This is a genomic window from Enterobacter sp. 198, assembly GCF_009025585.1.
Taxonomy (GTDB): domain Bacteria; phylum Pseudomonadota; class Gammaproteobacteria; order Enterobacterales; family Enterobacteriaceae; genus Enterobacter; species Enterobacter ludwigii.
On sequence record NZ_WCIM01000022.1, the window covers coordinates 57672 to 114118 of the forward strand.

General features: G+C 55.6%; 57 protein-coding genes (1 of these 57 only partly in view). 29 read left to right on the forward strand and 28 right to left on the reverse strand.

All coding sequences use genetic code 11. From position 1 onward, the window contains the following. Positions 1-98: 98 nt before the first annotated feature. Both F8561_RS13095 and F8561_RS13100 read right to left on the reverse strand, forming a co-directional pair. Positions 99-929: an N-acetylmuramoyl-L-alanine amidase gene (locus F8561_RS13095; protein WP_014169326.1), complete on the reverse strand. Its 831-nt coding sequence runs from the start codon at positions 927-929 to the stop codon at positions 99-101. Then, positions 926-1249, reverse strand: coding sequence for a heavy metal-binding domain-containing protein (locus tag F8561_RS13100; RefSeq protein ID WP_006174327.1), 324 nt, complete (start codon positions 1247-1249; stop codon positions 926-928). The genes F8561_RS13095 and F8561_RS13100 overlap by 4 nt, the downstream gene beginning before the upstream one ends. Positions 1250-1346: 97 nt before the next feature. Here F8561_RS13100 and F8561_RS13105 point away from each other — a divergent pair, with 97 nt between their 5' ends. The 6 genes from F8561_RS13105 to artJ all read left to right on the forward strand — a co-directional run bounded on the left by F8561_RS13105 (position 1347) and on the right by artJ (position 5872). After that, a complete protein-coding gene (locus F8561_RS13105) occupies positions 1347-1865 on the forward strand; it encodes a lipoprotein (RefSeq protein WP_014169325.1) in 519 nt (172 codons plus the stop codon). A gap of 226 nt (positions 1866-2091) precedes the next feature. Further along, positions 2092-2820, forward strand: coding sequence for an arginine ABC transporter ATP-binding protein ArtP (artP, locus tag F8561_RS13110; RefSeq protein WP_014169324.1), 729 nt, complete (start codon positions 2092-2094; stop codon positions 2818-2820). A 20-nt stretch (positions 2821-2840) separates the two neighbouring features. Continuing rightward, entirely contained in the window at positions 2841-3572 is a 732-nt protein-coding gene (artI, locus tag F8561_RS13115) for an arginine ABC transporter substrate-binding protein ArtI (RefSeq protein WP_020884864.1), read from the forward strand. A 6-nt stretch (positions 3573-3578) separates the two neighbouring features. Beyond that, positions 3579-4295 (forward strand): arginine ABC transporter permease ArtQ, encoded by a 717-nt coding sequence (gene artQ, locus F8561_RS13120; protein WP_014169322.1) that lies wholly within the window; start codon positions 3579-3581, stop codon positions 4293-4295. Continuing rightward, positions 4295-4963, forward strand: coding sequence for an arginine ABC transporter permease ArtM (artM, locus tag F8561_RS13125; RefSeq protein WP_025204592.1), 669 nt, complete (start codon positions 4295-4297; stop codon positions 4961-4963). The genes artQ and artM overlap by 1 nt, the downstream gene beginning before the upstream one ends. 177 nt (positions 4964-5140) lie before the next feature. Next, positions 5141-5872: an arginine ABC transporter substrate-binding protein ArtJ gene (gene artJ / locus F8561_RS13130; RefSeq protein ID WP_040017023.1), complete on the forward strand. Its 732-nt coding sequence runs from the start codon at positions 5141-5143 to the stop codon at positions 5870-5872. 62 nt (positions 5873-5934) lie between these two features. Here the strand turns inward: artJ and F8561_RS13135 are convergent, their stop codons facing one another. The 11 genes from F8561_RS13135 to nfsA all read right to left on the reverse strand — a co-directional run bounded on the left by F8561_RS13135 (position 5935) and on the right by nfsA (position 16652). Further along, positions 5935-7401, reverse strand: a complete 1467-nt coding sequence (locus F8561_RS13135) for an ATP-binding protein (protein ID WP_151887564.1) — start codon at positions 7399-7401, stop codon at positions 5935-5937. Further along, positions 7388-8092 carry a response regulator transcription factor gene (locus tag F8561_RS13140; RefSeq protein ID WP_014169317.1) on the reverse strand — a complete coding sequence of 235 codons (705 nt, stop codon included), beginning with the start codon at positions 8090-8092 and terminating at the stop codon, positions 7388-7390. Before F8561_RS13140 ends, F8561_RS13135 begins: the two co-directional genes overlap by 14 nt. A gap of 71 nt (positions 8093-8163) precedes the next feature. Beyond that, positions 8164-9291 (reverse strand): 23S rRNA (uracil(747)-C(5))-methyltransferase RlmC, encoded by a 1128-nt coding sequence (gene rlmC / locus F8561_RS13145; protein WP_032677762.1) that lies wholly within the window; start codon positions 9289-9291, stop codon positions 8164-8166. A gap of 40 nt (positions 9292-9331) precedes the next feature. Beyond that, the gene (locus tag F8561_RS13150) at positions 9332-9805 is read right to left on the reverse strand and encodes a YbjO family protein (protein WP_014169315.1); all 474 of its coding nucleotides are present in this window, start codon (positions 9803-9805) and stop codon (positions 9332-9334) included. Positions 9806-9870: 65 nt separating this feature from the next. Further along, the gene (gene potI, locus F8561_RS13155) at positions 9871-10716 is read right to left on the reverse strand and encodes a putrescine ABC transporter permease PotI (protein ID WP_020884869.1); all 846 of its coding nucleotides are present in this window, start codon (positions 10714-10716) and stop codon (positions 9871-9873) included. After that, on the reverse strand, positions 10713-11666 hold the full coding sequence (gene potH / locus F8561_RS13160) for a putrescine ABC transporter permease PotH (protein ID WP_025204595.1): 954 nt from the start codon (positions 11664-11666) through the stop codon (positions 10713-10715). The genes potI and potH overlap by 4 nt, the downstream gene beginning before the upstream one ends. A 10-nt stretch (positions 11667-11676) precedes the next feature. After that, positions 11677-12810: a putrescine ABC transporter ATP-binding subunit PotG gene (potG, locus tag F8561_RS13165; protein ID WP_020884870.1), complete on the reverse strand. Its 1134-nt coding sequence runs from the start codon at positions 12808-12810 to the stop codon at positions 11677-11679. Positions 12811-12953: 143 nt separating this feature from the next. Next, a complete protein-coding gene (gene potF, locus F8561_RS13170; RefSeq protein ID WP_014169310.1) occupies positions 12954-14066 on the reverse strand; it encodes a spermidine/putrescine ABC transporter substrate-binding protein PotF in 1113 nt (370 codons plus the stop codon). Between the two features lie 351 nt (positions 14067-14417). Continuing rightward, entirely contained in the window at positions 14418-14894 is a 477-nt protein-coding gene (locus tag F8561_RS13180) for a YbjN domain-containing protein (RefSeq protein WP_014169308.1), read from the reverse strand. Positions 14895-14957: 63 nt separating this feature from the next. Next, on the reverse strand, positions 14958-15860 hold the full coding sequence (gene rimK / locus F8561_RS13185) for a 30S ribosomal protein S6--L-glutamate ligase (protein ID WP_020884872.1): 903 nt from the start codon (positions 15858-15860) through the stop codon (positions 14958-14960). Positions 15861-15929: 69 nt separating this feature from the next. Further along, the gene (gene nfsA, locus F8561_RS13190) at positions 15930-16652 is read right to left on the reverse strand and encodes a nitroreductase NfsA (protein WP_151887565.1); all 723 of its coding nucleotides are present in this window, start codon (positions 16650-16652) and stop codon (positions 15930-15932) included. A gap of 182 nt (positions 16653-16834) precedes the next feature. Between nfsA and F8561_RS13195 the strand changes: the two genes are divergently transcribed. Next, positions 16835-17104, forward strand: coding sequence for a GrxA family glutaredoxin (locus tag F8561_RS13195; protein WP_014169305.1), 270 nt, complete (start codon positions 16835-16837; stop codon positions 17102-17104). Positions 17105-17134: 30 nt separating this feature from the next. On the opposite strand, the gene F8561_RS13200 is transcribed toward F8561_RS13195, so the two are convergent. After that, entirely contained in the window at positions 17135-17509 is a 375-nt protein-coding gene (locus F8561_RS13200) for an inner membrane protein YbjM (protein WP_020884874.1), read from the reverse strand. 273 nt (positions 17510-17782) lie between these two features. Here F8561_RS13200 and F8561_RS13205 point away from each other — a divergent pair, with 273 nt between their 5' ends. The 3 genes from F8561_RS13205 (at position 17783) to F8561_RS13215 (ending at position 21619) form a co-directional block, all read left to right on the forward strand. Further along, positions 17783-19468: an aspartate:alanine antiporter gene (locus F8561_RS13205; protein WP_014169303.1), complete on the forward strand. Its 1686-nt coding sequence runs from the start codon at positions 17783-17785 to the stop codon at positions 19466-19468. Positions 19469-19727: 259 nt separating this feature from the next. After that, positions 19728-20546, forward strand: a complete 819-nt coding sequence (locus F8561_RS13210; RefSeq protein WP_151887566.1) for an abortive infection family protein — start codon at positions 19728-19730, stop codon at positions 20544-20546. A gap of 170 nt (positions 20547-20716) precedes the next feature. Then, positions 20717-21619 carry a hypothetical protein gene (locus F8561_RS13215; protein WP_151887567.1) on the forward strand — a complete coding sequence of 301 codons (903 nt, stop codon included), beginning with the start codon at positions 20717-20719 and terminating at the stop codon, positions 21617-21619. A gap of 194 nt (positions 21620-21813) precedes the next feature. Here F8561_RS13215 and F8561_RS24210 read toward each other — a convergent pair whose 3' ends face one another. Beyond that, positions 21814-22179 (reverse strand): hypothetical protein, encoded by a 366-nt coding sequence (locus tag F8561_RS24210; RefSeq protein WP_192938264.1) that lies wholly within the window; start codon positions 22177-22179, stop codon positions 21814-21816. Positions 22180-22249: 70 nt separating this feature from the next. Then, on the reverse strand, positions 22250-22450 hold the full coding sequence (locus tag F8561_RS24410) for a hypothetical protein (RefSeq protein WP_226778056.1): 201 nt from the start codon (positions 22448-22450) through the stop codon (positions 22250-22252). A 360-nt stretch (positions 22451-22810) separates the two neighbouring features. Between F8561_RS24410 and F8561_RS13230 the strand changes: the two genes are divergently transcribed. From F8561_RS13230 to F8561_RS13245, 4 genes are all read left to right on the forward strand, one after another. Further along, entirely contained in the window at positions 22811-23131 is a 321-nt protein-coding gene (locus F8561_RS13230) for a metalloregulator ArsR/SmtB family transcription factor (protein ID WP_151887568.1), read from the forward strand. 36 nt (positions 23132-23167) lie between these two features. Continuing rightward, positions 23168-24457, forward strand: coding sequence for an arsenic transporter (locus F8561_RS13235; RefSeq protein WP_044858923.1), 1290 nt, complete (start codon positions 23168-23170; stop codon positions 24455-24457). Between the two features lie 12 nt (positions 24458-24469). Continuing rightward, a complete protein-coding gene (arsC, locus tag F8561_RS13240; RefSeq protein ID WP_025204600.1) occupies positions 24470-24901 on the forward strand; it encodes a glutaredoxin-dependent arsenate reductase in 432 nt (143 codons plus the stop codon). Between the two features lie 117 nt (positions 24902-25018). Beyond that, entirely contained in the window at positions 25019-25795 is a 777-nt protein-coding gene (locus F8561_RS13245) for an SDR family NAD(P)-dependent oxidoreductase (RefSeq protein ID WP_151887569.1), read from the forward strand. Here F8561_RS13245 and F8561_RS13250 read toward each other — a convergent pair. Then, positions 25792-26343, reverse strand: coding sequence for a TetR/AcrR family transcriptional regulator (locus F8561_RS13250; protein ID WP_020884879.1), 552 nt, complete (start codon positions 26341-26343; stop codon positions 25792-25794). The genes F8561_RS13245 and F8561_RS13250 overlap by 4 nt on opposite strands. An 82-nt stretch (positions 26344-26425) precedes the next feature. Between F8561_RS13250 and F8561_RS13255 the strand changes: the two genes are divergently transcribed. Continuing rightward, positions 26426-27640, forward strand: coding sequence for an MFS transporter (locus tag F8561_RS13255; RefSeq protein WP_121340061.1), 1215 nt, complete (start codon positions 26426-26428; stop codon positions 27638-27640). Continuing rightward, on the forward strand, positions 27630-28442 hold the full coding sequence (locus F8561_RS13260) for a Cof-type HAD-IIB family hydrolase (RefSeq protein ID WP_151887570.1): 813 nt from the start codon (positions 27630-27632) through the stop codon (positions 28440-28442). Before F8561_RS13255 ends, F8561_RS13260 begins: the two co-directional genes overlap by 11 nt. 40 nt (positions 28443-28482) lie before the next feature. On the opposite strand, the gene F8561_RS13265 is transcribed toward F8561_RS13260, so the two are convergent. Beyond that, entirely contained in the window at positions 28483-29715 is a 1233-nt protein-coding gene (locus F8561_RS13265) for an MFS transporter (RefSeq protein ID WP_151887571.1), read from the reverse strand. Between the two features lie 168 nt (positions 29716-29883). Between F8561_RS13265 and F8561_RS13270 the strand changes: the two genes are divergently transcribed. The 3 genes from F8561_RS13270 (at position 29884) to deoR (ending at position 32054) form a co-directional block, all read left to right on the forward strand. Further along, complete coding sequence (locus F8561_RS13270; RefSeq protein WP_068794438.1) at positions 29884-30612, forward strand: phosphatase PAP2 family protein; 729 nt, start codon at positions 29884-29886, stop codon at positions 30610-30612. Between the two features lie 7 nt (positions 30613-30619). Next, positions 30620-31228: an undecaprenyl-diphosphate phosphatase gene (gene ybjG / locus F8561_RS13275; RefSeq protein ID WP_032681367.1), complete on the forward strand. Its 609-nt coding sequence runs from the start codon at positions 30620-30622 to the stop codon at positions 31226-31228. Positions 31229-31295: 67 nt separating this feature from the next. After that, on the forward strand, positions 31296-32054 hold the full coding sequence (gene deoR / locus F8561_RS13280; RefSeq protein WP_014169292.1) for a DNA-binding transcriptional repressor DeoR: 759 nt from the start codon (positions 31296-31298) through the stop codon (positions 32052-32054). Positions 32055-32106: 52 nt separating this feature from the next. Here deoR and dacC read toward each other — a convergent pair whose 3' ends face one another. Then, positions 32107-33312, reverse strand: a complete 1206-nt coding sequence (dacC, locus tag F8561_RS13285) for a serine-type D-Ala-D-Ala carboxypeptidase (RefSeq protein ID WP_020884884.1) — start codon at positions 33310-33312, stop codon at positions 32107-32109. Between the two features lie 256 nt (positions 33313-33568). On the opposite strand from dacC, the gene F8561_RS13290 reads away from it, so the two are divergent. Further along, a complete protein-coding gene (locus F8561_RS13290; RefSeq protein WP_151887572.1) occupies positions 33569-34195 on the forward strand; it encodes a glutathione S-transferase family protein in 627 nt (208 codons plus the stop codon). Here F8561_RS13290 and F8561_RS13295 read toward each other — a convergent pair whose 3' ends face one another. Continuing rightward, entirely contained in the window at positions 34196-35314 is a 1119-nt protein-coding gene (locus F8561_RS13295) for a PQQ-dependent sugar dehydrogenase (protein ID WP_151887573.1), read from the reverse strand. 106 nt (positions 35315-35420) lie between these two features. Further along, complete coding sequence (gene bssR, locus F8561_RS13300) at positions 35421-35804, reverse strand: biofilm formation regulator BssR (RefSeq protein ID WP_020884887.1); 384 nt, start codon at positions 35802-35804, stop codon at positions 35421-35423. Positions 35805-36020: 216 nt separating this feature from the next. On the opposite strand from bssR, the gene rimO reads away from it, so the two are divergent. Further along, on the forward strand, positions 36021-37346 hold the full coding sequence (rimO, locus tag F8561_RS13305) for a 30S ribosomal protein S12 methylthiotransferase RimO (protein ID WP_014169287.1): 1326 nt from the start codon (positions 36021-36023) through the stop codon (positions 37344-37346). 51 nt (positions 37347-37397) lie between these two features. On the opposite strand, the gene gsiD is transcribed toward rimO, so the two are convergent. Genes gsiD through iaaA form a run of 5 tightly spaced genes read right to left on the reverse strand, consistent with a single transcriptional unit; the run spans position 37398 to position 43660 of the window. Further along, positions 37398-38309: a glutathione ABC transporter permease GsiD gene (gene gsiD, locus F8561_RS13310; RefSeq protein WP_020884888.1), complete on the reverse strand. Its 912-nt coding sequence runs from the start codon at positions 38307-38309 to the stop codon at positions 37398-37400. Between the two features lies 1 nt (position 38310). Beyond that, positions 38311-39231 (reverse strand): glutathione ABC transporter permease GsiC, encoded by a 921-nt coding sequence (gene gsiC, locus F8561_RS13315; protein ID WP_020884889.1) that lies wholly within the window; start codon positions 39229-39231, stop codon positions 38311-38313. Between the two features lie 45 nt (positions 39232-39276). Next, positions 39277-40815 carry a glutathione ABC transporter substrate-binding protein GsiB gene (gene gsiB / locus F8561_RS13320; protein WP_014169284.1) on the reverse strand — a complete coding sequence of 513 codons (1539 nt, stop codon included), beginning with the start codon at positions 40813-40815 and terminating at the stop codon, positions 39277-39279. A 23-nt stretch (positions 40816-40838) separates the two neighbouring features. After that, positions 40839-42710, reverse strand: a complete 1872-nt coding sequence (gene gsiA / locus F8561_RS13325) for a glutathione ABC transporter ATP-binding protein GsiA (protein WP_014169283.1) — start codon at positions 42708-42710, stop codon at positions 40839-40841. A gap of 11 nt (positions 42711-42721) precedes the next feature. Next, the gene (iaaA, locus tag F8561_RS13330; protein ID WP_151887574.1) at positions 42722-43660 is read right to left on the reverse strand and encodes a beta-aspartyl-peptidase; all 939 of its coding nucleotides are present in this window, start codon (positions 43658-43660) and stop codon (positions 42722-42724) included. A gap of 188 nt (positions 43661-43848) precedes the next feature. On the opposite strand from iaaA, the gene moeA reads away from it, so the two are divergent. After that, a complete protein-coding gene (gene moeA, locus F8561_RS13335; protein ID WP_151887575.1) occupies positions 43849-45081 on the forward strand; it encodes a molybdopterin molybdotransferase MoeA in 1233 nt (410 codons plus the stop codon). A gap of 1 nt (position 45082) precedes the next feature. Next, entirely contained in the window at positions 45083-45835 is a 753-nt protein-coding gene (gene moeB, locus F8561_RS13340; RefSeq protein ID WP_040017000.1) for a molybdopterin-synthase adenylyltransferase MoeB, read from the forward strand. Between the two features lie 40 nt (positions 45836-45875). On the opposite strand, the gene fsa is transcribed toward moeB, so the two are convergent. Continuing rightward, complete coding sequence (fsa, locus tag F8561_RS13345; protein WP_151887576.1) at positions 45876-46538, reverse strand: fructose-6-phosphate aldolase; 663 nt, start codon at positions 46536-46538, stop codon at positions 45876-45878. 128 nt (positions 46539-46666) lie between these two features. Here fsa and F8561_RS13350 point away from each other — a divergent pair, with 128 nt between their 5' ends. From F8561_RS13350 to F8561_RS13365, 4 genes are all read left to right on the forward strand, one after another. Further along, positions 46667-47566, forward strand: a complete 900-nt coding sequence (locus F8561_RS13350; RefSeq protein ID WP_047357151.1) for a glycyl-radical enzyme activating protein — start codon at positions 46667-46669, stop codon at positions 47564-47566. Between the two features lie 4 nt (positions 47567-47570). Beyond that, positions 47571-50003, forward strand: coding sequence for a formate C-acetyltransferase/glycerol dehydratase family glycyl radical enzyme (locus F8561_RS13355; RefSeq protein WP_025204613.1), 2433 nt, complete (start codon positions 47571-47573; stop codon positions 50001-50003). Between the two features lie 161 nt (positions 50004-50164). Then, entirely contained in the window at positions 50165-50980 is an 816-nt protein-coding gene (locus F8561_RS13360) for a Cof-type HAD-IIB family hydrolase (RefSeq protein WP_025204614.1), read from the forward strand. 149 nt (positions 50981-51129) lie between these two features. Beyond that, complete coding sequence (locus F8561_RS13365; protein WP_014169275.1) at positions 51130-52386, forward strand: DUF1479 domain-containing protein; 1257 nt, start codon at positions 51130-51132, stop codon at positions 52384-52386. On the opposite strand, the gene F8561_RS13370 is transcribed toward F8561_RS13365, so the two are convergent. Next, positions 52383-53456, reverse strand: a complete 1074-nt coding sequence (locus F8561_RS13370; RefSeq protein ID WP_025204616.1) for a LacI family DNA-binding transcriptional regulator — start codon at positions 53454-53456, stop codon at positions 52383-52385. The two genes, F8561_RS13365 and F8561_RS13370, sit on opposite strands and share 4 nt — an antisense overlap. 287 nt (positions 53457-53743) lie before the next feature. Here F8561_RS13370 and F8561_RS13375 point away from each other — a divergent pair, with 287 nt between their 5' ends. Continuing rightward, positions 53744-55045: an MFS transporter gene (locus F8561_RS13375; RefSeq protein WP_020884899.1), complete on the forward strand. Its 1302-nt coding sequence runs from the start codon at positions 53744-53746 to the stop codon at positions 55043-55045. Positions 55046-55062: 17 nt separating this feature from the next. Then, positions 55063-56447: the 5' portion of a TIM-barrel domain-containing protein gene (locus tag F8561_RS13380; protein ID WP_151887577.1), read on the forward strand. The gene runs 979 nt beyond the window's last position; only the first 1385 of its 2364 coding nucleotides appear in the window; its start codon is at positions 55063-55065; its stop codon lies beyond the right edge, outside the window.

Here is a 56447-nt window from a genome sequence, read left to right on the forward strand (position 1 = left end):
ATTTTAAGTCAATTAACTAAAAATGAATTGAGTTTGTACTTAAGATTAATCTTACTTAAATTACGCGAAAAATACTCACGAGGGGGTATCCCGCAGGATCACCCCTGTCCGTACTTTTCCAGAAGCGCTTCAGCGATGGCCAGCGTTTCACGGTCAGCCACACCATTCCACAGCTGTGGACGGAAGTGCATTTGAAACGCGGTAATCACTCTTTTCTGCTGCTGGGCTGTGGCAGCCTCCGGCACTTCATAGCCATACCGCGCTAACAGATCGAGCAGCAGTGCGCTGTCCACTTCCTGATAGCGTGGCTGCCCATTGAGATAAAAGTTGACGCGGTCCGGATCGGGCCAGGCACCAATTCCCTGCTGCGCCAGTTCGCGCCAGGGGAACAGCGGGCCGGGATCGTCTTTACGCTGGGGGGCAATATCAGAGTGCGCGACGACGTTCTGCGGCTTAATGTCGTAGCGGGCGATAATGTCTTTGGCGAGCGGGATCAGAGCCGCAATTTGCGCCGGCTCGAACGGGGTGAAATGTTTTACTCCCGCCGTTTTTAGCCAGCCCCGGTTTTCCAGCTCAATCCCCACGGAGGTGTCATTAATACGGTTAGTGCCGCGCCAGAAGCTGATGCCGGCATGCCATGCCAGTTCGCTCTCCGGTACCAGCTGCCAGATACGCGGTTTGCCCTCAGGGGCAGGCGGTTTGGCGGGGATCAGGTAGTGAGAGCTGACATTCTTGTCGGTTAACGTCGCCAGCGAGCTGTCAAAGTCATCAGCGGTGTAGTGGATCACCAGCACCTTTATACGTGGGTAAGCCGCCTGGGCCTGATGGCGGGTATCCAGCTCATAGGCACCTTTATCAATAATGCCTTTTTCCGTGGCGCACCCTGCCAGCAACAGCGCCAGCAGGAGTGTGGCAAGCGAGCGCTTCATCGACGGGTTTTCACCGCCGTACCGCTTACGCTCACCATCAGCATGCTGGCATCTTTACCGACCGTTTCGTAGTCAATATCGATGCCTACCACGGCATCTGCACCCAGCGCCTTGGCCTGCTCGCCAAGCTCTTTAAACGCAATTTCGCGGGCTTTGCGCAGCTCTTTCTCATACGCGCCAGAACGTCCCCCCACGATATCGCGAATGCCGGCAAAGAAGTCCCGGAAAATGTTCGCGCCCAGTATGGCTTCGCCGGTGACCACGCCGCAATACTCGGTAATAGGTTGCCCTTCCAGGGTAGGCGTTGTTGAAAACTGCATACTTTCTCTCCTTCTTTAGCGTTCAATGCCTTAGGTACAGCATTATCGGTTCGTTACGCTATGATTGAAAGGATAGTTAATAAATAAGGAAATCAACATGCGCTATTCAGCTTTAACACTTTTCGTGCCCTGCGCGCTGGTGCTCAGCGCCTGCACCACCACGGTCACGCCAGCCTTTAAGGATATTGGTACCCGCAGCGGCCCATGCATTGAGGGCGGCCCGGATACCGTGGCGCAACAGTTCTATGATTACCGCATACAGCACCGTAGCAATGATATTACCGCCCTGCGACCGTATCTGAGTGACGGCCTGGCGAAACTGCTGAGCGACGCCACCCGCGATCCGCAGCATAACGCGCTGCTTAAATCCGATCCGTTCTCCAGCCGCGCCACGCTGCCTGACAGCGCCGAGGTCACCAGTGCTTCAACGATCCCAAACACCGATGCGCGAAACATTCCCCTGCGCGTCAAACTGACCCAGGGAACCCAGACCTGGCAGGATGAAGTGCTGATGATCCGTGAAGGTCAGTGCTGGGCGGTGGACGACGTAAGGTACGTCGGTGGCAGCGTTCACGCCCCGGCAGGCACGCTCCGCCAGTCGATTGAAAACCGCTAAGCCTCCCGTTTAAAAAGCGTTAACCCCGTAAAATGTGCGGCATTTCATGCGGAATGCCGACATTTATACTCGCCGACATTGCCGTTCGCTATTTTGTGCTATGTTTAGAGGGTATTGCGGGTTATATTTAACTTTTAACGCAGAAATATTGCATAACTATTCTGTCAACGGTACTATCTGCGGCCTCAATTGCTATAGATTGCCTGGATGAGTAAAGACTGCCCCGATGAGTATTAAACTAAACGGCATTAACTGCTTCTACGGCGCACACCAGGCGCTGTTTGACATCACGCTGGACTGCCCGGAAGGCGAAACGCTGGTTTTGCTTGGCCCAAGCGGTGCAGGTAAAAGCTCCCTTCTGCGTGTCCTTAATCTGCTTGAAATGCCCCGTTCGGGTACGCTGGCTATCGCCGGTAACCATTTTGATTTCGCGAAAACACCGTCTGATAAAGCGATTCGTGAACTGCGTCAAAACGTTGGCATGGTCTTCCAGCAATACAATCTCTGGCCGCATCTGACCGTACTGCAAAACCTGATCGAAGCCCCGTGCCGCGTGCTGGGCTTAAGCAAAGATCAGGCGATCGCGCGTGCGGATAAGCTGCTGGAGCGTCTGCGCCTTAAGCCTTACAGCGACCGCTATCCGCTGCACCTGTCCGGTGGTCAGCAGCAACGTGTGGCGATTGCCCGTGCGCTGATGATGGAGCCTGCGGTACTGCTGTTTGATGAACCGACCGCGGCGCTGGATCCCGAAATTACCGCCCAGATCGTGAGCATCATTCGCGAGCTGGCGGAAACCCATATTACTCAGGTCATCGTAACCCATGAAGTGGAAGTGGCGCGCAAAACGGCCAGCCGCGTGGTCTACATGGAAAACGGGTATATCGTTGAGCAAGGTGATGCGAGCTGCTTCTCAAACCCGCAAACCGATGCGTTCAAAAACTATTTATCTCATTGATTGTGTCAGGGGAAATGATAATGAAAAAAGTATTACTTGCCGCGCTGCTCGCCAGCGTCACCCTTTCCGCTACCGCAGCCCAGACGATTCGTTTCGCGACTGAAGCGTCTTATCCTCCGTTTGAATCCATTGATGCGAACAATAAAATTGTCGGCTTTGACGTGGATCTGGCAAACGCCCTGTGTAAAGAGATCGACGCAACCTGTACCTTCAGCAACCAGGCGTTCGACAGCCTGATCCCAAGCCTGAAGTTCCGCCGTATCGACGCCGTTATGGCCGGAATGGATATCACCCCTGAGCGCGAAAAACAGGTTCTGTTCACCACCCCTTACTACGACAACTCTGCCCTGTTTATTGGTCAGAAAGGCAAATTCACGTCGGTTGATCAGCTGAAAGGCAAGAAAGTGGGCGTGCAGAACGGCACCACGCACCAGAAATTCATCATGGATAAACACCCGGAAATCACCACCGTTCCGTATGACAGCTACCAGAATGCGAAGCTGGATCTGCAGAATGGCCGTATTGATGGCGTGTTCGGCGACACCGCCGTGGTGACCGAGTGGCTGAAAGCCAACGATAAACTGGCGCCAGTGGGCGATAAAGTGACCGACAAGGATTACTTCGGCACGGGTCTGGGTATTGCCGTTCGTCAGGGCAACACTGAGCTGCAGCAGAAATTCAACGCTGCGCTGGAAAAAGTGAAGAAAGACGGCACCTACGAAACCATCTACAAAAAATGGTTCCAGAAGTAATTCCTGATGAATGAAATTTTTCCTTTAGCAAGCGCCGCCGGGATGACCGTCGGCCTTGCCGTTTGCGCACTGATTATCGGCCTTGTGCTGGCGATGATCTTTGCGGTATGGGAATCAGCAAAATGGTTCCCTGTCGCATGGGCCGGCTCAGCGCTGGTCACCGTGCTGCGCGGGCTGCCTGAAATTCTGGTGGTCCTGTTTATCTATTTTGGCTCCTCGCAGCTGCTGTTAACGCTGTCGGACGGCTTCACCCTCAATCTGGGTGTGGTGCAGATCCCGGTGCAGATGCAGATTGAGAACTTTGACGTCAGCCCGTTCCTGTGCGGCGTGATTGCCCTCTCTCTGCTTTATTCCGCGTATGCCTCGCAAACCCTGCGCGGTGCGCTGAAAGCGGTTCCGCAGGGACAGTGGGAGTCTGGCCAGGCGTTAGGCTTGTCGAAATCGGCGATCTTCTTCCGTCTGGTGATGCCGCAGATGTGGCGTCATGCGCTGCCCGGGCTGGGTAACCAGTGGCTGGTGCTGCTGAAAGATACCGCGCTGGTAAGCCTGATCAGCGTGAACGATTTAATGCTGCAAACCAAAAGTATTGCGACCCGTACCCAGGAGCCGTTTACCTGGTACATCGTGGCGGCGGCTATCTACCTGGTGATCACGCTGGTGAGTCAGTACATCCTCAAGCGCATTGATCTGCGTGCGACGCGCTTTGAACGGAGACCAGGCTGATGCTTGACTATTTTCCGGAGCTGATGAAAGGGCTGCACACCAGCCTGACGCTGACCGTCGCATCGATCATCGTGGCGCTGATCCTGGCGTTGATCTTTACCATCGTCCTGACGCTAAAAACGCCGGTGCTGGTATGGATTGTGCGAGCCTACATTACCTTGTTCACCGGTACACCGCTGCTGGTGCAGATCTTCCTGATTTACTACGGCCCGGGCCAGTTCCCGTCGCTGCAGGAGTATCCGGTTATCTGGCACCTGCTTTCTGAGCCATGGCTGTGCGCCCTGATTGCCCTTTCGCTGAACAGTGCGGCCTATACCACGCAGCTGTTCTACGGGGCTATTCGTGCCATCCCGGAAGGGCAATGGCAGTCCTGTGGTGCGCTGGGCATGAGCAAGAAAGACACGCTGGCTATTTTGCTGCCGTACGCGTTTAAACGTGCGCTCTCCTCCTATTCCAACGAAGTGGTGCTGGTTTTCAAGAGTACGTCTCTGGCCTACACCATCACGCTGATGGAAGTCATGGGCCACGGGCAGCTGCTCTACGGACGCACCTATGACGTCATGGTGTTTGGTGCCGCGGGCGTGGTCTATCTGGTGGTGAACGGTTTGCTGACGCTGATGATGCGCCTTATCGAACGTAAAGCGCTGGCGTTTGAGCGCCGTAATTAATCACAGATTTGCATAAATTTTATTGACGAAGACGGGCAAGTCTAACGACTGCCCGTCTTTTTTTATGGGTTAAATAATATTTAATCATTTTTATTGAATATAAATTCATTAAATGGCATTGTATTTCCATGCCGCAGACACGGCGCATAAGACAGACTGACAGACGGGAGCATTACAATGAAAAAGTTAGTTCTGGCCGCTTTACTGGCCACTTTCGCCGCTGGCGCATCAGCTGCAGATAAAATCAACTTCGGCGTTTCGGCCACCTATCCGCCGTTTGAGTCGCTGGATGCCAGCAACCAGATTGTCGGTTTTGATATCGACCTCGCCAAAGCCCTGTGCAAACAGATGCAGGCCGACTGCACGTTCACTAACCATGCGTTTGACAGCCTGATCCCGTCGCTGAAATTCAAAAAATACGACGCGGTGATCTCCGGGATGGACATCACCCCAGAGCGTAGCAAGCAGGTTACCTTCACCGACCCGTACTACGCCAACTCGGCGGTGGTCATTGCGAAGAAAGGGGCTTACACATCCTTTGACCAGCTAAAAGGCAAACGCATTGGGATGGAAAACGGCACCACGCACCAGAAATACCTGCAGGACAAACATCCTGAAGTGAAAACCGTGGCCTATGACAGCTACCAGAATGCCATTATCGACCTGAAAAATGGCCGTATTGATGGGGTCTTCGGTGACACTGCGGTGGTGAACGAGTGGCTGAAAACCAACCCACAGCTCGGCACCGCGACCGAAAAAGTGACCGATCCACAGTACTTCGGTACGGGCCTGGGCATTGCGGTGCGTCCGGATAACAAAGCCCTGCTGGAAAAACTGAATGGCGCGCTGAAAGCAATTAAAGCTGACGGCACGTACAAGAAAATCAGCGATCGGTGGTTCCCGCAATAACAGCTTTTGTCGGGTAGCCTGGCCTACGGGGGTGGTCTGTAGGCCGGGCAAACCCGGCAATTTCACAGTGGAACAAAGAAGCGAAAACGAGCCCCGTTCGTGGACTCCATCAGCCTGATCCCCCCGCCGTGCAGTTCCAGCATGCGTTTCACAATCAACAGTCCCAACCCGCCACGGTTTTCCCGTGATGCCTGCTGATTTAACGCCGAAGGACGCTCAAACAGATCGTTGCGAAGAGAAGCATCAACGCCGGTTCCATTATCAGCCACCTCAACCTGTAGCTGCGCGTTCTCCTGCCAGACCGCCAGACGAACCTCTCCACCGGTCGGCGTATGCCGCATCGCGTTATCCAGCAGGTTAGTCACCACCCGCTCAATCATCGAGACATCGGCATTCACCAGCGGCAATGGGCCCGGTACATCAATGCGCAGGTTCACCTCCCGCGTGCGGGCCGTAAGTTCAAATTTCTGCGCCACGTCTGAAATCAGCTCCCCCATGGCAAAACGCTCGCGCTGCGGTTTGATGCCGCCGTGCTCAAGGCGCGCCAGTTCAAACAGCTGCTGCGAAAGATGACGCACTTTCTGACCCTGGCGCAGCGCCGTGGCGAGATACTGCTGGTGCTCCTGCGGCGTCAGCGTCGCGGATTTCAGCGACAGCGTTTCGAGATAGCCCAGCAAGGAGGTGAGCGGCGTGCGTAAATCGTGCGAGATATTGGCGATAAACTCCCGGCGCTGGCGATCGCTGTCGGCCAGCTGATCCCACTGCAGGGTGATTTTACGGGCCAGCTCGATAAACGTATTGCGCAGCGTGGCCACTTCATCCTTTACCGTGGTTTCAGTAGGCTGCGCCGCCAGCTGCTTAATGGCGCTAATGCTGTCCTGCTCCAGCCCGGCCACTTCCTGCGTAAGACGTTTGACCGGACGCGTTACCCAGTACCAGACCAGTAACCCCGCCAGCACACCAAACAGCGCGACCCACATCAATGACCACAGGACGGTGCTCCAGAGCGCCTGATGCCAGGCCATCTCCGCCAGCGCGTTTGACTCTTCGCCCTGCAGAATAATGTACAGATAGCCTTTCAGTTCTCCGTCCTGACGCAACGGCGTTGCGCTGAAAACCTTTTTGTTCTGGCTTCGCGGGTCATCGCCCAGTACCGGCCGTGCGGCATCACTGAGGAAAGTCTGCACCGGCCCGAGGTCGATTTTTTGCCGCTGGATATGCCCCGGCGGCGCGGCGTCAGCCAGCAGTTCGCCATCAGGCGAGACAACGTACAGTTCGACGCTTGGATTGAAGGTCATCAGCCGGTCAAAGAGCGGTTTCAGCGCGTGGCGATCAACCCTGCCCTGCGCATCCAGAATCGGTTCCCGCTGGACAATCTGCTGCGCCAGGCCACCGGACAGCCGCTGCACCATTGCATTACCGTACTGCGTGGTGCTGTAAAGTTGCACCGCGCAGGCGATGGTCGCACAGAGCGTCAGCAGCAGAATAAACAGCAGCGTCAGGCGCTGGCTCAGGCTAAAGCGGCGCATCGTTTGGCTCCGCAAATTTGTAGCCTTTGCCCCAGACGGTGCGAATGATCTCCGGCTCGGCGGCGTCCTTCTCAATCTTGATGCGCAGGCGGTTAATGTGGGTGTTGACGGTGTGTTCGTAACCTTCGTGCTGATAGCCCCAGACCTGTTCCAGCAGCGCCAGACGCGAGAAAACTTCACCGGGATGACGGGCAAAGAAGTACAGCAGTTCAAACTCGCGCGGGGTGAGATCCACCACCTGGCCGTGCAAAAGCACGCTGCGCGCCAGCGGGTCGAGCGTCAGGCCGTGAGCCTGAATATTCCCGGCACTTTGCGCCTGCCCCATCGCCTGCTGGCGTCGGAACAGCGCCTTGATACGCGCGATCAGCTCCTGTACCGAAAACGGCTTGGCCAGATAATCGTCCGCCCCGGTTTCCAGCCCGGTAATACGGTCGGTTTCACTGCTGCGGGCGCTGATGATGATCACCGGCAGGTAGCGGGTCATCTGGCGGATGCGACGGCAAATCTCCAGACCGTCGACATTGGGGAGCATTAAATCAAGGATCACCGCGTCCCACGGCTGCTTCTCGAGGCGCTGTAAGGCATTGCCCCCGTCGGGCTCGTGGGTGATGGCGTAGCCTTCATCTTCTAAGTTGAGGCGCAGAAGCGCCGCGATATCGTGGTCATCTTCCACCAGCAGGATCTGCTTCATGGGTAAGCCTTCTTCAATTCTGATGAGATAAGCTTACCTGATTTCGCAGGCGGACAGAGTTCACATTTTGTTTAAGATTTAACGAGTAGCGTCAGGACTTCATAATGCGCGGTATGCGGGAACATATCGAACAGCTGGACGCGTTCAATGCGGTAGCCCGGCAGCGTCGCGATATCTTTTGCCATCGTCTGCGCGTTGCAGCTGGAGTAGACGATATAGTCCGGTGCCATCTGGCTCAGATAGTCGCACAGCGCTTTCCCGATGCCCCGGCGCGGCGGGTTCACCAGCACCAGTTCAGGCACATTGTCCTGCCCCGTCGCGAACTGCGTGGAGTCCAGCGCCTGGAAGTGCAGCCGGGTCAACCCAAGCTCTGCGGCAGACTGTCTGGCACAGGCAATCGCTTCGGCGGAGATCTCAATCCCGGTAAGCTGCATGTCTGGCGTGGCGCAGTGCAGACCGAAGCCACCCACCCCGCAGAACAGATCCCACATATGATGGATATTTAACGCCCGCACCCAGTCACGGGCGGTGGCATAAAGCGCACTCGCGACGGTCGGGTTGGTCTGGAAGAAGCTTTGCGGACGGATCCACAGCGGTACATCGTTGAACGTTTCTGCCAGCGCATGCTGTTCGGTGAAGAAGATCTCCCGCTCCCCTTCCATGATAGCCATATGCACCGGCTGAATATTCGCAGTGATAACGGTTAACTGCGGAAGCTGTTGCTGAAGCCATGGCAACGCCGCGCGAAGCTGCTCCACCTTGGCTTCTGAGCGCAGAACAAAGCGCAGCATCATGCTGCCGTCTACCTGGCTTTCGGTAAGAAGAAGGTATTTGAGCTCGCCGCGCTTGCGGGCAACGTTATAGGGCGTTAACCCGGCACGGGCAATAAACGGTTTGAGCGCAGCAAAGACCGGCGCAAACGAGGCAGGATAAAGCGGACAGTCGGTTAAATCTTCAGGCGTACCATCGCGATGCAACATGCCCAGCAGCGGTTTTTCAACGCTGCCGCTCACCACCATTTTGGCTTTATTACGAAAGCCCTGCTCCGGCCCGCTGACGGGTGCGCACCATTCGCCCACGGCATGGTCTGCCAGCAGGTGTTGCAGGTCGGCCATTTTGGCGGTGAGTTGCTGAGAAACCGGCTGTTCTATCCACTGACAGGAGCGGCAGCGACCGGCGTCATAGAGTGCGCACTGCATATCAAAACCTTAAGAATCACGAGGGCTGCGATTATACACATTATTGCAGCTGGAAGAACCGCCGACTGGAAGCAGGCACGAACAGGAAAAACAGCACCAGCATATCCGGGAGTTTTTGCAAAAACAGCGCGTGCAAAATCTCGCGTTTTGATCCACCCGCAATGCTGAACAGTTCCGGATAGCCATACCCCAGCGAGGCGGCCCACAGATAGCTCGCCGCCGTAATTTGCGTCAGCAAATAGACCCAGCGCGCCCAGTTGCGTCCTCTGACCAGCGAAAATGCGCAGTAAATCTCGATAAACACCAGTACCAGGCTGCTCAAAAAGACCAGCGTCAGGTTCCACGTCTGTACGCTGCGGTGAATGAATTCAGCCATACCGCGCACACCCAGGGTGTTAAGGATCATCAGCACATCAAGACAGCGGATCATAATAATAGCGAGCGCCGCCACCTGCACCAGTGCAGGAACGTTTGGACGAGCGTGCGTAAGACGTGATTTTTTTAATAATCCCAATGTTTTACTTCCCTGAAAAACAGTGCCGCGTCATGCGCGGCACATCACTGGAAATTTTAAATCCTTCAGCCGCGTCTTGCACGCTGGATATCACGCACACGTTGTTTTTCCGCGCGCGCCATCAAATACCAGGCGATAAATCCGACAATTCCGACCACCCCGAGGATGATCGAGGCCAGGGCGTTAATCTCCGGATTGACCCCCATGCGTACGCTGGAGAAGACCAGCATAGGCAGCGTCGTCGCGCCCGGTCCTGAGACAAAGCTGGCGATAACCAGATCGTCGAGCGACAGCGTAAACGCCAGCAGCCAGCCGGAGATCACCGCCGGCATAATCATCGGCAACGTGATGATGAAGAAGACCTTCAGCGGCGTCGCACCGAGATCCATCGCCGCCTCTTCAATGGAGCGGTCCAGCTCGCGCAAACGCGAAGAGATAACCACCGCCACGTACGCGGTACAGAAGGTGACGTGCGCCAGCCAGATGGTGAGCATGCCGCGATCTGCCGGCCAGCCAATGGCATGCGCCAGGGCGACGAACAGCAGCAACAGCGCCAGACCGGTGATAACGTCTGGCATAACCAGCGGCGCGGTGATCATAAAGGCAAAACCGTTCGACCCCCGAAAACGCCCGAAGCGCACCATGACCAGCGCGGCAATGGTCCCCAGCACGGAGGCCATCGTGGCTGCCAGCGCGGCGATGGTCAGGCTCAGCCCCACCGCGCTCATCATCGCGTCATCATGGAACAATTCGCCGTACCAGCGCGTCGACCAGCCGGCCCATACCGTTACCAGTTTGGAGCTGTTGAACGAGTAGATCACCAGCATCAACATGGGTGCATACAGGAAAGTAAAGCCAATCACCAGGATGGCAATTCGCCATGGGGAGCGCACTACCGGTAAGTTGTTCATCCGTGGTCTCCCATCTGTTTCTGCTGATGTTTGTGGAACCACATGATCGGTACGATCAGCAGGAGCAACATCACGATCGCCACCGCAGACGCCACAGGCCAGTCGCGGTTATTAAAGAATTCCTGCCACAGCACACGCCCAATCATGATGCTGTCCGGGCCACCGAGCAGTTCCGGGATCACAAACTCCCCTACCGCCGGGATAAAGACCAGCATCGACCCGGCAATAATGCCGCCCCGGGTCAACGGAACGATAACGCTGAAGAAGGTTTTAAGCGGGCGGGCACCAAGGTCAAGCGATGCTTCCACCAGCGAATAATCGATACGCGTCAGCGCCGTATAAATTGGCAGCACCATAAACGGCAGATAGGCGTAAACAATCCCGATATAGACCGCGAGATTGGTATGCAGGATCGTCAGGGGCTGATCGATAACCCCAAGCCACATCAGGACGTTATTCAGCACGCCGTTGTTTTTCAGGATCCCCATCCACGCGTAGACGCGGATCAGGAACGAGGTCCATGACGGCAGGATCACCAGCAACAGCAGAATGTTGCGCGTCGAGGATTTACTGTGCGCCACGGCCCATGCCAGCGGATAACCCAGAAGCAGACAGCAGATCGTCGAGATCGCCGCCACCTGTAACGACTGCAGATAAGCTTCGAAATAGAGCGGATCTTCCGTCAACTGCAGGAAATTGCCGAGGTTAAGGGTCAGCGTCAGCTGTCCGTCAGCCCAGTCCAGCAGGTTGGTATAGGGCGGGATCGCCCGCGCCATTTCCGCCAGGCTTATCTTAAAAACAATCAGGAACGGCAGCAGGAACAGCAGGATCAGCCACACGTAAGGCATGGCAATCACCAGCTTGCGTCCGTGATTCATCTGCATGCGCGCCAGCCAGTGCGCGAAGCCACCCGGTTTCTCAACGCGGGCTGGAGGTTCTAAGGTACTCATTGTCCGCTCCTTATACCGTCAGCACTACACAACTGTCCGCATCCCAGCACAGGCGCACTTCATCGCCCCAGGTCGGCTGTCCCTTGCGATAACGATGTTCGTTCTGCAACTGGGCGCTGAGCATCTGCCCGCTTTTCAGACGCACATGGTAGATGGAGAGGTCGCCCAGGTAAGCAATGTGCACCACTTCCCCGACGGCGAAGTTAAAGCCATCGGCAGGCGGATCTTCGCACAGCATGATCTTCTCCGGGCGGAGCGCGACATACACCGGCACGTTATCCACCACCGAGCTATCCGGATCGACCTTAAGCGGATGCTGCAGCCCCGGCGACTCGATCACCAGACCGTCATCCTCGCGCGATTTTAGCAGCCCTTCGAAGACGTTGACCGACCCGATGAACTCCGCGCTGTAGCGGGTGGTCGGATGCTCATAAATCTCTTCCGGCTCGCCAATCTGTACGAACTTACCGCGGTTCATGATCGCAATACGCCCGGCCATGGTCATCGCCTCTTCCTGGTCATGGGTAACCATCACGCAGGTCACCCCCACACGCTCAAGGATATCCACCACTTCCAGCTGCATACGGTCACGCAGTTTTTTATCCAGGGCGCCCATCGGCTCATCGAGGAGCAGCAGCTTTGGCCGTTTCGCCAGGCTTCTGGCCAGCGCCACGCGCTGACGCTGGCCACCAGAGAGCTGATGCGGTTTACGCTTCGCGAACTCCTGCATGTGCACCAGGCTGAGCATCTCTGCCACGCGGGCGGTGATTTCGGCTTTCGGCAGTTTGTCCTGCTTAAGACCAAAGGCGATATTCTGCTCCACCGTCATATGCGGGAAGAGCGCGTAAGACTGGAACATCATGTTTATCGGGCGCTGATACGGCGGCACGCGGGAAAGATCGACACCATCCAGCATGATTTGCCCGGCGGTAGGCTGTTCAAAACCGGCCAGCATACGCAGCAGGGTCGATTTACCGCAGCCAGATGCGCCCAGAAGGGCAAAAATTTCACCTTTGTAGATAGTCAGGCTGACGTCGTCCACGGCATGCTGACCATCGAAAGATTTGGTGAGGTTACGAATTTCAAGAAGCGGGGTCAGCGCTTTACGGACTTTCGCCTGCGGGCGGGGGATCGCGTCATTCACGGGGTGCTCTCCGGCAGAAATCAAAACTGGTGCAAACGCACCATCAGGGTGCGCATCGTCGGGCGGCGCTCACGCCAGCCCGACCGACGGGTTTAGCAGGCCCGGTGAGCGTTTTCGCCACCGGGCAACCGTACCGGACGCCGTTATTTACCGCTTTTCACTTTGGTCCACGCACGGGTACGCACGCGGTCAATTTTTGGATCCTGAACTTTCAGGGTGAACAGCTTGGCAAACACATCCGCCGGCGGATAGATAGCCGGGTTATTGCGGATCTCTTCGCTGACCAGCGGCACAGAGGCCTTATTGCCGTTAGCGTAATAGACGTGATCGCTGATATGCGCGATGACTTCCGGACGCATCAGGTAGTTAAGGAACTGGTAAGCTTCGTCTTTGTTTTTCGCGTCAGCCGGCATGGCGAAGACGTCGAAGAACGCCAGCGCGCCCTCTTTTGGAATGAAGTAGGAAACATTCACGCCGTTTTTGGCTTCTTTGGCGCGGTTAGCCGCCTGCCATACGTCCCCTGCCCAGCCAATCGCCACGCAGATGTCGCCGTTTGCCAGGTCGTTGATGTACTGCGAGGAGTGGAAGTAACGAATGTTCGGACGCAGCTTCAGCAGCAGATCGGTTGCCGGGCCGGTGTAATCATCGGCCTTGCTGCTGTTAGGATCTTTGCCCAGGTAGTTCAGCACGGTGGCGAAAATCTCTTCTGGCGCATCCAGGAAAGAGACGCCGCAGCTTTTCAGCTTCTCAAGGTTTTCCGGCTTCAGCACCACGTCCCAGCTGTCGAGTTTGACATCTTTACCCAGCACCGCTTTGACTTTATCGACGTTATAGCCAATACCGGTGGTCGCCCACAGATACGGCATCGCGTATTTGTTGTCCGGGTCATGCTTGGCGACCAGCTTAAGCACTTCCGGATCGAGGTTTTTCCAGTTCGGTAATTTGCTCTTATCGAGCGGCTGGAAAACACCTGCCGTCAGCTGACGCTCAAGGAAGCTTGCGGAAGGTACCACCAGGTCAAAACCGGTACTGCCCGCCATCAGTTTCCCTTCCAGCACTTCGTTGGAATCGAAAACGTCATAGACCACTTTAATGCCGGTCTCTTTTTCGAAATTAGCGACGGTATCCGGCGCGATATAGTCAGACCAGTTATAAACGTGCAGCGTTTTTTGTTCCGCAGCGAGCGTGCCGGCAGAGACGGCCATCAGAGCACCCGCAACCAGACCCGATAACCATTTTTTATTCAAGGCGATCATATCGTTATTCCTTCTGAAAGCTCGTTAACAAACGAACTAAAACTGTGCAATCTGAAGATATGCAATAATCATGCATAGTTTGTCGCTCTGCGCGAAATAAAAAGAAACCTCTTTACCCGGCAGGATCCGCTCGCTTTTTTAAGCATCGCAAGAATAACTGTAGCCCGTGTCTCCGGCTATAGCCCAGACGAAAAAACGCCTTTTATCAATTTTTTATGCAGGTTATGTCTACGTGATAAGCCGAAATGGCGTTTGGGGAGGTGAAAAATTCTTTAAAGAAAGGTTAAAAGCAGCAGAAAAAATGGCGTTATGCAGCCGCTATGGCAGCGACTGCGCAAAAGTCAGACAGGCTTAGTGAAGAAAATTGGGAGATGCATCATTATTCTCTGCATCATCTTCCGCGCTATACAGCAAATGGTGCGCATTGGCTTCCATCATTACCATCGAAATTTGCTCTTCACTCAAGCGCATAAACCAGGAGAACTGCTTGAAAGAGAGGCCGGCACCGGAGAATAAAGACTGGCAAACGACCAGTTTTGGCAGATTATCATCCTGTATATCGAGAAATGCTTTCACCGTCAAAGAACTGGCGTTGATGGCCGACAGGTCAGAGGCCAGGGCCAGCAGCGCAGACGGTTTCACTTCGGCCAGCGCAGAGAAGAGGATTACGTCGTTAATGAGATCGATTTTGGCATCGAAAATACCATCGAAATTTTGCATATGAGGCAAATGCAGCGCCTGGCAGGAATCACATTCAAAGAAAGTGATACCGGCATCATCGAGCCATTGACGTAACGTATCCAGTGTTGGAACGACCTGTAAATCCATCGCTGTGCAGCCTCTTTAATAAAAACTTCGCATAGAGTACGCAAAAAGTGCGCTGTAATCCATTTAACCGCCCGTTTTCAGACAGTAGCCCGGCGTTGCGTGGCGCTCAACCCATGAGATCATTTTACCCGCAATATCGACCCCGGTGGTTTTTTCCACCCCTTCCAGTCCCGGTGAGGCATTCACCTCCATCACCAGCGGCCCGCGCGTCGCCCGCAGTAAATCAACACCCGCCACATCCAGCCCCAGCGTTTGCGCCGCTTTCACGGCAATCTCACGCTCGCGATCGCTGATATCCGCGACTCTCGCCACGCCGCCACGGTGCAGATTAGAGCGGAAGTCGCCCTCTTTTGCCTGACGTTCAATGGCCGCAACCACCTCGTTACCGACAACAAAACAGCGAATGTCGCGCCCTTTGGCTTCTTCAATGTACTCCTGCACCAGAATATGGGCATTCAGCCCACGAAAGGCGTCAATCACGCTTTCCGCCGCCTGCCGCGTTTCGGCCAGCACCACACCAATGCCCTGAGTGCCTTCCACCAGCTTGATCACTAACGGCGCGCCACCCACCATATCGATTAAATCGCTGGTGTCGTCCGGTGAATGTGCAATGCCGGTAACCGGAAGATCGATTCCCTGCCGGGCAAGCAGTTGCAGCGAACGGAGCTTATCGCGGGCGCGAGATATCGCAACGGATTCATTGAGCGGATAACTGCCCAGCATCTCAAACTGGCGCAACGCGGCCGTGCCGTAATAGGTTATCTGGGAGCCGATGCGGGGGATAACCGCATCAAAATGCGGGAGCTTGCGGCCTTTGTAATGAATCGATGAGGCAGCAGGATCAATGTTCATATAGCAGGACATCGGATCGAGGATCTCAACCTGATGCCCCCGTTTTGCCGCCGCTTCTCGCAGGCGTTTACATGAATAGAGCGTTCCATCCCGGGACAAAATGGCAATTTTCACCCTGCACCTCTCTAAAGACATGGAAAAAGCCTGCGTATCATACACGCAGGCAGGCGCAGGATGAATGGGCTATCGTGTCGCCCAGCCCTGTTTGTGCAGATAGTCGAGAATAAACGGGCGATTCTCTTTAATGATGGTGCGACGAATGTGGTCACTCCAGGTATCGCGACGGTTATTGCTGTCGCGCGTCATGTAGTAGTGCGCCAGCTCTTCATCGTATTGCGCCAGCACATCCTGATCGACAGGCTGGTAGTGGTTTTCATGCACCAGCATCGCCGCAGGCAGGCGCGGCTTAAGGTCCGGGTTATCCGCAGGCCAGCCAAGGCACAGACCAAACAGGGGCAGAACATGTTTTGGCAGCTTCAGCAGTTCGGTAACGCTTTCGATATTGTTACGCAGCCCGCCGATGTACACGCCGCCCAGCCCCAGCGATTCCGCCGCCGTGAAGGCGTTTTGCGCCATCAGCGCGGTGTCCACGACGCCCAGCAGCAGCTGTTCGGCAAGGCCAAGCTCGGCTTGCGGGCAGATCTGCAGGTGGCGGTTAAAATCGGCGCAGAACACCCAGAACTCGGGTGCCTGTGCCACATGCTTTTGTCCACCGGTGAGGGTCACCAGTTGTTCACGCATTGCCGGGTCGGTAATGCGAATAATGGAGCTGCACTGCAGGAAGCTGGAGCTGGATGTCGCCCTTGCACTGTCAATAATGGCTTCACGCTGCGCCGGCGTTATCGGCTCGTCGGTGAAGTGGCGAATTGAACGATGGGAACGTAGCAGGTCTATGGTTGGCGTCATCTTGTCTCTCTTTGTCTTGCGTGAATCATATCGCAGCCAGTATAGGCAATGATGCGCGCGATGTAATTGGCGAAACATAGCTGAGAGGTATTATAACGACAGGCGAAACCTTCTTTAATGACGGCAGGTTATCGGGCACTATAGACCCATTCGCCGTCAGGCTTGTTTTCGAGGAGAGAGAAATGTTTGCAGTAATTTTTGGTCGTCCAGGGTGCCCTTACTGTGTGCGCGCGAAAGAGCTGGCTGAGAAACTGACCGAAGAGCGTGATGATTTTAACTTCCGTTATGTTGATATCCACGCGGAAGGGATCAGCAAAGCCGATCTGGAAAAAACCGTGGGTAAACCGGTTGAAACCGTACCGCAGATTTTCCTCGATCAGAAACACATCGGCGGTTGCACAGACTTTGAAGCATACGCTAAAGAACATCTGGGCCTGTTTGCCGCTCAGTAATGCTAAGACGCCCTCACCCTGAGGGCGTCTTTATTTGTGCTGTCTGCGCCGGGCCAACATGCTGTGAACAAACAAAAAGCATAGCGCTCCCAGTGCGCACCAGAAGACGCCACTCAGCAACCACGCCAGCTCCTGCCAGAAACTTCGCGTTGAAATATACAGTGACCGCATCAGCAGCAGACACAGCGGCGCTGCAAGTATTGCGCCCAGTAACGGTTTCACCACTTCCCCCCGGCGGGAGAGAAAACTGGCAGCAGCCCCTGGCAGTGTGAAAAAGAGCAGCCCCAGCTCCGGATGACCCGACGCCCTGAACGCCCCCTTCACATTAAAAGCGAGGGACATGCAAACGACAATGAACAGCAAAAAGCAGCTGATCACCCCCGCCCAGTTTCGTTTAATGTTCAAACTATCCTCCTGACTTATCTCTATCAAATACACTTTCGTCGGGTAGACGCCCAGTCAGATAAAGCAATGCGGCAATCCTTGCCAAAGTACACACAGGGTGAAGCGATAATAGGTGGCTGTCAGTAGCTAATACGATTAAACTAACCGCCAGCTAATGTTTTAGGGAATAAAGCTGGAAACAGGGAGCGTTAAAGCCTTTCCCTGACCCAGAAAACAGTAGCCCAAAAAGTCCTTTCATTCAACAACTTACTGGTAAACAAGAAGTTAGCCTCCGTGAATATAAACGTCGCAGACTTGTTAAATGGGAATTACATCCTGTTATTATTTGTGGTACTGGCGCTGGGCCTTTGCCTGGGTAAATTGCGCCTTGGTTCGGTTCAACTTGGTAATTCCATTGGCGTTTTAGTCGTCTCACTATTATTAGGCCAGCAGCATTTCAGCATTAACACGGACGCGCTCAACTTAGGCTTTATGCTGTTTATTTTTTGTGTTGGTGTGGAAGCCGGGCCCAACTTTTTTTCAATTTTCTTCCGCGACGGCAAAAATTATCTGATGCTGGCGCTGGTCATGGTCGGCAGCGCGCTGCTGATCGCCTTAGGGCTGGGTAAACTGTTTGGCTGGGATATCGGGCTAACGGCCGGTATGCTCGCCGGCTCGATGACCTCCACGCCGGTGCTGGTGGGTGCAGGCGATACCCTGCGCCACTCCGGCATGGCCGGTGCGCAACTCTCTACCGCGCTCGACCACCTGAGCCTGGGCTATGCCCTGACCTATCTGATTGGTCTGGTGAGCCTGATTGTGGGCGCCCGCTACCTGCCAAAACTGCAGCACCAGGATTTGCAGACCAGCGCTCAGCAAATTGCCCGCGAACGCGGTCTGGACACCGACAGCAAGCGTAAAGTCTATCTGCCCGTGATTCGCGCCTACCGCGTTGGGCCCGAGCTGGTTGCATGGGCGGACGGGAAAAACCTCCGCGAGCTGGGGATTTACCGCCAGACAGGCTGCTATATCGAACGTATTCGCCGTAACGGCATTCTGGCAAACCCGGACGGCGACGCCGTGCTGCAGATGGGCGATGACATTGCCCTGGTCGGTTACCCGGATGCCCACGCCCGCCTCGACCCGAGCTTCCGCAACGGTAAAGAGGTGTTTGACCGCGATCTGCTCGACATGCGTATCGTCACCGAAGAGATTGTGGTGAAAAACCATAACGCCGTCGGCCGTCGTCTGGCGCAGCTGAAGCTGACCGATCATGGTTGCTTCCTCAACCGCGTGATCCGCAGCCAGATTGAGATGCCAATTGACGACAACGTCGTGCTGAACAAAGGCGACGTTCTGCAGGTCAGCGGCGATGCGCGACGCGTGAAAACCGTTGCGGACCGCATCGGCTTTATCTCTATTCACAGCCAGGTCACCGACCTGCTGGCCTTCTGCGCCTTCTTTATCGTCGGCCTGATGATCGGGATGATCACCTTCCAGTTCAGCAACTTTAGCTTTGGCATCGGTAACGCTGCCGGGCTGCTGTTCGCCGGCATCATGCTGGGCTTCCTGCGAGCGAACCACCCGACCTTCGGCTACATTCCGCAGGGGGCGCTCAATATGGTGAAAGAGTTTGGTCTGATGGTCTTTATGGCGGGTGTCGGCTTAAGCGCCGGTAGCGGCATAGGCCACAGCCTGGGTGCTGTTGGCTGGCAGATGTTGGTTTCCGGACTTATCGTCAGCCTGGTACCGGTAGTGATTTGCTTCCTGTTCGGTGCTTATGTGCTTCGCATGAACCGCGCCCTGCTCTTCGGGGCAATGATGGGGGCCCGTACCTGCGCCCCGGCAATGGAAATTATCAGTGATACCGCACGCAGCAATATTCCTGCGCTGGGCTATGCGGGCACCTACGCTATCGCTAACGTACTGCTTACGTTGGCGGGTACGCTGATCATCATCATCTGGCCTGGACTCGGATAACTCTTAAGTTCTGCGCACGACGAAAAAATTTTCGTTACGCGCAGAACTTTTTTATCAGGGGGCAGTCATAACTATTGCCACTGCTTTTCTTTGATGTCCCCAATTTGTGGAGCCCATCAACCCCGCCGTTTTGGTTCAAGGTTGATGGGTTTTTTGTTGCCTGCTATATTATCCCCTGAAAACCAACAACTTATAACCTTTCACTAAAGCCATTGGCGACAAAATGGCGGCAGCGCGTAATCACGTTGATGGAGTCTATATGGGACGACAAATTCCACAGCCAGTTATTTCGGTTTTATCTGACCATATGGGCTCAGTCGAAACTCACGCAACTATGAACAGTTTGTTCATGTACGCTGATGCACCTGGCGATGCTCCTGATTTAGCGAAAGCGGCGAAAGCACAGGAATGGCTGAGAAGAATCAACAAAGAATGTGACGACCCATTAGCAATCCTTGGCAGATTGATAGAAGGCTACATGGAAGCTGATCAGCCTAAAGGCAGCATATTCGGTTGGGAGCAATCTAAGGTTGATTTTGCCGAAAAAATGACTGATTTGCTTGGTCGATATGGATTGCGATATCTGACTGGCGGACATATTTCTGATGGAGCATCGATAACCTCTGTCACCCTAAAAGAGGCAATTGGAAAACGCAACATTCCCGCTGTAGAGATGGAGTTTTCTAGGGCACTTGAGAATATCCACACAGATCCGAGAGAAGCAGTATCCGCAGCCTGTAACATTATGGAATCTACCTTCAAAGTATTTATTGCCGATGAAAAACTTCAGGTTCCAGCTAAGCAAGATCTACAGGGACTATGGAAAGTTGTTCGCGAGTCTTTAGGGCTTGATACTAAAGCAGTTGAAGATGAAGACCTCAAACGCATTCTTAGTGGACTCTATTCGTTGACTGATGGGATTGGTGCCCTACGCACTCACGCAAGTTCAGCTCACGGAGCCGGAAGAAAAATCTATAACTTAAAGCCTCGCCACGCTAGATTAGCTATAAATGCTGCACATACCTTGACTATGTTCATTCTCGAAACTTGGGATGAACAGAAACAAAAAAAACCGTGATACTTTGAATAAACCTAAGCATTCAAGTAAGTTTTTGTTGGCCATGAAATGAGGGGCACAAAAGTGTCGCACACGATTTATCTGTTTGTGGTGTATGACACTTTATGCGCCATAGTCCTGATGCTTAATAATTCTTATATGATAACTTGTTACAAGCTGAGGAGGACTCAATGGCCGACCCTTTAGCAACGGTTCTTACGCACTTAACAAACCTTGTTTCATTTAGATCGTCACTTAGGCTGCTGATAATCGCTGGTTCGATTATTTGCTGCTGGGTTTTTATTGCACCAATGCTGACCCCATTTAAGCTACCCAGTGAATTATCATTAGGATTAATTACAATAATTGGTTTTTCAATTGGTGCTTTGACATCTTCCATTCTTTTCAACTCAGTAGACTTCATTTACAGTTTCACCAAAAACAGAATACAACTCAGAAAGAATAAATTAGACCTTCAAAAACAAGCAGCAGAAAAAGAGATAAGCGATCGCAAGAAAATAGACTTATTTAAAAGTAGCTTCAATGACTATTCATTTCAAGCCAAAAATATAATGTTAAAGCTCAATAAAAGTGATTGCACAATTGCTCTGGAATCATATAGTGATGCTGAGCACAATAAGGCATTCATGGGACTTCTTGAAAGCAACATTATATTGCCACTACACCGACTAGATAAAAAAACCACTTTCTGCACTATTAACCCGTTATATAAAAAAGTAATCAACCAATTATTTGAATTCAAACATCGAAAAGAAGTCGATGACTTATTTGATTTCAACCCTGATGGACTTAAAATGTTAATGAAGAATTTTCAAGATCGCATCTTTGATGAAGAGCATATATTCAACATTCCTTTTGTTAGTTATCAAAATAGGTACAACTATCAACCTGTTATTAAAAATGAAATATACGAAGTAGGTGAATTCATTGAAAACTGCAATATACAGTTTTATATCGACGAGCATCATTACCCCTACGTTCATGAGAAATTTGGCGCAGAGATTAGAACTTACATACTCGGTAATTTTAATGAAGAGAGAGCTTTGAAACGACTTGGCCAGTTACATTCCTAACGTGCCTCCATAAAATCATGTGTATCCTGAGACTGATAATCTTTTCAGTTTTTTATAGGTTCTTGCCTAATGAAAAACCCGCGCCAGTTCTCACCCTGCGGGTTTCCCCTGAGCTTCTCACCTCGTAAAATTTGATCTTCTTTTTCCACATAAAATATAAAATGTCATTTATTTTGCGATGGTTACATATTTCCTTAGATCCTCCACAGATCCACAAAAGTGAAAAACACTGAAATTCTTTTCAATCTTTTCAATTCTGCGTTTCTGTTCAGCCGCCAGCACTGGCGCGTTCTGGCAGTCTGGTTTGAAGAAAAATAAAACTGAAAAATTTTTATGATCCAAAAACCGCAGGCGGGTGCGGTGTAGTGCGATTTTGGTCTGCGAAAGAATTTTTTGGCCGTGCGGTGACGCGCCAGCGCCCCGCTGTGCGCGCGATCTGTTTTAAGGGTGGCTCTGAGTGTCTGGAAAGGCTTAACGCGCCAGAGCGCCGCTGGCAGCGCGTAGCGATAGCCGCTTGTGAGGTAAGAAAAGAGATAGCCCCGCCAGGGGATGAAGGGCATAAAAAAACCCGCTTTCGCGGGTTATGTTCAGGACTGGTTTACTTGCCAATCACCGGGTAGTATTTGCCGTTCAGCGTGCCGCTTTCGTTCCAGTGTTCCGAATGGATCCCGCGTTGGTCGGTGCGCCCGTATTGCTGTGCGTGTGGCTTGCCGTTTGCTCTGCCAGCTCTTTTACCACGTCGAGTGTGTCGAGCATCAGCTGTGCCACGTTGATAGTGCCAGAGCCAATCCACACCACCGGGGCAATAATCTGCTGTTGGACGGACGCCACGCTTTTGCGTATCTGGCCAATCTTTTCAATCAGGTCTTTACTCGTTGTGACTGTCTGGCTCCCGGCTATGTCCGTTTCATCATCGCCGCCGATACTCGCACGCGGTTATTTACTGTCTGGCTGTAGACCCTCGTGCATACCTGCTGGATGCTCCGGCCAGCAATGTGGATGTGCCCAGTATGGTAATTTTATTCCTGGACTTAACAGTCGTTTCGCGGCTGACCAGCTCCCGCTGCTCCTTATCGGACTTAACCATCCGCACCAGAAAGGCTTCACTATTCCCCTCTTCAACATTCCGCCTTCCCTCTTTCCACCCAAACATATATGCTTAACCATATATAACCAACCGCAGGAAAGCCGATGCTACATCCGGTCCAACTTTTCAAAGCCCTCTCCGACGAGACCCGCCTGTCCATCGTCATGCTTCTGCGCGAAGCCGGGGAACTGTGCGTCTGCGATCTCTGTTCCGCCACGGCTGAATCACAGCCCAAGGTATCGCGCCATATGGCACTGCTGCGTGAATCCGGGCTGGTGAGCGATCGCCGGGAGGGGAAATGGGTTTATTACCGTTTGTCCCCCACTATGCCGGCATGGGCTGCCACCGTGATTGAGAACAGCTGGAACTGCTTGCGGGAAGATACCCGCGCAAAGCTGAAAAACCGCCTTCCGGGCGCGTGTTAAAACACATTCATAAAAACAGATATAACGGAGTTCACGATGTTTCTGGCTGGGGCAATTTTTCTGTTTACGCTGGTGCTGGTCATCTGGCAGCCCAGAGGGTTAAGTATCGGCTGGAGCGCCACGATAGGTGCTGTACTGGCGCTGGCCAGCGGCGTGATCCACATTAACGATATTCCGGTGGTGTGGAATATTGTCTGGAACGCGACGGCCACGTTTATCGCCGTCATCATCATCAGCCTGCTGCTTGATGAGTCCGGATTTTTCGAGTGGGCGGCGCTGCACGTGGCCCGCTGGGGTAATGGCAAGGGCCGGTTGCTGTTTACGTATATCGTTCTGCTGGGTGCGGCCGTTGCGGCGCTTTTTGCCAACGACGGCGCGGCGCTTATCCTCACGCCCATCGTTATCGCCATGCTGCTCGCCCTCGGGTTCAGCAAGCAGGCCACGCTGGCGTTTGTCATGGCGGCTGGATTTATCGCCGACACTGCCAGCCTGCCGCTGATCGTTTCGAACCTGGTGAATATCGTATCGGCAGACTTCTTCTCGCTGGGGTTCAGCGAATACGCCTCGGTGATGATCCCCGTGGATCTCGCCGCGATTGCGGCCACGCTGGTGATGCTGCACCTGTTCTTTCGAAAGGACATTCCACCGACATACGACCTGTCAAAACTCCGCGAGCCTTCCCGCGCGATTAACGATCTTCCAACCTTCAGAACGGGCTGGGTTGTTCTGTTACTGCTCCTTGTCGGGTTCTTTGTACTTGAACCGCTCGGCATTCCGGTCAGTGCTATCGCGACAGCAGGCGCGTTGATTTTATTTGCCGTTGCAAAGCGCGGGCATGCCATTAATACGGGAAAAGTGCTTCGTGGCGCGCCGTGGCAGATCGTTATCTTCTCGCTGGGGATGTACCTGGTGGTGTATGGCCTGCGCAATGCCGGGCTGACGGAGTATCTGTCAGGGGTACTCAATCTCCTCGCCGGACATGGCCTGTGGGCCACCACGCTCGGTACCGGGTTCATCACGGCGTTCCTGTCATCCATAATGAACAATATGCCGACCGTCCTGATTGGGGCACTGTCTGTCGATGGCAGCACGGCATCGGGTGTGATTAAAGACGCGATGATTTATGCCAACGTGATTGGCTGCGACCTGGGTCCGAAGATCACGCCTATCGGCAGCCTGGCCACCCTGCTCTGGCTCCATGTCCTGGCGCAGAAAAACATGACGATCACCTGGGGCTATTATTTCCGGACAGGCATCATCATGACGTTGCCGGTTCTGTTTGTGACGCTCGCCGCGCTGGCGTTACGTCTCTCCTTCACACTGTAATGAGTAACGGATATGAGCCATATCACCATTTACCACAATCCAGCCTGCGGCACCTCGCGCAACACGCTGGAGATGATCCGCAACAGCGGCACTGAACCCGAAATTATTCTGTACCTTGAGAACCCACCGTCACGTGATGAACTGACCAGACTGATTGCTGAGATGGGGATTTCGGTGCGGGATTTGCTGCGCAAAAATGTCGAACCTTATGAACAGCTGGGCCTCGCCGGGGACCGGTTTACCGACGACCAGCTTATCGATTCTATGCTGCAGCATCCGATCCTGATTAACCGTCCGATCGTGGTGACGCCGCTGGGCACTCGCCTGTGCCGCCCTTCCGAAGTCGTACTCGATATCCTGCCTGATGCACAGAAAGGGGCGTTTACGAAAGAAGATGGCGAAGCGGTGGTGGACGCTAGCGGAAAAAAAATCTCCGGCAGCTAATCTGCTGATAGTGATGCCGTAAGTCCTGTCAGCCACATACCCTGCCCCGTGGCGGAGTTGCATCCGCCGTCACCCGACCCATAATTTGATGGACCGGTCTGGTGAGGGGATGCAGGTATGAGTCTCAAAAATAAAACCGCCGTTATCTTTGGTGGCAGCGGCGCTATTGGCAGCGCCGCTGCGTATGCGCTCGCCCGTGAAGGGGCTACGGTATACCTTGCGGCACGCGATCAGGCCAGGCTTGAGCACGTCGCTAACCGCATTCACGCCGCTGGCGGGTCAGCCCGGCTGTTTGTTTTCGATGCCCTCAATACCGACGCGACGCTCCCGGACGTTACCGGCATTGATATCGTCGTGAATGCCACAGGTTTTATGCATGACCAGGGTAAACGCCTCGACGCATTAACGCTCAGTGAGTTCAGACAGGGGTTCGACCCTTTTCTGGCCGCCTGTTTCAACATCGCCAAAGCTGTCGCACCCCGTATGGGCGGTGAGCGTGCCGGAACGTTTATCACCGTCGTTGCTCCGGCTGCAAATATGGCGATGCCGGGACATCTCGGGCATATCGTCGGCTGTGCGGGAACGGAAGCGTTAACCCGTGCGCTCGCGGCGGAGCTGGGGGCAAAGAATATTCGCGTCCTGTGCCTGCGTTCGCATGCGATAGCCGACGCGGTTCAGGCCGGTTCCTGTGTGGGTGACCCGTTCGCCATCAAGGCGCAGGCAATGGGCATCACCGTGGAGCAGTTTCTGGAGGGCGCGGCAAAGAGCACGATGCTGAATCGCTTGCCGACGCTGGAGCAGGTGGCAGACACCATCGCGTTTCTGGCGTCAGATGCAGCCGGTGCCATCACGGGAACAACGGTAAACATGACGGCCGGCGCGACCACAATCTAACGTCCGCTCTCGCCCGCTATCCTGCCGACCATCGCCCGGATCTCCTCCCGGGTGAGCGGGGCTCTGTCGGTCACAAAGTGCAGCGTCATCCCTTCGATAAAGGCATCCAGCGCGCGGGTGGTCACCGGGTCGAACCACTGCTCAAGCGTGGTCTGGCTCATCTTCATCCAGTCCTGCATTACCGTTTTGAGCGCCGCACTGCGGTGCATAAAGGCATAGAGCTGGTACATCAGCGCCATATTCTGCGGCGTCGTGACCTGCGAACTGTGGATCAGCGTGGTGATGGATTCGCACGCCATTTCTGGCCCGGTCACGCCGGCGAAGAAATCCCGATACTGCTGCGACATCTGCCGGGTAAACCACGTAAAGGCCTCTTCCAGCAGCGACTCCATACCGTCAAAATAGTAGGTCATCGACCCCAGCGGCACGCCCGCGCAGGTGGCAATTTTCCGGTGCGTCACGGCATGAATACCGTGCTCTGCAATGGTGTCCAGGGTCGCCTGCAGGATCTTCTCCCGGCGTTGAGGATCGTTCGGTGCTCTGCTCATAAATTCCCCACGTGGTTTGTGTACAAATGTACACAAACTTGCTAGTGTTGTCGCTATTGTTGTACTTCCGGTGCTGACTTCAATGACTCTGACCTCCCCCCGTAGAACCCTGCAGCTGCGCATGTGGGCGCTGTTTATGTTCTTCTTTATTCCCGGTCTGCTGATGGCCTCATGGGCTACGCGAACCCCTGCCATTCGCGATATTTTATCCGTCTCAACGGCCGAGATGGGCATCGTGCTGTTTGGCCTGTCGATAGGCTCCATGAGCGGTATTCTGTGCTCCGCGTGGCTTGTCAAACGCTTCGGTACACGGGCGGTCATCCGCACCACCATGTGCTGTGCCGTGTTCGGGATGCTGGTGCTGAGCGTGGCGCTGTGGCTTGCCTCGCCGGTGCTGTTTGCCCTTGGGCTGACGGTGTTTGGCGGCAGCTTCGGTGCCGCTGAAGTGGCCATTAACGTTGAAGGGGCATCGGTTGAACGTGAGATGAATAAAACCGTACTGCCGATGATGCATGGCTTTTACAGCCTTGGCACGCTGGCCGGTGCGGGTGTGGGGATGGCGCTGACGGCCTCGGGCGTCGCCGCGAACCTGCATATTCTGCTGGCCGCACTGGTATGTATTATCCCCATTCTGACCGGTATCCGGGCGATCCCTGACGGCACCGGCAAGAACAGCTCTGACGAACACGCCACCGCGGAAAAAGGGCTGCCGTTTTACCGCGACATTCAGCTGATGCTGATCGGCGTGGTGGTGCTGGCGATGGCCTTTGCGGAAGGGTCCGCTAACGACTGGCTGCCGCTGCTGATGGTTGACGGCCACGGTTTTAGTCCAACCTCCGGTTCCCTGATCTACGCCGGTTTCACCCTCGGGATGACCGTTGGGCGCTTTACCGGTGGCTGGTTTATTGACCGCTACAGCCGCGTGGCGGTGGTGCGTGCCAGCGCCCTGCTGGGCGGGCTGGGGATTGCGATGATCATCTTTGTGGACGTGGACTGGATTGCCGGCGTGTCGGTGATCCTCTGGGGGCTGGGGGCATCGCTTGGCTTCCCGCTCACCATTTCAGCCGCCAGCGACACTGGCCCGGATGCACCGACCCGCGTCAGCGTGGTGGCGACCACGGGCTACCTCGCCTTCCTGGTGGGGCCACCGTTGCTTGGCTTCCTCGGTGAGCACTACGGGCTGCGCAGCGCCATGCTAGTGGTGTTAGGGTTAGTGATCATCGCAGCGCTGGTAGCGCGCGCGGTCGCGAAGCCGGAAACGGAACAAACGACACTGGAGAAGGGATATGAGCGTTAAACTGATCGCCGTCGACATGGATGGCACGTTTCTGAGCGATGCCAAGACCTATAACCGCCCGCGTTTTCTGGCGCAATATGCACGAATGAAAGCGCAAGGCATTCGCTTTGCGGTTGCCAGCGGCAACCAGTACTACCAGCTGATTTCCTTTTTCCCGGAGATTGCCCAGGAAATTGCGTTTGTCGCGGAAAATGGCGGCTGGGTGGTCAGCGCCGGGGAAGATGTCTTCAACGGTGAACTGTCGAAGACGCACTTCGACACCGTTGCCGCCGTGTTAAACGATGTGCCGGGCATTGAGATTATCGCCTGCGGAAAAAGCAGCGCCTATACGCTGAAGCATTATGACGACGGCTTTAAGGATATCGCGGCAAAGTACTACCACCGTCTCGAAATGGTGAGTGATTTCGGCAACCTGAACGATATTTTCTTCAAATTCGGGCTTAACGTCTCTGACGACGACATCCCGCGTATTCAGGCGATGCTGCACGAAAAGCTGAACGACATTATGGTGCCCGTCACGACCGGCCACGGCAGTATCGACCTCATCATCCCCGGGGTGCATAAAGCCAACGGTCTGCGAATACTGCAAAAGCGCTGGGGCATCGACGACAGCGAAGTGGTGGCTTTTGGCGATAGCGGGAACGACGTAGAAATGTTGCGCCAGTCAGGGTTCAGCTTTGCGATGGCAAACGCCAGGCCGCATATTAAGGCGGTGGCGCGCTTTGAAGCCCCGCACAATAATGACGAAGGCGTGCTGGATGTAATTGATAAGGTGTTGAACGGCGAAGCGCCGTTTCATTGACGCCACCGTGGCCCTCTCCCGCCGGGAGAGGGAAAACGGCTTACGGCTGTAAAGCATTCCCGACGCGTTTATCTTTCAGGAACACCACGATAAGCCCAACCCAGAGCACGCCGTTAGCCAGATTAAACAGGCTGAACAGACCGTTGCCGCCAAATGCGTAGGCGTGTTTGCTCACCTCGATTCCAACGGTGAAAATCAGCATTTGCAACATGCCCATCGCCGCTGACACCGTACCTTTGCTCATATCGCTGGCAAACAGCGTCAGGCGCACCAGTCCGGCATTCGCCACACCGATACCGAACGCGTAAACGCTTAATCCTGCGGTCATCCACAGATACGCATGGGACGACACCACTGTCGCGACCGCCGCCAGAACCAGCCCGGCAGCAATGGGCCAGCCGCCCATAATGATCAAGGCACGCACCGTACGACGGGATGTGAGACGCGCCAGCACCAGGTTACCGATAATCAGCGCGCCAAAAATCGGCACCTGCAGCAGGCCATACTCATAGCTGCTGAGCTGCTCGCCGCTGATGATAATGACCGGCGACTGGGCAATCCACGCCAGCAAAGGCAGGCTAACAAACCCCGTCGCCAGCGCGCCCGCCACAAAGCGGCCGTTCTTCAGCACTTCTTTGTAATCCCGGCCCAGCTCTTTTAGCGACAGTTTCTCACCCAGACGGGTAGCGGTTTCCGGCATCGCGCGGTGCAGGCCAAAGAAAGCGACGGCGGCCAGCACGGCAAACAGCACGAACATCCCTTCCCACGGCGCAACGTGTACCCAGGCAGCGCCCACCAGCGGCCCCAGCAAGGGCGCGATCAGCGCCACGTTCGCCATTAGCGCGGTAATCTTGATACACACCGCTTCCTCAAACGATTCCTGGATGGCGGCATACCCGACAGCACCGATAAAGCAGAGGCTCACCCCCTGCAGGAAGCGCAGCAGGGTAAATTGCTCAATATTTTGCGCCAGCAGCGTGGCGAGGCAGGTCACGATAAACCACACCACGCCCGTCAGCATCACCGGACGACGGCCAATACGATCCGACAGCGGCCCTAACAGCCACTGCAAAAACATGCCGCCAGCCAGATAGGCAGTCATGGAGGTCGGTACCCATTCGATCCCTGCGTTGTACTGTTCGACAACGGCCAGCATGCCGGGCTGGATCATATCGTTGCCGATGTAAGTAGAGAATTCGTAGAGCACCAGACATAAGGGGAAAAGCAACGCCTGACGACCCAGACGTGAACCAGAAGAAGAACGGTTTAACATGCAATCTCTTTATCGTGACAAAATCGCGACGAGTGTAATGAAATGCCCTGGCCCGAGATAGTGATTTATCCAGAAGAAACAGAAATAAAGCACATATCGTCTTTGTTTAAGGTTTCCTTAAGTTGACAGATTTATGATAGCCCCATTTCTCGTCAACGACTCCGGATTATGGCACCCACTTCCAGCCGTTCAGAATTGTCTAACTTACAGACAAATAAGACAAAACGACTTTACCGTCTACCACCCCGCTTTTATGGTTATCAGCTTTTAATACTGATAGCCCTTGCCGTGCTGTTTACCTGGCTATCCCGCGATGAAACGCTCGACAGATGGATCACCGGTTTATGGTATGACGCGGCTGCACACCGTTTTCCACTGCAGCAAGACCACCTGCTGGACCTGCTGAACCATCGACTGGCGAAGTACATCGCCATCGCCGCAGGTGCTGTTGCGCTCATTTATGGCGCGTTCAGGCGCAATGCGAGACTGGTCACGGCCGCGCTGCTGATGGGGCTTGGCGCGCTGGTGGTTGGCGTACTGAAAAGCATAAGCCATCACAGCTGCCCGTGGGATCTGGTGGAGTATGGCGGTAAGGCCGTTTCTTATCCGCTGTTCAGTGCCGCTCCCGCTGACAGCGGTCCGGGGCGCTGTTTCCCCGGCGGCCATGCCTCCAGCGGCTTTATGGTGATGGGACTGTTCTTTGCCTTCTGGCGCGAGCGTCCGCGTCTTGCCTGGTGCTTCGTTGTGCTGGGCGTCGCTTTAGGTCTGGCGATGGGTTACGGCCAGGTCATGCGCGGGGCGCATTTTTTCTCTCACAACCTGTGGGCTGGGTGGTGGGTCTGGTTTTCCCAGTTGGTGGTCTACGGTCTGGTCTCCACCTGGTTTGCTAAAGAGTGACAACGCTATGTTAGAGAATTTGAATTACCAGCTGTTTTATCTCATCAACGCCACTCCGGCCTCGCCAGAGTGGATGATTGATTTCGCCACCTTCCTGGCAAAAGATCTGATCAGTATCGTGCCGGTGCTGGCGGCGATCCTCTGGCTGTGGGGGCCGAGAAGCCAGGTGAAGGCGCAGCGTCAGCTGGTAATTAAGATGGCGATGGCCCTCGGGATTAGCGTGCTGGTCAGCTACATTCTGGGCTTGACGTTCCCGCACGACCGCCCCTTCGTCGACCACGCGGGGTATACCTTCCTGCACCATGCCCCGGATGACTCGTTCCCAAGCGATCACGGGACGGTTATCTTTACTTTCGCGCTGGCCTTCCTGTTCTGGCATCGTCTGTGGTCGGGTGCGGTGCTGATGGTGGTGGCCGGGGCTATCGCCTGGTCTCGCGTTTATCTCGGCGTCCACTGGCCGATGGATATGGTGGGGGGGTTGCTGGTCGGTCTCATCGGCTGCGTCAGCGCAGCGATCCTGTGGAATCTCTTCGGTGAAGCGCTCTACCGCGGCCTGTCTTATCTGTATCGCACCCTTTTTGCTATCCCGATCCGCAAAGGCTGGATACGTGACTAACCCCAGTCTGACAGGTTACACTTGAACCCCCGCCCTGCGGGGGTTCACTTTTTTATCCCGAGGAACTATGGAAACACGTCGCGATGACCGCATTGCTCAGCTGATACAGGCGCTGAAGCGCAGTGATAAGCTTCATCTTAAGGAAGCCGCCAGTCTCCTCGGGGTCTCTGAGATGACCATTCGCCGGGATCTGAACAGCGAGAGCGCGCCTGTCGTGCTACTGGGCGGATACATTGTGCTTGAGCCGCGCAGCGCCAGCCATTATCTGATCAGCGACCAAAAGACGCGCCTGGTGGAAGAGAAACGCAAAGCCGCCCGGCTTGCGGCCTCGCTGGTGCAGCCGCATCAGACGCTGTTTTTTGACTGCGGCACCACCACGCCGTGGATAATCGAAGCGATCGACAGCAGCATTCCGTTTACGGCGGTGTGTTACTCGCTGAATACCTTTCTGGCACTGCAGGAGAAACCCGAGTGCCGGGTGATCCTCTGTGGCGGTGAGTTTCACGCCAGCAATGCCATCTTTAAGCCGCTGAATCTGCAGGATACGCTCAGCAATGTATGTCCGGATATCGCGTTTTATTCCGCAGCGGGGGTCACTGTCCGTCAGGGAGCAACCTGCTTTAACCTGGAAGAGTTGCCGGTCAAGCACTGGGCATTAAGCGCCGCGCAGTACCATGTGCTGGTGGTCGATCACAGCAAGTTTGGCAAGGTTCGTCCGGCAAGAATGGGTGAGCTGTCGCGCTTTGACGCCATCGTCAGCGATTGCCGTCCGGATGAAGAGACCGTGGCCTACGCGAAAGCGCAGCAGGTGAAGTTGATGTACTGAGTCAGGTGCAGAGGTCATGCCGGGTGGCGCGATGCCACCCGACAATGGAGGCTTAACTGAACCAGCTGCCAAACCATCCGTGGAATTTCATCATGACGAAGTCCCACATCCGGCTAAAGAAACCGCCCTCTTCTACCGCTTCCATCACAATCAGCGGACGCTGTTCAATCGATTTGCCATTAAGCTGGAAATCAATCGTCCCGACCACCTGGCCTTTTTTCAGCGGCGCGGTGAGCTGGCTGTCGGTCAGGGTGTAGCTGGCTTTCAGGTTTTTCAGCTGACCACGGGGAATGGTCACCGACCCGCCTTCACCCGCCCCCAGGTTCACTTCACTCTTGTCACCAAACCAGACGCGCTGGCTGATAAACGTGGCATCCGGTTTAATGGGCGTGACGGTTTCATAGAAGCGGAAACCCCAGGTCAGCAATTTTTCTGATTCATTAAAACGAATACGGTCGGTTTTGGTGCCCAGCACGACCGAGATCAGGCGCATATCACCCTGAGTTGCGGAAGCGACCAGGTTATAACCCGCGCCGGCCGTGGTGCCGGTCTTCATACCGTCGACGTTGACGTTGCTGCTCCACAGCAGACGGTTACGGTTCGGCTGGCGGATTTTATTGAAGGTAAACTCTTTCTCTTTGTGGATGGCATATTCATCCGGCACGTCGTGGATCAACGCTTTGCCTAACAGCGCCATGTCGCGCGCGGTACTGAACTGACCCGGCGCATCCAGGCCGTGCACGGTTTTAAAGGTGGTATTGGTCAGGCCCAGTTTTTGCGCGTAGCCGTTCATCAGGCCAATAAAGGAATCCTGGCTGCCCGCAACGTAATCGGCCAGCGCAATACAGGCATCGTTACCGGACTGGATAATGACCCCTTTATTCAAATCAGACACTGATACCTGATCGCCGGGTTTGAGGAACATCACCGATGACCCACGCAGCGCCGGGTTGCCGGTCGCCCAGGCGTCCTTCCCGATGGTGACCATATCGTCAAGCTTGATTTTACCCGCTTTCAGCGCCTGACCCACCACATAGCTGGTCATGATTTTCGTCAGGCTTGCCGGGTCAAGTTTCTCATCCGCATTGCCTTCCGCCAGCACTTTACCACTGGAATAATCCATCAGGATCCAGGCGCGCGCATCCACAGGCGGCGCTTCGGGCGCAGCCTGTTCCGCTGCGTAGAGAGTTGGTACAAACAGGAAAAGGAGCGCAGAGCCTGCCGCCAGGCTGCGCAGAGAAGTCATTTTTCGCGTCATAAATGCCACCCGAGTGTCCATTCAAAAATTACGTCACATCACCGTGTCGCAAGAAGCGATGAGTAATAGCGCACTAAAACGGTTAAAGAAACCTAACCAAGGTAAAGTTATTAAAGTTTATGCAATAACATTCAGATACGCTTTGATTCAGGCGATTTTTTTGTCTTCTGTTGCGTAATTGTTAGGTTTATCTCACCATGGCAAAACGCTGGCGTTGATTCACATCTCAGGTTGTTTGACTATTTCGGGAGTTTCTATGATTACGCTGTGGGGCAGGAACAATTCAACCAACGTTAAGAAAGTCCTCTGGACGCTGGAGGAGCTGGATTTACCGTTTAAGCAGGTGATGGCAGGTTTGCAGTTTGGGGTAAATAAAGATGCCGACTATCTGGCCATGAACCCAAACGGTCTGGTGCCCTTGCTGCGCGACGAAGAGACCGACGTGACGCTGTGGGAGTCCAACACCATCGTGCGTTACCTCGAGGCACAGTATGGTCAGAGCCGCCTGTGGGTGGACAATCCGGCCCAACGCGCTCAGGGTGAAAAGTGGATGGACTGGGCAAACCAGACGCTCTCCCCCGCACACCGTGTGATCCTGATGGGGCTTGTCAGAACCCCCGAAGCTGACCGCGACTATCCTGCCATTCATGCAGCCCAGGACACCTGTGAAAACCTGTTTGCGATGATGGACGACGAACTGGCGAAGCATCCGTGGTTCTCAGGCGAACGCTTCGGCGTAGGCGATATTGCCGTTGCGCCCTTCATCTGGAACCTGACCAACATTGACGTTACCTGGACGCCGCGCCCGCACCTTGCGCGCTGGCTGACGCAACTGAGCGAGCGCCCGGCATACCGTCACGTGGTGATGATCCCGGTGACCTGATTACGATCCGGACGGGCTGACTTTCAACAGTTGCCCGTCCGTCTCATCGGTCAGGACATACAGATACCCATCCGGCCCCACCCGTACATCGCGAATGCGCTGGTCTCTGTCACCTAAAATTCGCCCCTTCTCGGTAACCGTGTTGCCCTCCACGTTCAGCACGATAACGTCTTTCTCCTTCAGCGCCCCGACAAACAGCGTGTTTTTCCACTGCGGGAATACGTCACTGTTGTAAAACGCCATCCCGCTCACGGCGGGGGACACTTTCCAGACAAACAGCGGCTTTTCCGTTCCCTCGACGTGCTCGCCCTGGGCTTCCGGGATCTTCAGACCGCTGTAGTTGATACCGTGCGTCGCCAGCGGCCAGCCGTAGTTTTTGCCTTTCTCCGGGATATTGATTTCATCCCCGCCGCGTGGACCGTGCTCGTTAAGCCATAGCGTCTCGCTCCAGGGGTTCATCGCCATCCCCTGCGGATTACGAATGCCGTAAGACCAGATTTCGGGCCGTGCGCCGGGAGTGTTCACAAACGGATTATCGGCAGGCACTTTGCCGTCCTCCGTCAGGCGCACAACTTTGCCCTGCAGTTTATCCAGATCCTGCGCCGTCGGACGCTGGTTGTTCTCGCCCAGACCAATAAACAGATGGCCTTTACCGTCGAAGACCAGTCGACCACCGAAATGGTTACCGGTGGACAGTTTCGGCATCTGACGGAAGACCACCTGGAAACCTTCAATTCGGGAGAGATCATCGCTTAAGCGGCCATAGCCAACCGCCGTTCCCGCTTTGCCGTCATTCCCCGCCTCGGCATAGCTCAGCCAGACGCGGCGCGATTTTTCAAAATCCGGGGCGAGTGCCACGTCCAGCAACCCGCCCTGGCCGTTTGCCCAGACCTTGGGTACGCCGACGATCGGGTCGGAAAGCCCTTTTCCGGCCTGCCAGTGCTTTAACTGGCCTCCCTTAAGGGTCACCAGCAGCCCTTTATTGTCCGGCAGGAACGCCATCGACCAGGGATGATCGAGCCGGTTTTGCACAACGTCGACTTTTACCGCGTCAGGGGCGGCGAGGAGAGAAAACGGGAAAAACAACGCAGGCAGGAAAATCAGCGAAGATCGATGCATAACGCGCTCCTTTATCGGTTTATGGCATAAAGGTTAGCCACTGGGTCCGGGCACGTTATCACTTTTACAAAAGCTTAATCAGAAGGGGGAGTTGCCTCCCCCGGTGTCAGTGTTGTTCAAGCGTCTCGTGCTTGTTCAGACACATGATGCATAGAGAGAGCGTGGTCAGGCAGTTTTCAAGCTTCTCCGCGTTAACAGCGATAAAATTCGGGCAGTCGTGGCGTCCGTTCATCAAACATACCCCTGCAATGGAGAGCACCTCGGCGGCGCGACGCAGCGCAACGAGTTCGCTTTCGGCGTATTCCGCTTTCAGGACGGGTGCTTTTTCACGCATGAAGTTGCAAAGTTCAAAGAGATTATCACGCAGATGTTCGCTTTCGCTGACTGACATATACCCTTTTGCCTTCCTCAACTGCAGGTACGCGGCAAGGTCGATTCGGGCATTGATCAGCTTGTTAAGCAGATCGCGTTTCAGTCTGTCAACGGACATGCTCTTTCCTCCTCTGTCAGCCATTGTGCACATTCAGAATAAGGTTATTTTTTGTACAGTTTAATGCCTGAGATCAATAATTCTTAACTGATTAACATTATTTACAATGTTACAACCTTCTCGCCGGTCATCCGCCTCGCAAAGAGTGTATAAATCCCCCGCGGAACGCTGTAAAATCCCGCCCTGATAACTCCATAATTGATGAATTTTTAACCTATGAGCAATGTTACGCACCAGCCTAAAATCGGCTTCGTCTCCCTGGGCTGCCCAAAAAACCTGGTGGATTCTGAACGCATCCTGACCGAACTGCGCACCGAGGGCTATGACGTGGTGCCAAGCTACGACAACGCCGACATGGTGATCGTTAACACCTGTGGGTTTATCGACAGCGCGGTTCAGGAGTCACTGGAAGCCATCGGTGAAGCCCTGACGGAAAACGGCAAAGTGATTGTGACCGGCTGTCTGGGCGCGAAAGTGGACCAGATCCGCGAAGTGCACCCGAAAGTGCTGGAGATCACCGGCCCGCACAGCTACGAGCAGGTACTGGAGCATGTTCATCACTATGTCCCTAAACCTAAGCACAATCCGTTCCTGAGCCTGGTGCCAGAACAGGGCGTGAAGCTGACCCCGCGTCACTATGCGTACCTAAAAATTTCCGAAGGCTGCAACCATCGCTGCACCTTCTGCATTATCCCGTCCATGCGTGGCGATTTGGTCAGCCGTCCGATTGGTGAAGTGCTGGCAGAAGCCAAACGTCTGGCAGACGCAGGCGTTAAAGAGCTGCTGGTCATTTCTCAGGATACCTCGGCCTATGGCGTCGACGTGAAACATCGCTCTGGTTTCCACAACGGCGAGCCGGTGAAAACCAGCATGGTTGGCCTGTGCGAACAGCTTGCCAAACTGGGTATCTGGACACGTCTGCATTACGTCTACCCTTACCCGCACGTTGACGATGTCATCCCGCTGATGGCAGAAGGGAAAATTCTTCCGTATCTGGATATCCCGCTGCAACACGCCAGCCCGCGTATTCTGAAGCTGATGAAGCGTCCTGGCTCCGTCGATCGCCAGCTGGCACGCATCAAACAGTGGCGTGAAATCTGCCCGGACCTGACCCTGCGTTCCACCTTCATTGTGGGCTTCCCGGGCGAAACCGAAGAAGATTTCCAGATGCTGCTCGACTTCCTGAAAGAAGCACGTCTGGACCGCGTAGGCTGCTTCAAATACAGCCCGGTCGAAGGCGCGACCGCCAACGAACTGGCGGATCAGGTTCCGGAAGAGGTGAAAGAAGAGCGCTGGAACCGCTTCATGCAGCTGCAACAGCAGATCTCTGCTGAACGTCTGCAGGAAAAAGTGGGCCGCGAAATTCTGGTCATCATCGATGAAGTGGACGAAGAAGGCGCGATTGGCCGCAGCATGGCGGACGCCCCTGAAATCGACGGCGCGGTCTACCTGAACGGCGAAACCAGCGTTAAGCCGGGCGATATTGTCCGCGTGAAAGTTGAAAACGCCGACGAGTATGATTTGTGGGGAAGCCGGGTTTAACGGCGTTTTACCCTTCCCTTCACCCTCTCCCGCCGGGAGAGGGTTTCCATCCTACCCCTTAATCCTCGGATCCAGCGCGTCGCGTAACCCATCGCCCAACAGGTTAAACGCCAGCACGGTCAGGAAAATGGCCAGGCTCGGGAAGATGGCCACGTGCGGTGCAATGACCATGTCCGCTCTTGCTTCATTCAGCATCGCGCCCCACTCCGGTGTAGGCGGTTGCGCACCCAGCCCCAGAAACGACAGGCTGGCCGCCGAGATAATCGACACGCCGATACGCATGGTAAAATAGACCACGATAGACGATACCGTTCCCGGCAGAATATGGCTGAACAGGATAGTGGCATCGCTGGCCCCCATGCTGCGCGCAGACTCAATAAAGGTTTGCTGTTTGAGCACCAGCGTGTTGCCTCGTACCAGACGCGCAAACGCCGGTATTGAGAAGACCGCAACCGCAATAATGACGTTAGCCATACCGCTGCCCATTATCGCCACTACCGCAATCGCCAGCAGAATGCCCGGGAAGGCAAACAACACGTCGCAGATACGCATGATGATGCGGTCCCACCAGCCTTCGTAATATCCGGCGACCAGACCCAGCACGGTGCCGATTGCCGCGCCAATCAGTACCGCAAAAACCCCGGCGGCGAGAGAGATCTGCGCCCCCACCAGCACGCGGCTGAAGATGTCGCGCCCAAGCGAGTCCACGCCGAACCAGTGCAGCATCGACGGTCCATCATTGAGACGGTCGTAATCAAAATAGTTTTCCGCATCAAACGGTGCGACCCACGGCGCAATGACCGCCACCACAATCAGCAGCAGGACAAACAGCCCCGCCGTCATGGCGACCGGCTGACGGCGAAAACGCCGCCAGAATTCAGACCACGGCGTGCGGATATGGTCCGGCTTTAGCCCCGGCATAGCGTTTAACATGGCCTGACGACGCCAGTTCAACAATCGCATTTTACTTATACCTGATGGCCGGGTTAATGGCGGCGTAGAGTACATCCACCACTAAGTTGATAAGAATAAATTCCAGTGAGAAAAGCAGGACTTCGGCCTGAATAACCGGGTAATCACGCATTTCGACTGAATCCACCAAAAGACGTCCCAGCCCCGGCCAGTTAAAGACCTTCTCCACCACAATCGAGCCGCCCAGCAGGAAACCAAACTGGAGCCCCATCATCGTCACCACCGGGATCATCGCGTTACGAAAGCCGTGTTTGAGGATGACCCATTTCTCGCTGACCCCTTTCGCCCGGGCGGTGCGAATATAATCTTCGCTCAGCACGTCAACGAACGAGGCGCGGGTAAAGCGGGCCATCACGGCCGCAACGGCCGCGCCCAGCGTCATTGAGGGCAGAATGTAGTGTTTCCAGGTGTCGGCCCCGACCGTCGGCAGCCAGCCCAGCTCCACGGAGAATATCTGCATCAGCAGCATCCCCAGTGCAAATGCCGGGAAGGAAATGCCCGTGACGGCCAGAGCCATACCGAGCTTATCCGGCCAGCGGTTGCGCCAGACGGCAGCGACAATTCCTGCGCCAAGACCAAACAGCACCGCCCAGCTCATGCTGGCAATGGTTAACCAGAACGTGGGCATAAAGCGGCTGGCAATCTCTTCCGACACCGGACGACGTGACACCATAGAAGTGCCAAAGTCACCCTGCAGAACGTTGCCAATATAGTGGAGAAACTGCATATACAAAGGCTGGTCGAGGCCCAGTTGTTTTCGCACCAGCGCGATAACCGTTGCATCCGCATCTGACCCTGCAACCAGACGTGCCGGATCGCCCGGCAGCATATGAACAAACAAAAACACCAGCACCGCCACAATCAGCAGCGTCGGGATAAGCCCCAACAGGCGTTTACAAACATAATTCAGCATGCCTTTCCCTCTCATCCCACAGGCGGTGGCCTGCGGGCATGAGTATTATTTTAAATCTGCTTCATCAAAGCTAAAGCCCGTATCCGGCATGATGTAGAACCCGGTCAGCGCTTTGTTATGCGCGGAAACCAGTTTTTCCACCACCAGCGGTACCCACGGTGACTCTTTCCAGATGATATCCTGCGCCTCTTTATACAGGCGCGCTTTCTCTTCCGGTTTGGTCGTTTTCAGGGCATCCGCCAGGTCTTTATCCACCTTCGGGTTGCTGTAGAAGGCCGTATTGAACAGGGTCGGCGGCCAGTTCTGTGAGGCGAACAGCGGCGACAGCGCCCAGTCCGCTTCACCGGTTGAGGCCGACCAGCCGGTGTAGAACATCCGTACGCCGCTCTCTTTCTGCCCTTTCCCTTCCACTTCAGCCGCACGCTGACCGGCATCCATCGCGGTGACCTGCGCCTTGATACCTACCTGCGCCAGCTGCTGCTGGGTAAATTGCAGCACCTTCTGAGCGGTACTGTGATTATGCGACGACCAGAGCGTGGTGCTAAAGCCGTTCGGGAAGCCCGCCTCTTTTAACAGCTCACGCGCTTTGGCCGGATCGTAAGGCCACGGTTGATAGTTTTGCGAATAGGCGATCGCCGGAGGCAGCACGCCGGTAGCCGGCGTGGCATAGCCAGCAAAGGCGACTTTTACCAGCGCCTGGCGGTTAATGGCGTAGTTGATGGCCTCACGCACTTTTGGGTTATCAAACGGCTTTTGCGTCACGTTCATGCTGATATAGCGCTGCATAATGGACGGGCTGGCGACCAGCTCCAGCTTGCTGTTTTTCTGCAGAATGGCGGCTTGCTCATAGGGGATCGGGAACGCGAACTGCGCCTCACCGGTCTGCAACATCGCCGCGCGGGTGTTGTTGTCCACCACCGGACGCCAGGTAATGGTGTCCAGCTTCGGCAGGCCCGGCTGCCAGTAACCCGCAAACTTCTTAACCTTCACAAAGTCGGTCTGGTTCCAGGTGAGCAGCTCGTAGGGGCCGGTCCCCACCGGATGGAACCCGATCTCTTTGCCGTATTTTTTCAGCGCGGCAGGCGAAATCATCGCCGTGGCCGGATGCGCCAGAATATTGATAAACGCCGAGAACGGCTCTTTCAGGGTGATCTTCACCGTCGTCGGGTCGACCACCTCGGTGCTGGCGATGTTTTTATACAGGTTGTAGCGCTTGAGGCTATTTTCCGGGTTGCTGGCGCGATCGAGGTTTATCTTCACCGCCTCCGCGTTGAAATCTGTACCGTCCTGGAACTTCACGCCGGTTCTGAGCTTAAGGGTATACACCAGCCCGTCGCTGGAAACGGTATACCCTTCCGCCAGCACATTTTTAAGTTTCATCTCGCTATCCAGGCCAAACAGCCCCTGATAGAACGATTTCGCCACCGCCTGGGAGAGCGTGTCGTTGGCATCATACGGATCCAGCGTGGTGAAATTGGAACCGACGGCGACCACCACATCTTTGGCAGCGAACGCCGGCGCGGCGGCCAGGGCTGCCGTCACGCTCGCGGCGAGTAACCATCTGCGCGCTACAAATTTAACCATTGTGTTCTCCTGCCTGTTTTAAGTTATAACCGCGAGAATGCATTGTCCTGACGCGGGGGGGCCACAAAATGCCCCGGGCCAACCTCGCGCAGCGCCACGCGCTCCACCGCCTCGCCCCGTTTACGAATATTGCTCGGCATTTCGTCCTGCAGCAGCACACGCTGGCCGTGGCGATGCTCAGGGTCGGCAACCGGCACCGCGGCAATAAGTTTGCGTGTGTAAGGGTGCTGTGGATTTTCAAATACCGCCCGGCGCGGTCCTATCTCCACAATTTGTCCCATAAACATCACCGCGACACGGTGGCTGATACGCTCAACCACCGCCATGTCGTGTGAGATAAAGAGGAAGGCAATCCCCATATCCCGCTGCAGGTCGAGCAGTAAATTAATGATTTGCGCCCGGATAGAGACATCCAGCGCCGAGACGGATTCATCTGCAATCACCACTTTCGGGTTAAGTGCCAGCGCGCGGGCAATGCAAATACGCTGCCGCTGACCGCCCGAAAACTCGTGCGGATAACGCCAGGCATGTTCTGGCTTCAGCCCCACGCGCTCAAGCAGCCAGGCCACCCGACGCTGCGCGGCTTCACCGTCGAGCAGGTTATGCACCCGCAGCGGCTCCATAAGTGAATACCCCACCGTGTGGCGCGGGTCGAGGGAGGCATACGGATCCTGGAAAATAAACTGGATATCTCGCCTTACCGCCTGCAGTTTGCTGTCCGGAAGGGTATCAATGCGTTCCCCGTTAAAGGTTATGCTGCCCTCCTGGGATTCTACCAGCCTGAGCAGCGCCCGCCCGGTGGTGGATTTGCCGCAGCCTGACTCTCCCACCAGCGCCAGCGTTTCGCCTGGCCATAAATCAAAACTGACGTTTTCAACCGCATGCACCTCGCGCTTCACGCGGTTAAACATTCCGCTGCGCAGGGGAAAACGGGTCACCAGATCGCGCACTTCCAGAATCGGCTTTCCGGGTACCACGGTATCCTGCTCGATTTCATCTTCCTGCTGGCCTGCCGCTTCGAGAGAAATCAACGGGAACCGGCGCGGTAAATCGCTGCCGTTCATCGCCCCCAACCGCGGGACCGCCGCCAGCAGCGCTTTGGTGTATGGATGAACCGGCGCATGGAAAATCTGCTCAACCGTGCCGGTTTCCACGGCGTTGCCCTTATGCATGACCAGCACGCGATCGGCAATATCGGCGACCACGCCCATATCGTGGGTGATGAAAATCACCCCCATCTCCATCTCCTGCTGCAGCACTTTGATAAGCTGCAGAATTTGCGCCTGAATAGTCACATCCAGTGCCGTCGTGGGTTCGTCGGCAATCAGCACCGCAGGACGGCAGGAGAGCGCCATCGCAATCATGACGCGCTGACGCATACCGCCGGAAAGCTGATGCGGGTAGCGCCCCAGAATGGCCTGCGCTTCCGGTATGCGTACCAGGTCAAGCATGCGTTTCGCTTCACGAAGCGCCTCATCACCGCTCAACCCCTGATGCAGGCGGATGGACTCGGCAATCTGTTCCCCGACCGGAAAGACCGGGTTCAGCGAGGTCATCGGCTCCTGGAAGATCATCGCAATATCGGCCCCGCGCACGCTCTGCATCTGCGAGGCGCTCAGCTCATTTAAATCAATGACCTGGTGGTTACGCCGGCGCAGCAGCATTTTTTCGCAGCTGACCTGTCCGCCGGTCTGTTCCAGCAGGCGCATCAGCGCCAGTGCGGTGACCGATTTCCCTGAACCGGACTCGCCCACAATCGCCAGCGTTTCGCCGCGGTTGAGCGAGAACGATAAATTCTGTACTGCGGGGATGAACTGCCGCTCTTCCTGAAACGCAATATTCAGTTGATGGACAGCCAGCACTTCACGGTTGTCCAGCTCTTCACTGTGCGGCACGCTTTGCCCCCTTATTCACGATAGATCCCCGTACTGGGTTCATCACCGGCATAACCCCACGCGCGGTACATACCTTCGCTGTTAAACGGCAATGCCACGTTGCCCTCACGATCCACCGCAATTAACCCACCGACACCCCCCAGCGCGGGCAGTTTCTCCATCACCACGCGCTCACAGGCTTCGGCCAGGCTTAACCCGCCGTAATCCATCAGCGCGGTGATGTCATACGCCGCGAGGGCGCGAATAAACACTTCACCGGTTCCGGTGCACGACACTGCCGCCGTGGCGTTATTGGCATAGCACCCTGCCCCCGGTAATGGACTGTCACCTACCCGGCCCGGCAGTTTGTTGGTCATTCCGCCGGTCGACGTGGCCGCAGCCAGATTCCCGTCTTTATCAAGAGCCACCGCCCCTACCGTGCCCATTTTGCTGCGCTCATCGAGCGGCGCGGTATGGTCAAGCTGCGTCACGTTTGCCGAGCGCGCCTCAAGCAGCTGTTGATAACGCTCCGGCGTTGAAAACAGATCGGGAGAAACTGGCGTCATGCCATGTTCCGCGGCAAACGTCTCCGCCCCGGCCCCGGTCAGAAGAACATGCGGGCTCGCCTCCATCACCAGACGCGCGGCCAGCACCGGATTACGCAGATGGCTCACCCCCGCGACGGCGCCCGCTTTAAGGGTGACACCGTCCATGACGCAGGCATCCAGCTCGTGCGTTTCATCGCGGGTAAAGACCGAACCAATGCCCGCGTTAAACAACGGGCACTCTTCCAGCAGACGTACCGCTTCGGTAACCACATCCAGCGCGCTCTCGCCCGCCTCCAGCATCCGCTGGCCCGTTTCCACAATGGCATACAGCGCATCAATATAACGTTTTTCCTGCTCGGGACTGAGCAGGGTACGGGTGATTGCCCCGGCGCCACCATGAATTGCGATTACCGCATTAACCATTCCCATCACCCGTTAGCCTGATTTGCGGCTTTTTCTATAAATATCATTATCGTCGCTGAAACTTCAGATGATTTTTGAATATAGAAAGACGCAACTGTGATGTAAAGCGTACACCCATCGGGTCATACAGTTAGTGGCACTTTTCTGCCATAATGGACGCTTTCGTCGTTACTCCGCAGGAGCCCACCATGGATTTTACCGCCGGACTGATGCCGCTTGAGGCGGCACTCACGCAGATGCTTGACCGAATTTCCCCCCTGCACGACCACGAGACGCTGCCATTGGTGCGCTGTTTTGGTCGTATTGCCGCGCGCGATATCGTCTCTCCGCTTAACGTGCCTGGGTTCGATAACTCCGCAATGGACGGCTACGCGGTACGCCTGGCGGATATCCGGACGGATACGGCGCTGCCCGTGGCGGGTAAGGCATTTGCCGGTCAGCCGTTTAACGGTGAGTGGCCTGCGGGTACCTGCATACGCATCATGACCGGTGCCCCCGTACCGCCAGGCTGCGAAGCGGTGGTGATGCAGGAAGAGACCGAACAAACGGAAGCGGGCATCCGCTTCACCGCGAGTGTTAAAGCGGGACAGAATATCCGTCGTACCGGTGAAGACATCACGCGTGGCGCAACGGTATTTGCCGCCGGGCAGAAACTGACGGTGGGCGAACTGCCGGTGCTGGCCTCGCTCGGCATCGCAGAAATTGACGTTATCCGCAAGGTACGCGTGGCGGTCTTTTCCACCGGCGATGAACTCCAGCTTCCGGGCCAGCCACTGCAGGACGGCCAGATTTACGACACTAACCGCCTCGCGGTACACCTGATGCTTGAACAGCTGGGGTGTGAGGTCATTAACCTTGGCATCATTGCGGATGATCCGGAGAAACTGCGCGCCGCGTTTATTGAAGCGGACCAGTCTGCGGACGTGGTAATTAGCTCCGGCGGCGTTTCCGTAGGTGAAGCGGATTACACCAAAACCATTCTTGAAGAGTTGGGGGAGATCGGCTTCTGGAAACTGGCCATCAAGCCGGGCAAACCGTTCGCGTTTGGTCAGCTGAAACACAGCTGGTTCTGCGGCCTGCCGGGTAATCCGGTTTCCGCCGCCCTGACCTTCTACCAGCTGGTCATTCCGCTGCTGGCAAAACTGTCTGGTAACCAGGCCCACCCGCTGCCGGTTCGCCAGCGCGTACGTGCGGCGACGCGCCTGAAGAAATCACCGGGCCGTCTTGATTTCCAGCGCGGTATTCTGACGCGCAACGCTGAAGGCGAGCTGGAAGTGAGCACCACCGGACACCAGGGCTCGCACATCTTCAGCTCGTTCAGCCAGGGCAACTGCTTTATCGTTCTCGAGCGTGAACGCGGCAACGTGGAGCCGGGTGAATGGGTTGAGGTGGAAAGCTTTAACCACCTCTTCGGAGGCTAACATGACGGCTGAACTCAGCGACCAGGAGATGATGCGCTATAACCGCCAGATTGTTCTGCGCGGTTTTGATTTCGACGGCCAGGAAGCGCTTAAGGCAGCACGGGTGCTGGTCGTGGGGCTGGGGGGGCTGGGCTGCGCTGCGGCCCAGTATCTGGCCGCGGCGGGGGTGGGCAATATGACGCTGCTGGATTTTGATACCGTGTCGGTGTCGAACCTTCAGCGCCAGACGCTGCACAGCGACGCGACCCTCGGCCAGCCCAAAGTGGAATCGGCCCGCGCGGCGCTGGCGCGCATCAATCCTCACGTGAAGTTCACCCTGATTGACGCCCTGCTGGATGATGAGGCGCTGTCGGCACAGATAGCACGACACGATCTGGTGCTGGACTGCACCGATAACGTCACCATTCGCAATCAGTTGAATGCAGGATGTTTTGCCCACAAAACGCCGCTGGTCTCCGGTGCCGCCATTCGCATGGAAGGCCAAATCAGCGTCTTTACCTACGCCGGGGGCGAACCCTGCTATCGCTGCCTGAGCCGTCTGTTTGGCGAGAACGCCCTCACCTGCGTGGAGGCGGGCGTCATGGCTCCGTTAGTCGGCGTCATAGGTTCGTTGCAGGCCATGGAAGCGATCAAAGTGCTGGCGCATTACGGGACGCCTGCCGCGGGGAAAATCGTGATGTATGACGCGATGACCTGCCAGTTCCGCGAGATGAAACTGATGCGCAACCCCGGCTGTGAGGTATGCGGACGCTAAATGGTTGCCGGGCAAGCGTTAGCATAACCCGGCAACCGTATCAGAGCGTCGTTCTGCCAAACGCCCCTTGCCAGTCCTGCTCAAACTTCACTATTGCCGCATCCACCGCAGGCGAAGTAATAAACTGCTGAGCAACATCCAGCGGCAGGGTGATGGATTCACAACCGGCCAGCAGGCAGTCCAGTGCCTGACGCGGCGTTTTGAAGCTCGCGGCCAGCACTTTTGACTGCGGGGCATGCAGCGTCAGAAGCTGCTGCAGTTCAACCACCGTCTGGATCCCGTCCCCGCCCTGCGCGTCCACGCGGTTAACGTAAGGGGCAACATACTCAGCGCCCGCCAGCGCGGACAGCATCCCTTGTGCTGCACCGTACACCGCCGTACCCAGCGTCGGGATCCCTTCCGCTTTCAGCATTTTGATCGCCGCCAGACCTTCCGCCGTTACCGGCACTTTAACCACCAGATCGTTGATAATGGTGCGCAGTTTACGCGCCTCTTCCACCATCCCTTCAGCTGTGGTCGCCATGACCTGCGCGAACAGGCGACCTTTCCCGCCGAGCGCATCCTGCAGCGCCGGTAGCAGCGCCTCAAGCGGCGTTTTCCCTGCCGCCACGATACTGGGGTTCGTGGTCACGCCCGCCAGCGGGTAGATACGCGCCAGCCGTTTCACTGCCGCGACGTCGGAAGTATCGAGATAAAGTTCCATGATGTAACCCTCAAATTTAGCCTGCACTTACCCTATCACGACAAAACCTGCTCAGGAGTTGACCTGCATCAAGATAACTTTCATTCGAAAGTAATTTAATCTTCATATGCAAGATGAGAGGCGAAAACATGATCTTCAATATTCAGCGTTACTCTACCCACGATGGCCCCGGTATTCGTACCGTGGTGTTCCTGAAAGGCTGCTCGCTGGGCTGTCGCTGGTGCCAGAATCCGGAAAGCCGCTCCCGCCACCGGGATGTGCTCTTTGACGCGCGGCTGTGCCTGGAAGGCTGCGACCTGTGCCAGAAAGCGGCGCCGGGCATTATCGATCGTGCGCTGAATGGGCTGGTTATCCACCGTGAAAAGCTTAACGAAGCGACTCTCGACGCCCTCACCGACTGCTGCCCAACGCAGGCGCTCACCGTCTGTGGTGAAGAAAAGCAGGTTGAAGAGATTATGTCCACCGTACTGCGCGACAAGCCGTTCTATGACCGCAGCGGCGGCGGGATAACCCTGTCCGGCGGTGAACCGTTTATGAATCCCGATCTGGCTCATGCCCTGTTTAAAGCCAGCCATGAGCAAGGCATACATACCGCCGTGGAAACCTGTCTCCACGTGCCATGGCATTATATTGCACCGTCATTACCGTATGTCGATCTGTTCCTGGCGGACCTGAAACACGTTGATGGCAGGACGTTCAAACAGTGGACCGACGGTTCAGCCAAACGGATCCTTGATAACCTGAAACGCCTGGCCGCCGCCGGTAAACAGGTCACCATCCGCGTACCGCTGATTCAGGGCTTCAACGCCGATGAAGCGTCGATTACCGCCATCACTAACTTTGCCGCAGACGAACTCAACGTCCGCGAAATCCATTTTCTGCCGTACCACACGCTGGGCATGAACAAATATACCCTGCTCGGCCAACCCTACTCTGCCCCTGATAAACCGCTGGATGATCCTGCGCTTCTGGACTTCGCACAGCAGTACGCCTGCCAGAAAGGGTTAACCGCGACCTTACGAGGATAAACTTATGACGACCCTGAATCTCAGCACCCTTAGCGAGCGCATAAAAGCACACAAAACGGCCCTCGTGCATATCGTGAAGCCGCCGGTCTGTACCGAGCGCGCCCTGCATTACACCGAGATGTACCAGCAGCATATGGACAAGCCGATCCCGGTGCGTCGCGCGCTGGCGCTGGCGCATCACCTCGCGCAGCGCACCATCTGGATAAAACATGATGAGCTGATCATCGGTAACCAGGCCAGTGAAGTCCGCGCCGCGCCAATTTTCCCGGAATACACCGTCTCGTGGATTGAAAAAGAGATTGACGATCTGGCGGACCGTCCGGGCGCAGGCTTTGCGGTGAGCGAAGAAAACAAGCGCGTATTGCATGAGATCTGCCCATGGTGGCGCGGCCAGACGGTGCAGGATCGCTGCTACGGCATGTTCACCGACGAGCAAAAAGGGCTGCTGGAAACCGGCATTATCAAAGCGGAAGGTAACATGACCTCCGGCGACGCACACCTGGCGGTTAACTTCCCGCTGCTGCTGGAGAAAGGCCTCGATGGTCTGCGCGACAAAGTGGCCGAGCGTCGTTCGCGTATCAACCTGACGGTGCTCGACGACCTTCACGGGGAACAGTTCCTGAAAGCGATCGATATTGTGCTGGAAGCGGTCAGCCTGCACATCGAACGTTTCGCCGCGCTGGCGCGTGAAATGGCGGCAACCGAATCCCGTGAAAGCCGTCGCGACGAGCTGCTGGCGATGGCAGAAAACTGTGATGTAATCGCCCATCAGCCGCCAACAACCTTCTGGCAGGCGCTGCAGCTGTGCTACTTCATTCAGCTGATTCTGCAGATTGAGTCCAACGGCCACTCCGTCTCGTTTGCCCGCATGGACCAGTACCTCTATCCGTACTACCGCCGCGACGTGGAGCTGAACCAGAGCCTCGACCGCGAACATGCCATCGAGCTGCTGCACAGCTGCTGGCTGAAGCTGCTGGAAGTGAACAAAATCCGCTCCGGTTCGCACTCCAAAGCTTCAGCGGGTAGCCCGCTGTATCAGAACGTCACCATCGGTGGACAGACGCTGATCAACGGTGAGCCTATGGACGCGGTCAACCCGCTCAGCTACGCGATTCTGGAATCCTGCGGTCGCCTGCGCTCCACGCAGCCAAACCTGAGCGTGCGTTATCATGCGGGCATGAGCAATGACTTCCTCGACGCCTGCGTGCAGGTGATCCGCTGCGGCTTTGGTATGCCCGCGTTCAACAACGATGAGATTGTCATTCCGGAATTTATCAAGCTCGGCGTCGAAAAAGAGGATGCCTATGACTATGCCGCGATTGGCTGCATCGAAACCGCAGTGGGTGGCAAATGGGGTTATCGCTGCACCGGCATGAGCTTTATCAACTTCGCCCGCGTGATGCTGGCAGCGCTGGAAGGCGGCCGCGATGCCACCAGCGGTAAGGTATTCCTGCCACAGGAAAAAGCACTCTCTGCTGGTAACTTCGATAACTTCGAAGAGGTGATGGCGGCGTGGGATACCCAGATCCGCTACTACACCCGCAAATCTATCGAGATTGAGTATGTGGTGGACACGATGCTGGAAGAGAACGTCCCCGATATTCTCTGCTCAGCGCTGGTAGATGACTGTATAGAACGCGCGAAAAGCATCAAACAAGGCGGCGCGAAGTATGACTGGGTGTCAGGCCTGCAGGTGGGTATTGCTAACCTGGGCAACAGCCTGGCCGCGGTGAAAAAACTGGTCTTCGAACAGGGTACGATAGGTCAGCAACAGCTGGCCGCCGCTCTGGCCGATGATTTCGACGGGCTGACCCACGAGCAGCTGCGTCAGCGGCTGATCAACGGCGCGCCAAAATACGGTAACGATGACGACAGCGTGGATATGCTGCTGACCCGTGCCTACGAAACTTATATCGCCGAGCTGAAGCAGTACCATAACCCGCGCTATGGCCGTGGTCCGATTGGCGGTAACTACTATGCCGGCACGTCATCTATCTCCGCGAACGTGCCGTTTGGCGCGGCAACGATGGCAACCCCGGATGGACGTAAGGCGCATACTCCGCTGGCAGAAGGAGCCAGCCCGGCCTCCGGTACTGACCACCTCGGCCCGACGGCGGTAATTGGCTCTGTCGGCAAACTGCCAACCGAAGCGATCCTCGGCGGGGTACTGTTAAACCAGAAGCTCAATCCGTCGACGCTGGAAAATGACAGTGACCGTCAGAAACTGATGGTGCTTCTGCGTACCTTCTTTGAAGTGCACAAGGGCTGGCATATTCAGTACAACATCGTTTCGCGTGAAACGCTGCTGGAAGCGAAGAAACACCCGGACCAGTATCGTGATCTGGTGGTGCGCGTCGCAGGGTACTCCGCGTTCTTTACCGCCCTGTCGCCGGATGCGCAGGACGATATTATTGCGCGTACCGAGCACACGCTTTAACTCTCTTCAGACTTATGCCCTCTCCCATCAAGGAGAGGGAACCTGTCTTTAAGCGGCAATTTCGGTTGCCGCTTTGCTTTGACTTTCGAATGAAATTAAATTTGTGCTCTCCGTCACCTTGTTATTAGAATGTTTCAAACGCAGTGACTCAGGAGCACAGTATGACCGTAAAAGTTATCGTCACCGATATGGACGGAACTTTCCTTGATGATGCCAAGCAGTACGACCGCGACCGCTTTCAGGCACAGTTTGAGCAGCTTAAAGCCCGTGATATTGAATTTGTTGTCGCCAGCGGCAACCAGTATTACCAGCTCATCTCCTTCTTCCCGGAACTGAAAGATCAGATCTCCTTCGTGGCGGAAAATGGCGCGCTGGTGTTCGATCACGGTGAGCAGATTTTTCACGGTGAACTGACCCGCCATGAGTCGCAAATTGTCATTGGCGAGTTGCTAAAAGACAACGCGCTCAACTTTGTGGCCTGTGGGCTGGAGAGCGCCTACGTCAGCGAACGGGCGCCGGACGCGTTTGTGGCGCTCATGTCAAAGCACTACCACCGCTTAAAACGCATCCGTGATTACCGCGAAATTGACGACGTGCTGTTCAAATTCTCCCTGAATTTGCCGGACAGCGATATCCCGAATCTTGTCGACAAACTGCACGTCTCCCTCGACGGGATTATGAAACCCGTCACCAGCGGTTTTGGGTTTGTCGATTTAATTATCCCGGGCCTGCACAAAGCCAACGGTATTAGCCGTCTGCTGAAGCGCTGGAAAATCTCCCCGCAGGCGTGCGTGGCAATCGGGGACAGCGGCAACGATGCGGAAATGCTGAAGCTGGTGAAATACAATTTTGCCATGGGCAACGCGGCGCAGAGCATTAAAACGATCTGCCGCTACAGTACGGATGACAACAACCACCAGGGCGCACTGAATGTGATTCAGGCCGTGCTTGACGACCACTCCCCGTTCGACGCGTAATCTCTCCCTTGCCGGAGCACTGCTCCGGCACCTCACTCTTTTTCCATCCTGTGGCACACGTCAAATATTTAAACTTGCATTAACTAATTTTTAACTTAAAGTATCACTTGTAGATATTTTTACTTTCGAATGAAAGATGCGAGGCAGTTATGACGTTTACCAGTGAAAGTTTGCCTGCGGACCATAAAGCAGCGATTCGTCAGTTGAAGCGTGAATTACGTGCGCAGATCGGAGACGTTCAGGCGGTATTCGACACGCTCAGCGATAAAATCGCGACCCGCGTGGCGGAAATTAATGCCCTGAAGAACAAAGGTGAAACCGTCTGGCCGGTTATCCCGTTTGCGGATGTGAAAAACGGGACGATCACCCAGGCACAGCGTGACGCGGTCAAACGCCGTGGCTGCGCGGTGATTAAAGGTCACTTCCCTCGCGAGCAGGCGCTGGCGTGGGATCAATCGATGCTCGACTACCTCGATCTCAACCGGTTTGATGAGGTCTATAAAGGTCCGGGCGATAACTTCTTTGGTACCTTAACCGCCTCACGTCCGGAAATTTACCCTATCTACTGGTCGCAGGCGCAAATGCAGGCCCGACAGAGTGAAGAGATGGCGCAGGTACAGTCGTTCCTGAACCGTTTATGGACATTCGAGAGTAATGGCAAACAGTGGTTCGATCCGGACGTCAGCGTCATTTATCCGGACCGTATTCGTCGTCGCCCACCGGGTACCACCTCTAAAGGGCTGGGCGCGCATACCGATTCCGGCGCGCTGGAGCGCTGGCTGCTGCCGGCCTATCAGCAGGTCTTTGCCCGCGTTTTTGACGGCAACGTGGATAAATACGATCCGTGGAACGCCGCACACCGTACCGAAGTGGAAGAGTACACCGTGGATAACACCACAAAATGTTCTGTATTCCGCACCTTCCAGGGCTGGACGGCGCTGTCAGATATGATCCCGGGTCAGGGGCTACTGCATGTGGTGCCTATTCCGGAAGCGATGGCCTACATTCTGCTGCGTCCGCTGCTGGATGATGTCCCGGAAGATGAACTCTGCGGCGTCGCGCCGGGACGTGTCCTGCCGGTCTCCGAGAAATGGCATCCGCTGTTAATCGAAGCGCTGAGCAGCATCCCTGCACTGGAAGCAGGCGATTCCGTGTGGTGGCACTGTGACGTGATCCACTCCGTTGCACCGGTGGAAAATCAGCAAGGCTGGGGCAACGTAATGTATATCCCTGCCGCCCCGATGTGCGAGAAAAACCTCGCCTATGCGAAAAAAGTGAAAGCAGCGCTGGAAACCGGTGCATCGCCGGGCGATTTCCCGCGCGAAGATTATGAAAAAAACTGGCAGGACCGCTTTACCGTGAACGATCTGAATATTCACGGCAAGCGTGCACTGGGCATGGCTTAACTGTCGTATAACCCTTCCCGCTCCACGGCGGTGCGTCGTTTCCCCTGACGTATCCGCCGGACAGATCCCCGCACGGCCAGCGTGCCGTTAAGCAATAACGTTCCCACCGGCGCATCCGGGCGCATCAGCCGTTGCTGAAGCATATGCACCGCTTCGGTTCCCAGTTCATCGCGCGGTACGTGCACCGCCGTGAGCGGAACATCCTGAATGGCCGCCAGATTAAACCCGTCAATGCTCATCACCGAGATATCCTGCGGCACGCGCAAGCCCTGTTTTTGCAGCGCACTGATGGTGCCCGCCGCCATAAAATCGCCGCCGACCAAAAATGCGGTGGGCAGATCCTTACCCTGCATTTGACGGAGCCAGGAGGTGACCAGCTCTTCCGTTTCGCGCGCGCTGAAGCTCGGAGCCACCAGCAGATCGCGTTTATCGTTGAATTTCAGGTTGTGAGATTGCCACGCATCGCGGATCCCGGCCAGACGCAGTTCCATGGTGTAACGCCGCAGGCAGAGGACATTCATCACCTCACGGTGTCCCATTTCAAACAGATAGTCCGCGGCCCGCTCACCTATCGAGCGGTGGTCCGGTGCCACTGCAGGCAGGCGCATATGCCGGTCGCGGCAGTTAATCAGCATGCAGGGTTTACCCACATCCACCGCCAGATCGTGAATATGCGGATCGTCGATACCGAGAAGAATAGCGGCCTGTGTCTCCGGCTCGTTCATCCGTGCCAGAAAAAGCTGTGCGTCGCTGTCATTCTCTTCCAGCGCGCAATAACGCAGACGGACATCGTGGGAAGCAAGGCCTTTACTCACGCTCTGGATCACCCGGTAGTAAAAGATGTCGGACCGCTCGTCAAAGGCGCGCTGTGGCGCAAAAACCACCAGGCTGTTGAGCAGCAGACGCCCCGCCGCCAGACCGTCCATCACCCCCAGCTCCCGCGCACAAGCCAGTACTCTGGCGCGCGCTTTTTCACTGGTGTTCGCTTTTCCTGCCAGCACCCGCGACACGGTGCTGATGGAAAGCTGCGTACGGGCGGCAATTTCGGTGATTTTTAGCCTTTTGTCCATTTTGTGATCTGGCTCCATTTGCGAAATGAAAAAATTTTCATAGCGTACTCATCAGGCAGTAACGGGCATGAAAAGCATCATGCCAGATGATTTATGTCATTGATGAGAAATTTTGCACAAAATCCACTATTGCCCGCTCATTTTCTCCCTTAAGGTGAATTTGTCACACCACTTCCATACTAGTTGTATAGCAACTTCTAAATTAAAACGGATAGAAATCAAAGCCATAAAAATCTGTGTGACACCTGAACCTCCGTCCCCTTACCGTCCGTCTTGTGGAGAGTAAAATGAGTCAGGACATCAATAACACCGTTGCGACAAGCAAAACCCGTCGCGTCATTAAGAACCTGCGCTGGTATGTGCTGGTGCTGTTCTTACTGGGCGTCACCGTTAACTACATCACCCGAAACTCGCTGGGTATTCTCGCCCCTGAGTTGAAAGAGAGCCTTGGGATCACCACCGAGCAATACTCCTGGATCGTCGGGGCATTTCAGATTGCCTACACCATTTTCCAGCCTCTGTGCGGCTGGTTGATCGACGTGATTGGTCTGAAAATTGGCTTTATGGTTTGCGCCGGGATCTGGGCGCTGATGTGTATTTTCCACGCCGGGGCGGGCAGCTGGCTGCACCTGGCTATCTTGCGCTTCTTTATGGGTGCTTCTGAAGCGGCCGCCACGCCGGCGAATGCGAAAACCATTGGCGAATGGTTTCCGAAATCGGAACGTCCTGTCGCGGCCGGTTGGGCGGGCGTAGGGTTCTCCATTGGCGCGATGCTGGCACCGCCCATCATCTATTTCGCGCACGCCTCGTTTGGCTGGCAGGGCGCATTTATGTTTACCGGCGTGCTGGCGCTGCTGTGGGTGATCCTCTGGTGGGCTTTTTACCACAACCCGGAACAGCATCCGAACCTGAGCAAGGACGAACTGGCGTTTATCAAGCAGGATAACGAACCGCCTGCGGTAAAACTGCCCTTCCTCACCGCGCTGAAAAATGTCTCCAAAAATAAGCGCTTCTACGGTATCGCCCTTCCGGCGTTTATGGCCGAACCGGCCTGGGCCGTGCTGAGCTTCTGGGTTCCGCTGTATCTCGCCAAAGAGCACGGCATGGATTTGAAGCAGATTGCGATGTTTGCCTGGCTGCCGTTCCTTGCCGCGGACCTTGGCAGCGTGGCAAGCGGCTACCTCACCCGTCTGTATGCCCGACTGTTCGGCTGCAGCCGTGTGAACTCGGTGGTGGCCAGCTCCGTCACCGGCGCATTCCTGATGATCTCCCTGGCCGTCGTGGCCATTACCCGCGACCCGTATATCACCATCGTGCTGATCTCCATCGGCGGTTTCGGGCATCAGATCATCTCCTGCATGCTCAGCGCGCTGGTCGTAGAGTCATTTGATAAAGGTCAGATGGCGACCGTTAACGGCATGCGCGGCTCGGCTGCCTGGATCGCCAGCTTCCTGTTCTCCCTGTTAATTGGGGTGACCGCCGACAAAATCGGCTTTAACCCGCTCTTTATTGCCATGGGGTTCTTTGACCTGATTGGCGCTGTTTTCCTGGTGGCATTTATTGCTGAACGTCGCGCCAAGCGCGCCTGATAGTGGATGTATTGCATATGAAAACCCTGAAAAACTGGACCGTTGATAAGCAGTCGGCACACCATCTGGAACTGCTGGTCGATAACCAGCACCGTCTGTGCCTGTATGTGCTGGAAGAAAATCTGTTCCGCGTGCTGATTAAACGCAAAGGTGAACTGACGCTGGATCGCACCTGGAGCATCGCCCCGCAGCAAGATGTGCCGTGGGAAGGTCGCCGCCGCGACGACCTGAGTGGTTTCACCTGCCCCGCCTGGACGCTAACGCAACAGGACGACGTGCTGACGGTTGCTACCGAACAGCTGCGTGTGACCGTGCATCAGCCGCTGTGGCTGGAGTGGCACTACCGCAATGAGGCGGGTGAGTGGCAGCCGCTGGTCAACGACCGTCCAACCAGTGCCTATCTGCTGAATGCCCATGGCGACGGTGCGGCGCACTACCTGAGCCGCCGCAAGGATGAACGCTTCTACGGTCTGGGTGAGAAAGCCGGCGATCTGCAGCGTAACGGTAAACGCTACGAGATGCGCAACCTCGATGCAATGGGCTACAACGCGGCCAGCACCGATCCTCTGTACAAACATATTCCGTTCACCCTCACCCGTCGCGATGACGTGAGCTACGGCCTGTTCTACGACAACCTGAGCAGCTGCTGGCTGGATCTGGGCAACGAGATTGACAACTATCACACCGCCTATCGTCGCTGGCAGGCGGAAGCGGGCGACATCGATTACTACCTGTTCACGGGCAAACGGGCGCTGGACGTGACCAAAGCTTTCGTGCGTCTGACCGGGAAAACGCTCTTCGGGCCGAAATGGAGCCTGGGTTACAGCGGTTCGACCATGCATTACACCGACGCGCCGGATGCGCAGAACCAGCTGATGAACTTTATTCGTCTGTGCGAAGAACATGCTATTCCCTGCGACTCGTTCCAGCTCTCTTCGGGCTATACCTCGATCAACGGCAAGCGCTACGTCTTTAACTGGAACCACGACAAGGTGCCGCAGCCGAAGGTGATGACCCAGGCCTTCCACGACGCGGGGTTAAAGCTGGCGGCCAACATCAAGCCATGCCTGCTGCAGGATCACCCGCGCTATAACGAAGTTGCGGAAAACGGGTTGTTCATCCGCGATTCAGAAACCGACGCGCCAGAACGCTCTAGCTTCTGGGATGACGAAGGTTCTCACCTTGATTTTACCAACCCACAGACGGTGAAATGGTGGCAGGAAGGGGTAACCACGCAGCTGCTTGAGATGGGGATCGACGCCACCTGGAACGACAACAACGAATATGAAGTGTGGGATGGCGAAGCCCGCTGCCACGGCTTTGGCAAGGAAATCGCGATCAAGCACATTCGCCCGGTGATGCCGCTGCTGATGATGCGTGCCTCGCTGGAAGCGCAGCAGCG

Bases quoted from the DNA above. Each gene is read 5' to 3' on its own strand.
- F8561_RS13095 (WP_014169326.1), bottom strand. From the start codon at position 929: ATGAAGCGCTCGCTTGCCACACTCCTGCTGGCGCTGTTGCTGGCAGGG.
- F8561_RS13100 (WP_006174327.1), bottom strand. From the start codon at position 1,249: ATGCAGTTTTCAACAACGCCTACCCTGGAAGGGCAACCTATTACCGAG.
- F8561_RS13105 (WP_014169325.1), top strand. From the start codon at position 1,347: ATGCGCTATTCAGCTTTAACACTTTTCGTGCCCTGCGCGCTGGTGCTC.
- artP (WP_014169324.1), top strand. From the start codon at position 2,092: ATGAGTATTAAACTAAACGGCATTAACTGCTTCTACGGCGCACACCAG.
- artI (WP_020884864.1), top strand. From the start codon at position 2,841: ATGAAAAAAGTATTACTTGCCGCGCTGCTCGCCAGCGTCACCCTTTCC.
- artQ (WP_014169322.1), top strand. From the start codon at position 3,579: ATGAATGAAATTTTTCCTTTAGCAAGCGCCGCCGGGATGACCGTCGGC.
- artM (WP_025204592.1), top strand. From the start codon at position 4,295: ATGCTTGACTATTTTCCGGAGCTGATGAAAGGGCTGCACACCAGCCTG.
- artJ (WP_040017023.1), top strand. From the start codon at position 5,141: ATGAAAAAGTTAGTTCTGGCCGCTTTACTGGCCACTTTCGCCGCTGGC.
- F8561_RS13135 (WP_151887564.1), bottom strand. From the start codon at position 7,401: ATGCGCCGCTTTAGCCTGAGCCAGCGCCTGACGCTGCTGTTTATTCTG.
- F8561_RS13140 (WP_014169317.1), bottom strand. From the start codon at position 8,092: ATGAAGCAGATCCTGCTGGTGGAAGATGACCACGATATCGCGGCGCTT.
- rlmC (WP_032677762.1), bottom strand. From the start codon at position 9,291: ATGCAGTGCGCACTCTATGACGCCGGTCGCTGCCGCTCCTGTCAGTGG.
- potI (WP_020884869.1), bottom strand. From the start codon at position 10,716: ATGAACAACTTACCGGTAGTGCGCTCCCCATGGCGAATTGCCATCCTG.
- potH (WP_025204595.1), bottom strand. From the start codon at position 11,666: ATGAGTACCTTAGAACCTCCAGCCCGCGTTGAGAAACCGGGTGGCTTC.
- potF (WP_014169310.1), bottom strand. From the start codon at position 14,066: ATGATCGCCTTGAATAAAAAATGGTTATCGGGTCTGGTTGCGGGTGCT.
- F8561_RS13180 (WP_014169308.1), bottom strand. From the start codon at position 14,894: ATGGATTTACAGGTCGTTCCAACACTGGATACGTTACGTCAATGGCTC.
- nfsA (WP_151887565.1), bottom strand. From the start codon at position 16,652: ATGACGCCAACCATAGACCTGCTACGTTCCCATCGTTCAATTCGCCAC.
- F8561_RS13195 (WP_014169305.1), top strand. From the start codon at position 16,835: ATGTTTGCAGTAATTTTTGGTCGTCCAGGGTGCCCTTACTGTGTGCGC.
- F8561_RS13210 (WP_151887566.1), top strand. From the start codon at position 19,728: ATGGGACGACAAATTCCACAGCCAGTTATTTCGGTTTTATCTGACCAT.
- F8561_RS13215 (WP_151887567.1), top strand. From the start codon at position 20,717: ATGGCCGACCCTTTAGCAACGGTTCTTACGCACTTAACAAACCTTGTT.
- F8561_RS24210 (WP_192938264.1), bottom strand. From the start codon at position 22,179: ATGCCCTTCATCCCCTGGCGGGGCTATCTCTTTTCTTACCTCACAAGC.
- F8561_RS13230 (WP_151887568.1), top strand. From the start codon at position 22,811: ATGCTACATCCGGTCCAACTTTTCAAAGCCCTCTCCGACGAGACCCGC.
- F8561_RS13235 (WP_044858923.1), top strand. From the start codon at position 23,168: ATGTTTCTGGCTGGGGCAATTTTTCTGTTTACGCTGGTGCTGGTCATC.
- arsC (WP_025204600.1), top strand. From the start codon at position 24,470: ATGAGCCATATCACCATTTACCACAATCCAGCCTGCGGCACCTCGCGC.
- F8561_RS13245 (WP_151887569.1), top strand. From the start codon at position 25,019: ATGAGTCTCAAAAATAAAACCGCCGTTATCTTTGGTGGCAGCGGCGCT.
- F8561_RS13250 (WP_020884879.1), bottom strand. From the start codon at position 26,343: ATGAGCAGAGCACCGAACGATCCTCAACGCCGGGAGAAGATCCTGCAG.
- F8561_RS13255 (WP_121340061.1), top strand. From the start codon at position 26,426: ATGACTCTGACCTCCCCCCGTAGAACCCTGCAGCTGCGCATGTGGGCG.
- F8561_RS13260 (WP_151887570.1), top strand. From the start codon at position 27,630: ATGAGCGTTAAACTGATCGCCGTCGACATGGATGGCACGTTTCTGAGC.
- F8561_RS13265 (WP_151887571.1), bottom strand. From the start codon at position 29,715: ATGTTAAACCGTTCTTCTTCTGGTTCACGTCTGGGTCGTCAGGCGTTG.
- F8561_RS13270 (WP_068794438.1), top strand. From the start codon at position 29,884: ATGGCACCCACTTCCAGCCGTTCAGAATTGTCTAACTTACAGACAAAT.
- ybjG (WP_032681367.1), top strand. From the start codon at position 30,620: ATGTTAGAGAATTTGAATTACCAGCTGTTTTATCTCATCAACGCCACT.
- deoR (WP_014169292.1), top strand. From the start codon at position 31,296: ATGGAAACACGTCGCGATGACCGCATTGCTCAGCTGATACAGGCGCTG.
- dacC (WP_020884884.1), bottom strand. From the start codon at position 33,312: ATGACGCGAAAAATGACTTCTCTGCGCAGCCTGGCGGCAGGCTCTGCG.
- F8561_RS13290 (WP_151887572.1), top strand. From the start codon at position 33,569: ATGATTACGCTGTGGGGCAGGAACAATTCAACCAACGTTAAGAAAGTC.
- F8561_RS13295 (WP_151887573.1), bottom strand. From the start codon at position 35,314: ATGCATCGATCTTCGCTGATTTTCCTGCCTGCGTTGTTTTTCCCGTTT.
- bssR (WP_020884887.1), bottom strand. From the start codon at position 35,804: ATGTCCGTTGACAGACTGAAACGCGATCTGCTTAACAAGCTGATCAAT.
- rimO (WP_014169287.1), top strand. From the start codon at position 36,021: ATGAGCAATGTTACGCACCAGCCTAAAATCGGCTTCGTCTCCCTGGGC.
- gsiD (WP_020884888.1), bottom strand. From the start codon at position 38,309: ATGCGATTGTTGAACTGGCGTCGTCAGGCCATGTTAAACGCTATGCCG.
- gsiC (WP_020884889.1), bottom strand. From the start codon at position 39,231: ATGCTGAATTATGTTTGTAAACGCCTGTTGGGGCTTATCCCGACGCTG.
- gsiB (WP_014169284.1), bottom strand. From the start codon at position 40,815: ATGGTTAAATTTGTAGCGCGCAGATGGTTACTCGCCGCGAGCGTGACG.
- iaaA (WP_151887574.1), bottom strand. From the start codon at position 43,660: ATGGTTAATGCGGTAATCGCAATTCATGGTGGCGCCGGGGCAATCACC.
- moeA (WP_151887575.1), top strand. From the start codon at position 43,849: ATGGATTTTACCGCCGGACTGATGCCGCTTGAGGCGGCACTCACGCAG.
- moeB (WP_040017000.1), top strand. From the start codon at position 45,083: ATGACGGCTGAACTCAGCGACCAGGAGATGATGCGCTATAACCGCCAG.
- fsa (WP_151887576.1), bottom strand. From the start codon at position 46,538: ATGGAACTTTATCTCGATACTTCCGACGTCGCGGCAGTGAAACGGCTG.
- F8561_RS13350 (WP_047357151.1), top strand. From the start codon at position 46,667: ATGATCTTCAATATTCAGCGTTACTCTACCCACGATGGCCCCGGTATT.
- F8561_RS13355 (WP_025204613.1), top strand. From the start codon at position 47,571: ATGACGACCCTGAATCTCAGCACCCTTAGCGAGCGCATAAAAGCACAC.
- F8561_RS13360 (WP_025204614.1), top strand. From the start codon at position 50,165: ATGACCGTAAAAGTTATCGTCACCGATATGGACGGAACTTTCCTTGAT.
- F8561_RS13365 (WP_014169275.1), top strand. From the start codon at position 51,130: ATGACGTTTACCAGTGAAAGTTTGCCTGCGGACCATAAAGCAGCGATT.
- F8561_RS13370 (WP_025204616.1), bottom strand. From the start codon at position 53,456: ATGGACAAAAGGCTAAAAATCACCGAAATTGCCGCCCGTACGCAGCTT.
- F8561_RS13375 (WP_020884899.1), top strand. From the start codon at position 53,744: ATGAGTCAGGACATCAATAACACCGTTGCGACAAGCAAAACCCGTCGC.